This is a genomic window from Streptomyces sp. NPDC002994 (assembly GCF_040611155.1).
Classification (GTDB): Bacteria; Actinomycetota; Actinomycetes; order Streptomycetales; family Streptomycetaceae; genus Streptomyces.
The window spans coordinates 110586-165819 of sequence record NZ_JBEXNQ010000006.1 but is presented as its reverse complement, the minus strand read 5'-3'; the positions used below and the strand labels follow the sequence as shown (position 1 = coordinate 165819).

Annotated in this window: 57 protein-coding genes and 1 riboswitch (2 of these 58 only partly in view); of the genes, 29 read left to right on the top strand and 28 right to left on the bottom strand. The window is 70.4% G+C overall.

The window, feature by feature from the left end:
- Positions 1–863 carry the 5' portion of a glycosyltransferase 87 family protein gene (locus ABZX79_RS09860; protein WP_355254298.1) on the bottom strand. It extends 334 nt beyond the left edge of the window, so only the first 863 of its 1197 coding nucleotides appear in the window; its start codon is at positions 861–863; its stop codon lies off the left edge, out of view.
- 239 nt (positions 864–1102) lie between these two features.
- Positions 1103–1255: a hypothetical protein gene (locus ABZX79_RS09855; RefSeq protein WP_355254016.1), complete on the bottom strand. Its 153-nt coding sequence runs from the start codon at positions 1253–1255 to the stop codon at positions 1103–1105.
- 241 nt (positions 1256–1496) lie between these two features.
- On the opposite strand from ABZX79_RS09855, the gene ABZX79_RS09850 reads away from it, so the two are divergent.
- Positions 1497–3575 carry an ATP-binding domain-containing protein gene (locus tag ABZX79_RS09850; protein ID WP_355254296.1) on the top strand — a complete coding sequence of 693 codons (2079 nt, stop codon included), beginning with the start codon at positions 1497–1499 and terminating at the stop codon, positions 3573–3575.
- Positions 3576–3760: 185 nt separating this feature from the next.
- Here the strand turns inward: ABZX79_RS09850 and ABZX79_RS09845 are convergent, their stop codons facing one another.
- The gene (locus ABZX79_RS09845) at positions 3761–4456 is read right to left on the bottom strand and encodes a copper homeostasis protein CutC (RefSeq protein ID WP_355254014.1); all 696 of its coding nucleotides are present in this window, start codon (positions 4454–4456) and stop codon (positions 3761–3763) included.
- Positions 4457–4561: 105 nt separating this feature from the next.
- Here ABZX79_RS09845 and ABZX79_RS09840 point away from each other — a divergent pair, with 105 nt between their 5' ends.
- The 4 genes from ABZX79_RS09840 to ABZX79_RS09825 all read left to right on the top strand — a co-directional run bounded on the left by ABZX79_RS09840 (position 4562) and on the right by ABZX79_RS09825 (position 9702).
- The gene (locus tag ABZX79_RS09840) at positions 4562–6907 is read left to right on the top strand and encodes a heavy metal translocating P-type ATPase (RefSeq protein WP_355254012.1); all 2346 of its coding nucleotides are present in this window, start codon (positions 4562–4564) and stop codon (positions 6905–6907) included.
- Between the two features lie 95 nt (positions 6908–7002).
- On the top strand, positions 7003–7677 hold the full coding sequence (locus tag ABZX79_RS09835) for a hypothetical protein (protein WP_355254010.1): 675 nt from the start codon (positions 7003–7005) through the stop codon (positions 7675–7677).
- Positions 7678–7760: 83 nt separating this feature from the next.
- Entirely contained in the window at positions 7761–8966 is a 1206-nt protein-coding gene (locus tag ABZX79_RS09830) for a Cmx/CmrA family chloramphenicol efflux MFS transporter (protein WP_355254008.1), read from the top strand.
- Positions 8967–9099: 133 nt separating this feature from the next.
- Positions 9100–9702 (top strand): Uma2 family endonuclease, encoded by a 603-nt coding sequence (locus tag ABZX79_RS09825; RefSeq protein WP_355254006.1) that lies wholly within the window; start codon positions 9100–9102, stop codon positions 9700–9702.
- Between the two features lie 20 nt (positions 9703–9722).
- Here ABZX79_RS09825 and ABZX79_RS09820 read toward each other — a convergent pair whose 3' ends face one another.
- Both ABZX79_RS09820 and ABZX79_RS09815 read right to left on the bottom strand, forming a co-directional pair.
- Complete coding sequence (locus ABZX79_RS09820) at positions 9723–9989, bottom strand: DUF4031 domain-containing protein (protein WP_355254004.1); 267 nt, start codon at positions 9987–9989, stop codon at positions 9723–9725.
- Positions 9986–10345, bottom strand: a complete 360-nt coding sequence (locus ABZX79_RS09815; RefSeq protein ID WP_355254002.1) for a hypothetical protein — start codon at positions 10343–10345, stop codon at positions 9986–9988. The genes ABZX79_RS09820 and ABZX79_RS09815 overlap by 4 nt, the downstream gene beginning before the upstream one ends.
- A 90-nt stretch (positions 10346–10435) precedes the next feature.
- Here ABZX79_RS09815 and ABZX79_RS09810 point away from each other — a divergent pair, with 90 nt between their 5' ends.
- From ABZX79_RS09810 to ABZX79_RS09800, 3 genes are read left to right on the top strand one after another with little or no spacing between them, the layout of a single operon-like run.
- Complete coding sequence (locus ABZX79_RS09810; protein ID WP_355254000.1) at positions 10436–11359, top strand: MurR/RpiR family transcriptional regulator; 924 nt, start codon at positions 10436–10438, stop codon at positions 11357–11359.
- A 56-nt stretch (positions 11360–11415) separates the two neighbouring features.
- A complete protein-coding gene (murQ, locus tag ABZX79_RS09805) occupies positions 11416–12402 on the top strand; it encodes an N-acetylmuramic acid 6-phosphate etherase (protein WP_355253998.1) in 987 nt (328 codons plus the stop codon).
- Between the two features lie 9 nt (positions 12403–12411).
- Entirely contained in the window at positions 12412–13917 is a 1506-nt protein-coding gene (locus ABZX79_RS09800) for a PTS transporter subunit EIIC (RefSeq protein WP_355253996.1), read from the top strand.
- 86 nt (positions 13918–14003) lie between these two features.
- Here the strand turns inward: ABZX79_RS09800 and ABZX79_RS09795 are convergent, their stop codons facing one another.
- A complete protein-coding gene (locus tag ABZX79_RS09795) occupies positions 14004–14183 on the bottom strand; it encodes a CsbD family protein (protein ID WP_355253994.1) in 180 nt (59 codons plus the stop codon).
- A gap of 158 nt (positions 14184–14341) precedes the next feature.
- Between ABZX79_RS09795 and ABZX79_RS09790 the strand changes: the two genes are divergently transcribed.
- The gene (locus tag ABZX79_RS09790) at positions 14342–14614 is read left to right on the top strand and encodes a hypothetical protein (protein WP_355253992.1); all 273 of its coding nucleotides are present in this window, start codon (positions 14342–14344) and stop codon (positions 14612–14614) included.
- Between the two features lie 398 nt (positions 14615–15012).
- Here ABZX79_RS09790 and ABZX79_RS09785 read toward each other — a convergent pair whose 3' ends face one another.
- The 4 genes from ABZX79_RS09785 to ABZX79_RS09770 form a co-directional block, all read right to left on the bottom strand.
- A complete protein-coding gene (locus tag ABZX79_RS09785; protein WP_355253990.1) occupies positions 15013–15141 on the bottom strand; it encodes a hypothetical protein in 129 nt (42 codons plus the stop codon).
- 156 nt (positions 15142–15297) lie between these two features.
- Positions 15298–15492: a type II toxin-antitoxin system VapB family antitoxin gene (locus ABZX79_RS09780; RefSeq protein WP_355253988.1), complete on the bottom strand. Its 195-nt coding sequence runs from the start codon at positions 15490–15492 to the stop codon at positions 15298–15300.
- Positions 15489–15689 (bottom strand): hypothetical protein, encoded by a 201-nt coding sequence (locus tag ABZX79_RS09775; protein ID WP_355254318.1) that lies wholly within the window; start codon positions 15687–15689, stop codon positions 15489–15491. Before ABZX79_RS09775 ends, ABZX79_RS09780 begins: the two co-directional genes overlap by 4 nt.
- On the bottom strand, positions 15686–15901 hold the full coding sequence (locus tag ABZX79_RS09770; protein WP_355253986.1) for a hypothetical protein: 216 nt from the start codon (positions 15899–15901) through the stop codon (positions 15686–15688). Before ABZX79_RS09770 ends, ABZX79_RS09775 begins: the two co-directional genes overlap by 4 nt.
- A gap of 115 nt (positions 15902–16016) precedes the next feature.
- On the opposite strand from ABZX79_RS09770, the gene ABZX79_RS09765 reads away from it, so the two are divergent.
- The 5 genes from ABZX79_RS09765 (at position 16017) to ABZX79_RS09745 (ending at position 19177) form a co-directional block, all read left to right on the top strand.
- The gene (locus ABZX79_RS09765; protein ID WP_355253984.1) at positions 16017–16856 is read left to right on the top strand and encodes a helix-turn-helix transcriptional regulator; all 840 of its coding nucleotides are present in this window, start codon (positions 16017–16019) and stop codon (positions 16854–16856) included.
- On the top strand, positions 16840–17118 hold the full coding sequence (locus tag ABZX79_RS09760; protein ID WP_355253982.1) for a DUF397 domain-containing protein: 279 nt from the start codon (positions 16840–16842) through the stop codon (positions 17116–17118). The genes ABZX79_RS09765 and ABZX79_RS09760 overlap by 17 nt, the downstream gene beginning before the upstream one ends.
- A 235-nt stretch (positions 17119–17353) precedes the next feature.
- A complete protein-coding gene (locus tag ABZX79_RS09755; protein ID WP_355253980.1) occupies positions 17354–18268 on the top strand; it encodes a hypothetical protein in 915 nt (304 codons plus the stop codon).
- 56 nt (positions 18269–18324) lie between these two features.
- A complete protein-coding gene (locus ABZX79_RS09750) occupies positions 18325–18906 on the top strand; it encodes a Uma2 family endonuclease (protein ID WP_355253978.1) in 582 nt (193 codons plus the stop codon).
- Between the two features lie 49 nt (positions 18907–18955).
- Positions 18956–19177 (top strand): hypothetical protein, encoded by a 222-nt coding sequence (locus ABZX79_RS09745; RefSeq protein ID WP_355253976.1) that lies wholly within the window; start codon positions 18956–18958, stop codon positions 19175–19177.
- A 311-nt stretch (positions 19178–19488) separates the two neighbouring features.
- Here ABZX79_RS09745 and ABZX79_RS09740 read toward each other — a convergent pair whose 3' ends face one another.
- The 5 genes from ABZX79_RS09740 to thrC form a co-directional block, all read right to left on the bottom strand.
- Positions 19489–20670, bottom strand: a complete 1182-nt coding sequence (locus tag ABZX79_RS09740; protein ID WP_355254294.1) for a S8 family peptidase — start codon at positions 20668–20670, stop codon at positions 19489–19491.
- A gap of 194 nt (positions 20671–20864) precedes the next feature.
- Positions 20865–22487, bottom strand: a complete 1623-nt coding sequence (groL, locus tag ABZX79_RS09735; protein WP_355253974.1) for a chaperonin GroEL — start codon at positions 22485–22487, stop codon at positions 20865–20867.
- A gap of 284 nt (positions 22488–22771) precedes the next feature.
- Positions 22772–22975: a cold-shock protein gene (locus ABZX79_RS09730; protein WP_005315736.1), complete on the bottom strand. Its 204-nt coding sequence runs from the start codon at positions 22973–22975 to the stop codon at positions 22772–22774.
- 415 nt (positions 22976–23390) lie between these two features.
- Positions 23391–23666, bottom strand: a complete 276-nt coding sequence (locus ABZX79_RS09725; RefSeq protein WP_355253972.1) for a MoaD/ThiS family protein — start codon at positions 23664–23666, stop codon at positions 23391–23393.
- Positions 23663–24982: a threonine synthase gene (gene thrC, locus ABZX79_RS09720; protein ID WP_355253970.1), complete on the bottom strand. Its 1320-nt coding sequence runs from the start codon at positions 24980–24982 to the stop codon at positions 23663–23665. The genes ABZX79_RS09725 and thrC overlap by 4 nt, the downstream gene beginning before the upstream one ends.
- Positions 24976–25103, bottom strand: a riboswitch (SAM riboswitch). (Overlaps the previous gene by 7 nt.)
- A gap of 175 nt (positions 25104–25278) precedes the next feature.
- On the opposite strand from thrC, the gene ABZX79_RS09715 reads away from it, so the two are divergent.
- Both ABZX79_RS09715 and ABZX79_RS09710 read left to right on the top strand, forming a co-directional pair.
- Complete coding sequence (locus ABZX79_RS09715; protein WP_355253968.1) at positions 25279–26283, top strand: glucosyl-3-phosphoglycerate synthase; 1005 nt, start codon at positions 25279–25281, stop codon at positions 26281–26283.
- A gap of 58 nt (positions 26284–26341) precedes the next feature.
- Positions 26342–27736 carry a trehalose-6-phosphate synthase gene (locus ABZX79_RS09710; protein ID WP_355253966.1) on the top strand — a complete coding sequence of 465 codons (1395 nt, stop codon included), beginning with the start codon at positions 26342–26344 and terminating at the stop codon, positions 27734–27736.
- A 450-nt stretch (positions 27737–28186) separates the two neighbouring features.
- Here ABZX79_RS09710 and otsB read toward each other — a convergent pair whose 3' ends face one another.
- The 3 genes from otsB to ABZX79_RS09695 are packed head-to-tail and all read right to left on the bottom strand — an operon-like array spanning position 28187 to position 30634.
- A complete protein-coding gene (gene otsB, locus ABZX79_RS09705) occupies positions 28187–29068 on the bottom strand; it encodes a trehalose-phosphatase (protein WP_355253964.1) in 882 nt (293 codons plus the stop codon).
- 41 nt (positions 29069–29109) lie between these two features.
- Complete coding sequence (locus ABZX79_RS09700) at positions 29110–29379, bottom strand: DUF3263 domain-containing protein (RefSeq protein ID WP_355253962.1); 270 nt, start codon at positions 29377–29379, stop codon at positions 29110–29112.
- Positions 29380–29419: 40 nt separating this feature from the next.
- Positions 29420–30634 carry an extracellular solute-binding protein gene (locus ABZX79_RS09695; protein WP_355253960.1) on the bottom strand — a complete coding sequence of 405 codons (1215 nt, stop codon included), beginning with the start codon at positions 30632–30634 and terminating at the stop codon, positions 29420–29422.
- Positions 30635–30850: 216 nt separating this feature from the next.
- Here ABZX79_RS09695 and ABZX79_RS09690 point away from each other — a divergent pair, with 216 nt between their 5' ends.
- From ABZX79_RS09690 to ABZX79_RS09675, 4 genes are all read left to right on the top strand, one after another.
- On the top strand, positions 30851–31807 hold the full coding sequence (locus tag ABZX79_RS09690) for an ROK family protein (RefSeq protein WP_355253958.1): 957 nt from the start codon (positions 30851–30853) through the stop codon (positions 31805–31807).
- Positions 31807–32952 (top strand): N-acetylglucosamine-6-phosphate deacetylase, encoded by a 1146-nt coding sequence (gene nagA / locus ABZX79_RS09685; protein ID WP_355253956.1) that lies wholly within the window; start codon positions 31807–31809, stop codon positions 32950–32952. Before ABZX79_RS09690 ends, nagA begins: the two co-directional genes overlap by 1 nt.
- A gap of 122 nt (positions 32953–33074) precedes the next feature.
- Positions 33075–34001: a 1-phosphofructokinase family hexose kinase gene (locus ABZX79_RS09680; RefSeq protein ID WP_355253954.1), complete on the top strand. Its 927-nt coding sequence runs from the start codon at positions 33075–33077 to the stop codon at positions 33999–34001.
- 35 nt (positions 34002–34036) lie between these two features.
- On the top strand, positions 34037–34888 hold the full coding sequence (locus tag ABZX79_RS09675; RefSeq protein ID WP_355253952.1) for a class II fructose-bisphosphate aldolase: 852 nt from the start codon (positions 34037–34039) through the stop codon (positions 34886–34888).
- A gap of 10 nt (positions 34889–34898) precedes the next feature.
- Here the strand turns inward: ABZX79_RS09675 and ABZX79_RS09670 are convergent, their stop codons facing one another.
- Together ABZX79_RS09670 and cdgB are read right to left on the bottom strand one after the other, a co-directional pair.
- Positions 34899–35897, bottom strand: coding sequence for a carbohydrate-binding protein (locus tag ABZX79_RS09670; RefSeq protein WP_355253950.1), 999 nt, complete (start codon positions 35895–35897; stop codon positions 34899–34901).
- 110 nt (positions 35898–36007) lie between these two features.
- A complete protein-coding gene (gene cdgB, locus ABZX79_RS09665) occupies positions 36008–37687 on the bottom strand; it encodes a diguanylate cyclase CdgB (RefSeq protein ID WP_355253948.1) in 1680 nt (559 codons plus the stop codon).
- A gap of 351 nt (positions 37688–38038) precedes the next feature.
- On the opposite strand from cdgB, the gene ABZX79_RS09660 reads away from it, so the two are divergent.
- Positions 38039–38608 carry a flavin reductase family protein gene (locus ABZX79_RS09660; protein ID WP_355253946.1) on the top strand — a complete coding sequence of 190 codons (570 nt, stop codon included), beginning with the start codon at positions 38039–38041 and terminating at the stop codon, positions 38606–38608.
- 47 nt (positions 38609–38655) lie between these two features.
- Here ABZX79_RS09660 and arfB read toward each other — a convergent pair whose 3' ends face one another.
- Positions 38656–39090 carry an alternative ribosome rescue aminoacyl-tRNA hydrolase ArfB gene (gene arfB, locus ABZX79_RS09655; RefSeq protein ID WP_355254292.1) on the bottom strand — a complete coding sequence of 145 codons (435 nt, stop codon included), beginning with the start codon at positions 39088–39090 and terminating at the stop codon, positions 38656–38658.
- A gap of 178 nt (positions 39091–39268) precedes the next feature.
- Between arfB and ABZX79_RS09650 the strand changes: the two genes are divergently transcribed.
- Together ABZX79_RS09650 and ABZX79_RS09645 are read left to right on the top strand one after the other, a co-directional pair.
- A complete protein-coding gene (locus tag ABZX79_RS09650) occupies positions 39269–39844 on the top strand; it encodes a TerD family protein (protein WP_355254290.1) in 576 nt (191 codons plus the stop codon).
- A 2323-nt stretch (positions 39845–42167) separates the two neighbouring features.
- Positions 42168–43778 (top strand): M4 family metallopeptidase, encoded by a 1611-nt coding sequence (locus ABZX79_RS09645; protein WP_355254288.1) that lies wholly within the window; start codon positions 42168–42170, stop codon positions 43776–43778.
- Between the two features lie 12 nt (positions 43779–43790).
- Here the strand turns inward: ABZX79_RS09645 and ABZX79_RS09640 are convergent, their stop codons facing one another.
- From ABZX79_RS09640 to ABZX79_RS09630, 3 genes are all read right to left on the bottom strand, one after another.
- Entirely contained in the window at positions 43791–45164 is a 1374-nt protein-coding gene (locus ABZX79_RS09640) for a M1 family metallopeptidase (RefSeq protein WP_355254286.1), read from the bottom strand.
- A gap of 94 nt (positions 45165–45258) precedes the next feature.
- On the bottom strand, positions 45259–45909 hold the full coding sequence (locus ABZX79_RS09635) for an ankyrin repeat domain-containing protein (protein ID WP_355253944.1): 651 nt from the start codon (positions 45907–45909) through the stop codon (positions 45259–45261).
- A 44-nt stretch (positions 45910–45953) separates the two neighbouring features.
- Entirely contained in the window at positions 45954–46511 is a 558-nt protein-coding gene (locus ABZX79_RS09630) for a heme-binding protein (protein ID WP_214975918.1), read from the bottom strand.
- 351 nt (positions 46512–46862) lie between these two features.
- On the opposite strand from ABZX79_RS09630, the gene ABZX79_RS09625 reads away from it, so the two are divergent.
- Together ABZX79_RS09625 and ABZX79_RS09620 are read left to right on the top strand one after the other, a co-directional pair.
- On the top strand, positions 46863–48005 hold the full coding sequence (locus ABZX79_RS09625; protein WP_355254284.1) for a sensor histidine kinase: 1143 nt from the start codon (positions 46863–46865) through the stop codon (positions 48003–48005).
- Positions 48006–48010: 5 nt separating this feature from the next.
- The gene (locus tag ABZX79_RS09620; RefSeq protein ID WP_355254282.1) at positions 48011–48634 is read left to right on the top strand and encodes a response regulator transcription factor; all 624 of its coding nucleotides are present in this window, start codon (positions 48011–48013) and stop codon (positions 48632–48634) included.
- A gap of 16 nt (positions 48635–48650) precedes the next feature.
- Here ABZX79_RS09620 and ABZX79_RS09615 read toward each other — a convergent pair whose 3' ends face one another.
- A complete protein-coding gene (locus tag ABZX79_RS09615; RefSeq protein ID WP_355253942.1) occupies positions 48651–49286 on the bottom strand; it encodes a Uma2 family endonuclease in 636 nt (211 codons plus the stop codon).
- A 126-nt stretch (positions 49287–49412) separates the two neighbouring features.
- On the opposite strand from ABZX79_RS09615, the gene ABZX79_RS09610 reads away from it, so the two are divergent.
- On the top strand, positions 49413–49916 hold the full coding sequence (locus ABZX79_RS09610) for a hypothetical protein (protein WP_355253940.1): 504 nt from the start codon (positions 49413–49415) through the stop codon (positions 49914–49916).
- Positions 49917–49932: 16 nt separating this feature from the next.
- On the opposite strand, the gene ABZX79_RS09605 is transcribed toward ABZX79_RS09610, so the two are convergent.
- Complete coding sequence (locus ABZX79_RS09605) at positions 49933–50625, bottom strand: pentapeptide repeat-containing protein (RefSeq protein ID WP_355253938.1); 693 nt, start codon at positions 50623–50625, stop codon at positions 49933–49935.
- 147 nt (positions 50626–50772) lie between these two features.
- Here ABZX79_RS09605 and ABZX79_RS09600 point away from each other — a divergent pair, with 147 nt between their 5' ends.
- Positions 50773–51972 carry an FAD-dependent oxidoreductase gene (locus tag ABZX79_RS09600; RefSeq protein ID WP_355253936.1) on the top strand — a complete coding sequence of 400 codons (1200 nt, stop codon included), beginning with the start codon at positions 50773–50775 and terminating at the stop codon, positions 51970–51972.
- 58 nt (positions 51973–52030) lie between these two features.
- Positions 52031–53041: a zinc-binding dehydrogenase gene (locus ABZX79_RS09595; RefSeq protein WP_355253934.1), complete on the top strand. Its 1011-nt coding sequence runs from the start codon at positions 52031–52033 to the stop codon at positions 53039–53041.
- Positions 53042–53108: 67 nt separating this feature from the next.
- Here ABZX79_RS09595 and ABZX79_RS09590 read toward each other — a convergent pair whose 3' ends face one another.
- On the bottom strand, positions 53109–53981 hold the full coding sequence (locus ABZX79_RS09590) for an alpha/beta hydrolase (protein ID WP_355253932.1): 873 nt from the start codon (positions 53979–53981) through the stop codon (positions 53109–53111).
- Between the two features lie 104 nt (positions 53982–54085).
- Here ABZX79_RS09590 and ABZX79_RS09585 point away from each other — a divergent pair, with 104 nt between their 5' ends.
- Positions 54086–54652: a TetR/AcrR family transcriptional regulator gene (locus ABZX79_RS09585; protein ID WP_355253930.1), complete on the top strand. Its 567-nt coding sequence runs from the start codon at positions 54086–54088 to the stop codon at positions 54650–54652.
- A gap of 343 nt (positions 54653–54995) precedes the next feature.
- Here ABZX79_RS09585 and ABZX79_RS09580 read toward each other — a convergent pair whose 3' ends face one another.
- A protein-coding gene (locus ABZX79_RS09580) for a GNAT family N-acetyltransferase (protein WP_355253928.1) crosses the window boundary here: on the bottom strand, positions 54996–55234 show its 3' portion. 232 nt of this gene lie beyond the right edge of the window; only the last 239 of its 471 coding nucleotides appear in the window; its start codon lies beyond the right edge, outside the window; its stop codon occupies positions 54996–54998.

The following is a 55234-nucleotide window of genomic DNA, read 5'->3' as shown; positions in this document are numbered from 1 at the left end:
CAGTGGTGGGACCAGCTGATCGGCGACACCAGCAGCGCCGTCCCGGCGGTGGCCAGTACGCCCCACGTCTCGCGCCCGGCCCACGCCCCCGCCCCTACCGCCGCCCGCCGCGCCGCCCACAGGCCGCCCACCGCCGCAAGTACCGCCGCCACCGTCCACACGGCGCCGGGCTCGGGGGTGTGCAGGACGCGGGCGAACATGCCCTGCAGCGACTGGTTGTCGACGATCCACACCCGGCCGACGCGCCCGGTCTCGAAGAGCCGGCGGGTCCAGAAGTCGACGCTCGCGTGCGGCAGTACGAGCGCGCCGAGCAGCACCGTGCCGGTCAGGGACGCGAGGGCGGTGAGCCCGGCCCGTACGCGGCCGGTAATCAGCAGATAGACGATGAAGATCGCGGGCGTGAGCTTGACGCCCGCCGCGATTCCGAGCGCGAAGCCCTTGCCGATGGCGTCGTCCTTGCGGGACAGGTCCCACAGGACGAGGCAGGCGAGGACGAGGTTGATCTGTCCGAAAAGGATCGTCTGGAAGACCGGCTCCAGCCACAGCCCGACGGCGGTGGCCGCCAGAACGATCGCGGGCTTGGCCGGGAGCCGGGCGAACCGGCAGGAGAGATGCACGAGCAGCGCGAGGAGCGCGGCGTTGCCGAGGCCGAAGGCGATCTTGAGTGCGGCGACGGGCAGCCAGGTCGTCGGTACGAAGAGGATCGCGGCGAACGGCGGGTAGGTGGCGGGCAGTTTCCACTGGGTGACGGTGAATCCGTACAGGTCGGTGCCGTTCGCGACAGCCTCGCCTTCCGCCCGGTAGACGAGGGTGTCGACCATCTGGATCTTCAGGAGTACGCAGAGCGCGGCGAGCGCGGCCATCGACACGGCGAGCAGAATGCCGGCGGGCACGATCCCGAAGCGGCGCGAGCCGAGGCGCAGAGTTTTGGCGGGCGCGGTGCCGGCGGGCGCGGTCTCGGCGGGCGCGGTGCCGGCGGGCGCGGTCTCGGCCTGCGTCCGGGGGGCCGACTCGGCCGGCGTACGAGGGGTCACACTCCGGGTATCCACGGCCGCGACCCTAGTGGATCAGCGGGTGGGCCTGCCGAGCCCCACGTGAACGCTCAGTGGCGGTGGCGTGATACGCCCGCCTCCTTCGCGTACTCCCCCAGCACGGCCACGCTGAACGCGGCGCCGACGAAGACCTTGACGGCGCGCAGAGCTGCGCCGACCCGGCGGCTGGGGTGGTTGCGGTGCGTGAAGGTGGCTGAAGTCATAACTCCATGATGAATTTCGGGCATTTCATGCACAACGGCCTGTGGGCTGAACTCCCCGCCGCCCGCCTCCTCCCGGAGTCTGACCCCAACCCTCAGTCCACCTACGGGGACCCAAAAACCATTGGCCCGCACCAAGCCACCCCGACTACACTCCCCCGTCTTCCCGCCTCCCTCCGTGGAGCGCCGCCGCCCGGACGGAAACCGGCCGGTCCACGCCGTGATCCCCTCCGGAGGCAACACCGTGCCCGCGCCCGACCCCAGCCCCAGCGACGCCCCCGAGCCCGACCCCTTGGCCCACGAGCGCGCCCACCTCACTGCCTCGCGCTCCGCACTGCGCGCCATGCGCGAGGACGCACAGGCCCTCGACATCCGCGACGTGACCGCGAACTGGGTGAACGCCGTCGTCCTCGGCGCCCAGATCGAGGAACGCATCAAGTCGCTGGCCGACCTCTCCCACACCCCGCTCTTCTTCGGCCGCCTCGACTACCTCCACGAGGTCGGCGCGGACCGGGCCGAGGGCGCGGAGGGCGAGCGCTTCTATATCGGCCGGCGGCACGTCCACGACACCGACGGCGACCCGATGGTCATCGACTGGCGCGCGCCCGTCTCCCAGCCCTTCTACCGCGCGTCCAGGAAGGACCCGCTGGACGTCGGGCTGCGGCGCCGATTCGGTTACACGGGCGGCGAGCTCACGGCGTACGAGGACGAACACCTCTCCGACCCGACCGAGTCCGCCCGGACCAGCAAGCTGCTCCAGTCGGAGATCGAGCGCCCGCGCGTAGGCCCGATGCGGGACATCGTGGCGACGATCCAGCCCGAGCAGGACGAGATCGTACGGTCGGGCCTGTCCGGCAGCGTCTGCGTGCAGGGCGGCCCGGGAACCGGAAAGACGGCGGTGGGCCTGCACCGGGTCGCGTACCTCCTCTACGCACACCGCGACCGGCTGGCCAGGACCGGCACGCTGGTCATCGGCCCGAACAAGTCCTTCCTCCACTACATCGAGCAGGTCCTGCCCGCGCTGGGCGAACTGGAGGTCAAGCAGGCGACGGTCGACGACCTGGTGGCGGTGCACGGCGAGGTGCGGGGCACCGACGAGGCGGACACCGCCGTGATCAAGGGCGACGCGCGGATGGTGCAGGTGCTGCGGCGCGCACTGCGCTCGCACGTCACCGTCCCGGCCGAGCCCGTCGTGGTGGTGCGCGGCTCGCGCCGCTGGCGGATCCCGGCGTACGAAGTCGAGGAGATCGTCGGCGAGTTGCTGGCCCGGGACATCCGCTACGGGGCCGCCCACGACGCCCTCCCGCAGCGCATCGCGCACGCGGTGCTGGTGCGCATGGAGGAGTCGGGCGAGGCGCCCGACGACCGGGTGCAGGACGCGGTGGCCCGTAACCCGGCGGTGAAGGCGGCCGTCAAGGCGGTCTGGCCGGCGGTGGACCCGGCAAAACTGGTGCTGCGGCTCCTCTCCGACGCGGATTTCCTGGCGGAGCACGCGGAGGGCGTTCTGTCGGCGGACGAGCAGAAGCGGATCCTGTGGGCGAAGCCGGCCCGGTCGGTGAAGTCCGCGAAGTGGTCGGCGGCGGATGTGGTGCTGCTGGACGAGGCGGCGGATCTGATCGCCCGTACGCACTCGCTTGGCCATGTCGTACTCGATGAGGCGCAGGATCTGTCGCCGATGCAGTACCGCGCGGTGGGGCGCCGCTGCACGACGGGCTCGGCGACGGTACTGGGCGACCTGGCGCAGGGGACGACGCCGTGGGCGACGGCGAGCTGGGCGGAGGCGCTGCGGCACCTGGGCAAGCCGGAGGCGGCGGTCGAGGAACTGACGGCGGGTTTCCGCGTGCCGCGCGACGTCATCGCGTACGCGTCGAGGCTGCTGCCGGCGATCTCGCCGGGCCTGGCGCCGGTGTCGTCGGTACGGGAGAGCGCGGGGGCGCTGGCGGTACGCCGGGTGGATGCGGTCACCGCCTTGACGGAGGCGGTGGTGTCGGCGTGCGCCGAGGCGCTGCGTCACGAGGGCTCGACAGGCCTGATCGCGGCGGACGCGCGCGTCCCGGAACTGGCGGCGGCACTCACGGCGGCGGGCCACGCGTATCTCTCCCCCGGAGAGGAGACGACGGCGGAGTCCCGCCTGACGCTGGTGCCGGCGTCGCTGGCGAAGGGTCTGGAGTACGACTACGTGGTGCTGGACGAGCCGGCGGCGGTGGTGTCGGGCGAACCGGACGAGCGGACCGGGTTGCGTCGCCTGTACGTCGCGCTGACGCGCGCGGTGTCGGGCCTGACCGTAATCCACGCGGCCCCGCTGCCGCCGGCCTTGAGCTAGGCGCAACCGCTGCGCGGGGCGACCTGGGGCGCTGCCCCAGACCCCGCTCCTCAATCGCCGGAGGGGCTCCATTGGAGCCCGTCCGGCGATTGAGGACACGCCCGAAGGGCGTATGTGTGGTCTGGGGGCTGGGGCTTGCCCCAGTTCGGGAAGGGGCGGGTCGGGGAAAGGCCCCGCGCAGCGGACTACCCGTCCAGCACCGCCCGCCACTCCCGCACCGCGTCCGCAGACACCGGCTCCGACCACCCACCCGGCCGAGCCGCACCCCCGATATGAAACGCGTCGATACCCCCGGCCCGCAGCGCCGGAAGGTGGTCGAGACGCAAGCCACCGCCGACCAGGAGCTGCGGCTGATAGCCCGGCGCACCGCGCCGCCCCGCCGCCGCCTCCGCGAGCAGCACCGGCATCCCCGCGTCCACGCCCTCCGCCGAACCGGCGGTCAGGTACGTGTCCAGGCCGGGCAGCTCCGCGAGCCGCTTGCGCAGCTCATCGCGGTCCACCGCCCGGTCGATCGCCCGGTGGAACGTCCACGGGCACCCCTCGATCTCCGCCACGACCCGCTCGACCGCGACCAGATCGGGATTCCCGTACTCATCGAGGAAGCCCAGCACGAACTCGTCCGCCCCCTCCGCCAGCATCCCTCGCGCCGCCCGCACCAACGCGTCGATGTCCCCCGCGAGGAATCCGTCCGCCAGCCGCAGCATCACGCGCAGCGGGATGTCCACCGCCGCGCGGATCCGTCCGAAGGTCTCGCGGGACGGGGTCAGGCCGTCGGCCGCCATGTCAGTGACCAGCTCGAGCCGGTCCGCGCCTCCGGACTGGGCGGCGACCGCGTCCTCGGCGTCGAGGGCGATCACCTCCAGGACTGCACGGTTGTTCATGGGACCCCATTCCTCAGGAAAACGGCGACTACAGGTCTAGTCCAATGTCCACCCTAGAGCCCTGGCGCGCCAACCGCTTGCACAAGATGGGGTCGGGGGGTATACATGAGTCCAACGTATACCCCCCTGGGGTATCTACCCGTCGGCCCAACCCAAGGAGCAGATGTGTCCACCACGACGGCCGCAGCCGGCACCACCACCACCGGAGCCGAGGTCGAACTCGCCATCGGCGGCATGACCTGCGCCTCGTGCGCGGCACGCATCGAGAAGAAGCTGAACCGGATGGACGGCGTCGAGGCGACCGTCAACTACGCCACCGAGAAGGCGAAGGTCACCTACCGGGGCGAAGACGTCTCCGTACAGGATCTGATCGCGACGGTGGAGGCCACCGGCTACACGGCGAAGGAGCCGCCCCCGGTACGGGCGGCCCCCGAGCCCAGTGCCGAGGAGGCGCTGACCGAGGCCGACGAGCTCCGCCCCCTCCGCCAGCGGCTGATCACCGCGACCGTCCTCGCGGTGCCGGTCATAGCGATGGCGATGGTCCCCGCCCTCCAGATCGAGTTCTGGCAGTGGCTGTCGCTGACGCTGACCGCCCCGGTCGTCACGTACGCCGCCTGGCCCTTCCACCGCGCCGCGTGGACCAACGCCCGGCACGGTGCGGCGACGATGGACACGCTGATCTCGGTCGGTACGTCCGCAGCCTTCCTGTGGTCGCTGTGGGCGCTGTTCTTCGGTACGGCCGGTACGCCCGGCATGACGCACGCCTTCGAGCTGACCATCTCGCGCAGCGACGGCGCCGGGAACATCTACCTGGAGGCAGCGGCCGGCGTCACCGCGTTCATCCTGGCCGGGCGCTACTTCGAGGCCCGCTCCAAGCGCAAGGCCGGCGCCGCCCTGAAGGCCCTGCTGGAACTGGGCGCCAAGAGCGTGACCGTACTGCGCGACGGCGGACGCGAGGAGACCATCCCCACCGCCGAACTGGCCGTCGGTGACCGCTTCCTGGTCCGCCCCGGCGAGAAGATCGCCACCGACGGCACCGTCGTCGAAGGCACCTCCGCCGTCGACGCCGCCATGCTCACCGGCGAGTCCGTCCCCGTCGAGGTCGCCCCCGGCGACAGCGTCACCGGGGCCACCCTCAATGCCGGCGGCCGCCTGGTCGTCCAGGCCACCCGCATCGGCGCCGACACCCAGCTCGCCCGCATGGCCAAGCTCGTCGAAGACGCCCAGAACGGCAAGGCCGCCGCCCAGCGCCTGGCCGACAAGATCTCCGCCGTCTTCGTCCCCGTCGTGATCGCCCTCGCGCTCGGCACGCTCGGCTTCTGGCTCGGCAACGGAGCCGGCCTGACCGCCGCGTTCACCGCCGCCGTCGCCGTCCTGATCATCGCCTGCCCCTGCGCCCTCGGCCTGGCCACCCCGACCGCCCTCATGGTCGGCACCGGCCGCGGCGCCCAGCTCGGCATCCTCATCAAGGGCCCCGAGGTCCTGGAGACCACCCGCAAGGTCGACACCATCGTCCTGGACAAGACCGGCACCGTCACCACCGGCAAGATGACCCTGCTCGCCGTCCACACCACCCCCGGCACCACCGAAACCGAGGTACTGCGCCTGGCGGGCGCCCTGGAACACGCCTCCGAGCACCCCATCGCCCAGGCCGTCGCCGCCGGTGCCACCGCCAGGACCGGCGGTCCCCTGCCCACCCCCGAGGACTTCGCGAACGTACCCGGCCTCGGTGTCCAGGGCATCGTCGAAGGCCACGCCGTCCTGGTCGGCCGCAGCAAGCTGCTCACCGAGTGGTCGATGAGCCTGCCCGAGGAGCTGGAGCGAGCCAGGCAGGAAGCCGAAGCAGCCGGGCGTACGGCGATCGCGGTGGCCTGGGACGGTGAGGCACGCGCGGTCCTGGAGGTCGCCGACGCGGTCAAGGACACCAGCGCCGAGGCCATCCGCCGACTGCGGGCGCTGGGCCTGACGCCGATCCTCCTCACCGGCGACAACCAGGCCGTCGCCGAGTCGGTCGCCCGCGAAGTAGGTATCGACGAGGTCATCGCGGAGGTGATGCCGGAGGACAAGGTCGACGTCGTCAAGAAGCTCCAGGCCGAGGGCCGCAGCGTGGCCATGGTCGGCGACGGCGTCAACGACGCCGCCGCACTCGCCCAGGCCGACCTCGGCCTGGCCATGGGCACCGGAACGGACGCCGCCATCGAAGCCGGCGATCTCACCCTCGTACGCGGCGACCTCCTCGCCGCCGCCGACGCCATCCGCCTCTCCCGCAAGACGCTGGGCACCATCAAGTCCAACCTCTTCTGGGCCTTCGCCTACAACGTCGCCGCCCTGCCCCTGGCCGCGTCCGGCCTCCTCAACCCCATGATCGCCGGAGCCGCCATGGCCTTCTCCTCCGTCTTCGTCGTCGGCAACTCGCTGCGCCTGCGCGGCTTCAAGGCCGCCACCAACTGAGGAACACCTCCACCCGCCCCCGCCCCTGCGCGAAGGTCTGTCCTTCGTGCAGGGGCGCTCTCCGTGCCCCTCCTCCCGACGGCACAATGAGGGGCATGAACGCCACGGCCGCCGCCCCGCCGCCGCATCCCGCGCACGACGAGCTGATCCGCCGTTGGCTGGACACCGTCCCCGCCGAATGCGCGCCCTCCGCCGACCCTCGCCCGTACGCCGAGAACCTCCTCGCCCGCTGGGCCGAACCGCAGCGGCGCTACCACACCACCGACCACCTGCTGGCGGTCCTCGGCCACCTCGACCTCGACGCCCTGGCCGGCCACGCCGACGACCCGGCCGCCGTCCGCCTCGCCGCCTGGTTCCACGACGCCGTCTACCGCCCCGACCGCACCGAGAACGAGGAGCGCAGCGCCGCCCTCGCCGAGCGCGCGCTGCCGGAACTCGGCCTCGACGACGCCCGTACGTCCGAGGTCGCCCGCCTGGTCCGCCTCACCGCCACCCACGACCCCGCCCCGGGCGACACCAACGGCGAGGCCCTGTGCGACGCGGACCTGGCGATCCTGGCGGCGCCCCCGGCGTCGTACGCCGCCTACGCGGCAGCTGTCCGCGAGGAGTACGGCTTCGTGCCCGACGCCGCGTTCCGCGAGGGCCGCGCGGCGGTGCTGCGGCAGCTCCTGGAGCTGCCGACGCTGTTCCGTACGCCGCACGGACGGGCGGAGTGGGAGGCCCGTGCGCGGCAGAACCTGACGACGGAGCTGGACCTGCTCACCATCTGATACGTCCGGACAGCGGGGGAATGCGAGGCCGTCCAGCAGTGTTTTGACCTGTCATGCCCGCCTCTGACGATCAACGCACCCGCATGCCCCTTGCCGTGTACATACTCGGGATGGCGGTTTTCGCCCTCGGTACCAGCGAATTCATGCTCTCCGGGCTGCTGCCGCCGATCGCCGCCGACATGGACGTCTCGATCCCGCAGGCGGGGCTTCTGATCTCGGCCTTCGCCATCGGCATGGTGATCGGCGCCCCCTTGCTGGCCGTCGCGACTCTCCGCCTGCCGCGCCGTACGACCCTGATCACCCTGATCACGGTCTTCGGCCTCGGGCAGGTCGCCGGAGCACTGGCACCGTCGTACGAGCTGCTCTTCGCCTCGCGCGTCGTGAGCGCGTTCGCGTGCGCCGGGTTCTGGGCCGTGGGCGCGGCGGTCGCCATCGCGATGGTGCCGGTGAACTCACGGGCGCGGGCGATGGCGGTCATGATCGGCGGACTGAGCATCGCGAACGTCCTGGGCGTGCCCGCCGGGGCGTTCCTGGGCGAGCACCTCGGCTGGCGGTCGGCGTTCTGGGCGGTGGGGGCGGCCTCGGCGCTCGCACTGGTGGGCGTGGTGACGCTGATCCCGCGCATCCCGCTCCCGGCGGAGAAGCCGCGGCTCAAGCGGGAGCTGTCGATCTACCGTGACGGCCAGGTCTGGCTGGCGATCACGATCACGGCGCTGGCGGCGGGCGGCATCTTCTGCGCGTTCAGCTACCTGGCGCCGCTGCTGACGGATGTGGCGGGGCTCGACTCAGGGTGGGTGCCGACGGTCCTGGCGCTGTTCGGGATCGGCGCGCTCGTCGGCACGACGGTGGGCGGGCGGGTCGCGGACGCGCACCTCTTCGGCGTACTGATCAGCGGTATCGCGGCATCGACGGTGTTCCTGGTGGTCCTGGCCGTGTTCGCGTCGAGCGCGGTGGTGGCGGTCGCCCTGTCGTTCCTGCTCGGCCTCTCGGCGTTCTATACGGCGCCGGCGCTCAACGCCCGCATGTTCAACGTCGCGGGCGCGGCGCCGACGCTGGCGGGGGCGACGACGACGGCCGCGTTCAACCTGGGCAACACGGGCGGCCCGTGGCTCGGCGGCACGGTGATCGACGCGGGCTTCGGCTTCGCGTCGACGGCGTGGGCGGGGGCGGCGATGGCGGCGCTGGCGCTGGTGGCGGTGGGCGTCTCGCTGCGACTCCAGCGTTCAGACTCCCGCGTGGTGGCGTCCTCGGCACCAGCACCGACAGCCGTAATCGCCAAGCGGCTTTGACCACGCGGGTCCCGCACCTTCACAGGGTTGGTGCGCTGCTCACTCGATCGTGGGACGCTGTTGAAAGCGGCTCAGCGCCGCGTGTCCGTCGATCTACGCTCGCCCCATCAGGCCGCTGGAGAAGGGAGTCGCGATGACCGCCGCAATGGTCGAGAACGACCGGATGCCTCGCCGTCGGCCGTGGGACTTCCTGCTGCAGGCCTGGCGCGAGCTGGACGTGCCCGAGGGCTGGCGCGCCGAGATCGACGGAGGACGGATCGTCTTGGTACCACCGCCACACGCGCACCACAACGGCATCGCCGACGCTGTGCAGCGCACGCTCTACGGCGACCTGCCGGGGACACTGGGCGTCTATCAGACCCTCGGCATCCACATCGCGCCGCTCGACAAACTCTACGTACCGGACCTGGTCGTCATGCCGAGGGAGCTGATCGCGGCCATGGACGCCGACACCAGCGACCCGGTGGACGCATCAGAGGCGCTGCTGGTCGTCGAGATCACGTCCAAGGGCAACGCCAAGGACGACCGGACCAAGAAGCTCTGGGCGTACGCGCACGCGCCGGTACCCGCGTATCTGCTGATCGACCGGTTCGACGAGCACGGACCGACGACCACGCTCTTCACCGAGCCGCAGAACGGCGCGTACAAGCTCAGCGAGCGAATTCCGTTCGGCGAGCAGGTCCGCCTCCCCGAGCCCTTCGGCGGGCTTTTGGACACCGGAGCTTTCCCGGGCTGACCCGGAGAAGCACACTCCTCCTAGGCCGGCCGCCCCTTCGGCCGCCGCAGCCCCGCGGCGGTGATCCGGCGTACCAGCTCCTTCGAGCCCACCTCCACCGCCCCCGCGGCCACCGCATCCGCGTACCGCACATCCGGCACGTCGTAGTGGTCCCGTTCAAACGCCCGCGCCGGGCACCCGATGCCCGCCGCGAAAGCGTGCAGCTCCTCGAACGAGACGTCACTGACCAGGTGCGACCACATCCGGCCGTGCCCCGGCCACGTCGGCGGGTCGATATACACCGTCACCGCAGAGATCCGACCGGCGCCACGATCACGGCCGACTTCGAGCACACCCAGTGCGGGTCCGGCCCCAGCTCCGGTTCGACGTCCAGCGCGTGCGGTTCCACATCCGTGCACACGGGACACAGCGGCCAGCGGCCGTACCGCTCAAGCAGCGCGTCCTGTACGTCCTGGGCGATCAGGCCCGTGACGAACTCCGCGCCCGGAGGCCACTGCTCCACCCACCACCGACGGTGTACGACCGCGTCCTCGACCAGCGACACGACGTCCGCCTGAGCCACGTCGCGGGCCGCCAGGTCGGCCATGACCAGGGCGCGGGCAGCGTGCAAGGCCTGTTCCAGGGGAGAGGGGATGGGCTCCATACAGCCATTGTCGCGCGCCCCGGACAGCCACCCCCGGCCGGCCGACCACGGGGGTTGACGGCCCACCGCAGCCGAAAATATCTTTCAGGAGTGACCAATGAAGTGAAGGAAATTTTCACCGGCCCCACTCCACCGGCACCCGCCGCCCTCGCAGCCAAGGTACGAACCCTCGCGCCGTCCATGACCCGCTCCATGCAGCGCGTCGCGGAGGCCGTAGCGGCCGACCCGGCCGGCTGCGCCGCCCTCACGGTCACCGGCCTCGCGGAACTCACCGGCACCAGCGAGGCCACCGTCGTCCGCACCGCCCGCCTCCTCGGCTACCCCGGCTACCGCGACCTGCGCCTCGCGCTCGCCGGCCTGGCAGCGCAGCAGCAGTCCGGCCGAGCGCCCGCCGTGACCGCCGACATCGCCGTCGACGACCCCATCGCGGACGTCGTCACCAAGCTGGCGTACGACGAACAGCAGACCCTCGCCGACACCGCCGCCGGACTCGACACCATCCAGCTCGGCGCCGCCGTCACCGCCCTCGCCGCGGCCCGCCGCATCGACATCTACGGTGTCGGCGCCTCCTCCCTCGTCGGCATGGACCTCGCCCAGAAGCTGCTCCGCATCGGCCTGATCGCACACGCGCACACCGACCCGCACCTAGCCGTGACCAACGCGGTCCAACTCCGCTCCGGCGACGTGGCCATAGCCATCACGCACTCGGGATCGACCGGCGACGCCATAGAGCCGCTCCGCGTCGCCTTCGACCGAGGAGCCACGACGGTCGCGATCACGGGCCGCCCGGACGGCCCCGTATCGCAGTACGCCGACCACATCCTGACCACGTCGACCGCCCGCGAGAGCGAACTGCGCCCGGCGGCCATGTCCAGCCGTACGAGCCAACTGCTCGTCGTGGACTGCCTGTTCATAGGCGTGGCCCAGCGTACGTACGAGACGGCCGCCCCCGCCCTCGCCGCCTCCTACGAGGCCCTGGCGCACCGCCACGCGCCCCGCAGCAGCAGCCGCTAGCCCAGCCCACCCAGAGAACAAGACGCAGCCGTACGACGAGAAAGAGCCGCACCTTCATGACCCCCACCAGCGCCAACGCGGCCGGCAGCACCGCAGGCAACACGGCCGGCAGCACCTACGGCGAACTGCGCGCCCAGCTCGCCACCCTCACCACCGAGGCCTTCCGCCCCGAGCTCGCCGACATCGACCAGCTCCCGACGGCCGAGATCGCCCGCATCATGAACGGCGAGGACCGCTCCGTCCCCGAGGCCGTCGCCGCCCGGCTCCCGCAGATCGCCGCCGCCATCGACGCCACCGCCGAGCGGATGGCGCGCGGCGGCCGCCTGATCTACGCGGGCGCCGGCACGGCAGGCCGGCTCGGCGTACTGGACGCCAGCGAGTGCCCGCCCACCTTCAACACCGACCCCACCCAGGTCATCGGCCTGATCGCGGGCGGCCCGACCGCGATGGTCAAGGCCGTCGAAGGCGCGGAGGACTCCAAGGAACTCGCGGCGGCAGATCTCGACGACCTCGCCCTCACCCCCAACGACACCGTCGTCGGAATCTCCGCCTCCGGCCGCACCCCGTACGCGATCGGCGCCGTAGAGCACGCCCGCGGCCTCGGAGCGCTGACCATCGGCCTGTCCTGCAACACGGGCAGCGCGCTGGGGGCCGCCGCCGAACACGCCCTGGAGGTCGTCGTCGGCCCCGAACTCCTCACCGGCTCCACCCGCCTCAAGGCCGGCACGGCCCAGAAGCTCGTCCTCAACATGATCTCGACCATCACGATGATCCGGCTCGGCAAGACGTACGGAAACCTGATGGTCGACGTCCGCGCCTCCAACGAAAAGCTGCAGGCCCGCTCCCGCCGCATCGTCGCGCTGGCCACAGGCGCGCAGGACCCAGAGATCGAGGCCGCGCTCGCCGCCACCGACGGAGAGGTGAAGAACGCCATCCTGGTGCTCCTCGGATCCGTCGACGGCCCCACCGCCGCCGCCCTGCTCGACGAAGCGCGGGGCCACTTGCGCGTGGCGCTACAGGCGGCCGCCGTCCGCAGCGCCTGAACTGGCTCCATGACAGAGAACAACAACCGCGCCGTCGCCGCCGCGATCCTTCCGCTCGTCGGAGGCGCGGGGAACGTCACCTCGATCGCCCACTGCATGACCCGCCTCAGGCTCGGCCTGCGCGACCGCACTCTCGTCCAGGACGAGCAGCTCAAGGCCCTCCCCGCCGTGATGGGCGTGGTCGAGGACACGACGTACCAGATCGTGCTCGGCCCCGGTACGGTCGCCCGGGTCACCCCGGAGTTCGAGGCCCTGGTCGAGGCGGAACGCACTGAGCAAGAACGCCCAGCCACCCCCACCCCCCTCACCCCCCTCACCGCCGACGACCTGGCCGCTCAAGGCGCCGCGATCAAGGCCGAGCGGAAGGCAAAGAACGCCACCCCCATCAAGCTCTTCCTGCGAAAAATCGCGAACATCTTCGTCCCGCTCATCCCCGCCCTGATCGGCTGCGGCATCATCGCCGGCTTCAACGGCCTGATGGTCAACCTCGGCCTGCTCCCCGCAGTCACCCCCGCCCTGGCCGCGATCGCCACCGGCTTCATGGCCCTGATCGCCGTCTTCGTAGGCCTCAACACGGCCAAGGAGTTCGGCGGTACGCCGATCCTGGGCGGCGCGGTAGCAGCGATCATCGTCTTCCCCGGCGTCGCCAACATCAACGCCTTCGGCCAGCCCCTCTCACCCGGCCAGGGCGGTGTGCTCGGCGCGCTCGGCGCGGCGGTCCTGGCGGTGTACGTCGAGAAATGGTGCCGCCAGTGGATCCCACAATCCCTGGACGTCCTCCTCACCCCCACCCTCACCGTCCTGATCTCCGGCCTCGTCACCGTCTTCGGCCTGATGTTCGTAGCCGGTGAAATCTCCACCGCCATCGGCGACTTCGCCGGCTGGCTCCTGTCCACCGGCGGCGCGGCGGCGGGCTTCATCCTCGGCGGCCTGTTCCTCCCCCTGGTCATGCTGGGCCTGCACCAGGCCCTGATCCCGATCCACGCCACCCTCATCGAGCAGCAGGGCTTCACGGTCCTGCTCCCGATCCTCGCCATGGCAGGCGCCGGCCAGGTCGGCGCGGCCGCCGCCGTCTACCTCCGCCTGCCCCGCAACGGCTCGATCCGCCGGACCATCAAGTCCGCGCTCCCGGCCGGACTCCTGGGCGTGGGCGAGCCCCTGATCTACGGCGTCTCGCTCCCCCTCGGCCGCCCGTTCATCACGGCGTGCGTCGGCGGCGCCTTCGGCGGCGGCGTAGTGGGCCTGCTCAACCAGCTCGGCGGCTCGGTGGGCTCAACGGCGATCGGCCCGTCCGGCTGGGCCCTGTTCCCCCTCCTGGACGGCAACAAGGGCCTGGCCACGATGATCGCGGTCTACGCCGCCGGCCTGATCGCCGGTTACGTCGCAGGCTTCCTGGCCACGTACTTCTTCGGCTTCAGCAAGCAGATGCTGACGGACTTCAACGCGGATACGGACACCCCTGCGGCGGCCCCGCCGGCCCCGGACGCCCCGGAAAAGGAACCGGCAACGCTGTAACCCAGCAACACACCACACCGACGAGCCCACGGTTCGGGCCCGGCAGAGGAGACGGCCGCCGGGCCCGAGACGACCTGCGCCGACGTTCAGCGCTTGAACATGTCCTTGATCTTTTCCTTCACCTGGCGAGCGTCACCCTTGACCTGTTCGCCTCGTCCCTTGCCTTCCAAGGACTCGTTGCCGACACTCCGGCCGGTGGTCTTCTTCACCTTGCCCTTGGCCTGCTCGGCCTTCGCCCTGGCCTTTTGTTCCTTCACAACACTCACGTCCTGCCGGTCGAAAACTGGACACCCTACGTGTCACCACGAAACAACCGTTCAAACGGCTCCCCAGCGACTCCGCCTACGCCACTCTGATCGCGGGCATCCTGCCGCTGGAGCCGCACACGCGCATACGGGATCTCCGGCTCGCGCTGTGTGCTGATGTGGATCACGCATCGGTCCGCGCACGTCGTACGGACACGGTCGTCCTCGACAAGACCAAGCGGCGAGAACGTCGTCCGTCCCGACTTCTGCCCGCCCTCCTCGCCTTCGCCGTCCCGCTCGCCAGCGGCGCCGCACTCGTCCAAGCGCTCGGCCCGGACGGTGAGCACGGCCGTTGGGTGTCCGAGGTGTACGCGGCCGACGGAGGCGTGTCCGAAGTCCCCATCGCCACGGTGCGACGACTGTCGGCAAGCCGGTCAAGGGCGACACGGTGAGCGTCGTGTACGCCCCCAGCCGCCCCGAGCTCGGCGTCCGGCCCCAGGAGAGGGCGGGCGGCCGCTTCTTCGCCTTCCTCTGGATCTGGTCGTTGACCCTGTTCGCAGGGGCTTTCGCCACCAGCCCCTTCGCGATGATCAAGGACAAGATCGACTCGGCGCGCAGGCTCAGAGTGGACGTGCACGGTCCTGCGGCGGCGCTCCTGCTCGCAGGCGTATGCCTTCGTCCACCTGGGCGGGCTGACTGCTCACCCTCGCGGCAGCCGCCGGAGCCCGCGCGAGGAAGCTCACGGGGGACCAATGCACGGGCGACGGGTGACGGGTGACGCCAGCGCCCCATGCTCCCGTGCGGGCCTCGTCGCTTTCGCCGCCCGCCCGGCGGCCTGACTTCCCTGCCGTCAGTGCGCTTCACCAGGTGGGACGACCCACTCCGGGGGTTGTCCGGTAACCGCCGCGATGGTGTCGAAGTCGCCGTCGCAGTGGAGCACCGCCACCCCATGCCGCTCAGCCGTGGCCGCGATGAGCAAGTCTGGAACCGGAACTGCCCGGTGGAGCCCCTTCTCAGCCAGCAACGCCTGGATCTCGACTGCTCGAATCCCGATCTCGTTCGAGCGGCAGCAGAGCCGCCTTGACCGCAGGCTCCCTCAGCCGTGCCCAGGCGCTCTTGCCTACGAGGTACTTCGCTACCGCCATGCGCCCGCCATCACTCCTGGGTCACCGAGGTCGTCAAGCACTCCCTCTTCCAACAGCTCCATGAACCGCCGACGCTTGGCCGCAGCAACAAACTCTTCCAGCGCTCCGCTGAGCGTCGCCCGCTTGGTGGTCGTGCCCAGTATCGCCGCCGCCTCCTCCACGAGTGCGGCCCGGCCGCGCCTCACGGCAGCCGCCCTTCCGCGTTGATCTCCCGCACCCGTGCCCTCAGCACCTCTCCGAGCGCCGCCGGCCGCACGTCCTCCGGCGGACAGTCCCACTCCTTGCCACCACCAGGCGGACGTAGCTGTACGTACGTACCCACCCGCCCCATCACCCGCCCCACCCGCCCGTCCCGCACATCGACGGCGTACTCCCCCGTCACGGCTTGAGCCCCTGGAGTACGGCGGCGAGCCGCATCGCCGTGTCCAGATTGCAGCGCCCCAGCTCGACCAGCGGATACCGCGCCTCGCTCGCCAGCGACACCACGTCCACCCGCAGCGACGGCAACGTCACCGCCACCACCTCAAGCCCCTCCCGCAACTGGGCCACCACCTCTTCCGCAGCCCGCAGCCGCTCCGACGATCGCACCACCATGACCATGCACCTCCGCACACTGAGTGTTCGCTTTCCTCACACAGCGTGGCCGAATCGGCACTAGCCTGAACAGCGATGGCGCCCAACAACCCCACATGTCCAACAGGGAGTTGCCATGCCCGGACCAAAGGACCTAGACCCCTCCTCCTCTCCCCGCGCCCTGCTCGGCGCGGAACTGCGCCACGCGCGCGAGAAGCAAGGCCTGACCCAGGATGAGTTGGGCGAGCCGCTCTACGTGAGCGGCTCGTTCATCGGCCAACTGGAAGCCGGTACGCGCCGGATGATGCCGGAGTACGCCGTGAAGATAGACGAAATCCTGGGGACGGGCGGGTTCTTCGAGCGCAACTGCAAGGCGTCCACCAAGTCGAAGTATCCGGACCACTTCGCGGAGGCGGCCGAGGCGGAAGCGATCGCGACGGCCATCAAGGAGTACGCGCCGCTGCTGATCCCGGGCCTGTTGCAGACGGAGCCGTACGCGAGAGCGATCTTCCGCGCGTACCAGCCGACGGCGACGGAGGACGTGATCGACGGGCTGGTGGCGGCGAGGCTTGAGCGCGCCCACCTCCTCGACGATCCAACAAAGCCCCTGTTGTGGGTGGTTCTGGACGAGGCGGTACTGCGCCGGAAGGTCGGCGAGCATGCGGGGATGGCGGAGGCGCTGCGCCACGTGGCGGTGATGGCGCGGCGCCACAGAGCCATCGTGCAGGTGCTGCCGTTCGAAGCGGGTGCACACGCCGCGCTGGAGGGCGGCCTCAAGCTCATGACCTTCGAGGACGCTCCCCCGCTCGCCTATCTCCAGGGGCCGGAAGCAGGGAAGTTGGAGGACGATCCGGCCACCGTCGCCCGCCACGAACTGACCTACGATCTGGTCAGGGCCATGGCACTGTCACCGAAGGAATCCCTGGCCCTGATCGATTCAGTGGCGGAGGATTACGCGCATGGAGATCAGCCCTGAGTACGACCTGTCCACGGCGACTTGGCACAAGTCCAGCTACAGCGGCGGCAGCGGTGGCGACTGCCTGGAGGTAGCCACCTGGCGCAAGTCCACGCACAGCGGCGGCGACGGCGGCAACTGCCTCGAAGTAGCCGACGGCCACCCCGGCATCGTCCCCGTCCGGGACTCAAAAGACCTGCTCGGCCCGACGCTCGTGTTCCGGGCCGGGGCGTGGTCCGCGTTCGTCGCCGGGGTGAAGAACGGGCAGGTCGCAGCCGCCTGACTCGGCCCGGGGCTCAAGCCCCGGAGTCCGAGCCCTTTTCATTGGATTGGGCGGGTAAGAACTACCCAACCACCCGTCCAACTCCCGCCCACATCACGGCGAATGACTTTCCGTGACCGGCTTGCCACAGTACGTCGTGACGGTCTAGCGTGCCCGAATAACGAACAGAACAGCCCCCGCCGGTGCGGACAACACCGACGAGGGCTTAACCATCAAGATCGAATAGAGCGATCCCTTGGCTGCAAGCCAGCTTAATGCCGCCCCCTCCGCGCCCGCACATCCCCTCGCCAATCCGGGTTACGGAAAGCGCAGCGCACCCGAACAACTGCCCCGCCGGGAAAGCGATTTCGCCCACCTTCCCCGGCGCGAGGCATCCATCGCCGCGTACATCGACCGGCTGCCCGACGGCTCGGACATCTCCGTGAAGATGCTCGCCAAGGTCCTCCCGGACTACGGCCAGTGCGCCGTACGCACGTCCCTCCGCCGCCTCTCGGAAGCCGGCCACCTCCGCCTCGGCCGCGAGACGGTCACCGACACGACGACCGGCAGCCAGCGCTGGGTGACCCGAACGTTCTTCTCCCGTACGGCCAGGGACGACGCCTGGTGGGCAGCCTTCCAGGGCCAGGGCGGCAGCAAGACCAAGGCCACCCCCACCCAGCGGCCCAGCCGACCGCAGCCCCCGCAGCGTTCCCGCGCGTACGAGATCCTCGCCTCCGTCGGCCGTACCAAGCCGCAGATGTCCCTCTCGGCGGACGACTGCGTCACCCTCGAATCCGTCGCCACCGAGTGGCTGAGTCGCGGCGCCACCGACGCCGAGCTGCGGCAGGCGCTGACCTCCGGGCTGCCCGCCGAGGTGCACCGTCCCGTCGGCATCGCCCGAGCCCGGCTGGCAAAGCTCCCACCCGCACGCGCACCGCACCCCGACCCGGGCGGCGTCCCGGGCCCCGCCCCCACCCTCCGCATCCTGGAGTGCACCGAATGCCGGGCGCCCGCTCGCCCCGAGGCGCTGGCCGGCGGCCTGTGCCGGGTCTGCCGCGACGAACCGCCCCTCCCGCCCCGCGACGGCCTCCCCGAGGCCGATGTCCGCGCCCACGCGGCCAAGATCCGAGCGGCAGCTGCGACACGCCACCCCGAAAGGACCCGCGCATGACTGTTCAGCACACCCACGCCAGAAGCGGGGCACGATGTAGGGGAGGAGGCGATCTCATGACCCCCAGCACTGCCGAGCATGCCCAGATGTCCGTCGAGGACTTCGAGCACCTCGCTCGCCATGCTCCCGAAGCCGTGAAACTCGAATTCATCAAGGGAAAGCTGAAGGTCAAGCCAGTGCCGGACCAGCTCCATAGGGCCATCGTCATGTGGTTGCTGAGGCAGTGCATGCAGCAGCGCCCTGAACTGGACCTCTATCCGGAGCAGGACCTGAAGGTTGAGACGTACCGCGCCGGCCGGGCTATCGCGGACTGCGCCCTCGCTCCGATCGAGCACTTCGTAGGGCAGGACGGCATGTGGGCCGACCCCGACGGCGTACTCATGGTTGTGGAAGTAACCTCCCACGATTCCGACACCCAACTCCGTGACCGCGTCGAAAAGCGAGCCGGCTACGCGGAGGCGGGCATCCCCGTCTACCTCCTCATTGACCGGGACGACAACACGCTGACCGTATTCAGCGAGCCGAAGGACGGGGCGTACACACAGCACCCCTCGTACCCCTACGGAGCGGCCATCACGCTCCCCGACCCCGTCGGCATCACCCTCGAAACCGAGAAGCTCAAGGACTACATCCAGTGACAGCCCGACGCCATCGCCGAGCTGCCCGGTTCTCCGTACGCTCGGAGGCATGAGCACTTTGCGGGACGAACTGCATGAACTCATCGACCGACTGCCTGAGGCCCAGGTGGCACCGATACTCGCCATCGTGCGGGAGAGCACTCTGGCTGAAGACGGCGTAGACGAATGGCCGCTGCCCGACTTCGTGGGCGCTTTGTCGAGCGGCAAGGGGGATCTGGCTTCCAGGTCGAGTGAGATCCTGCGCGACGAGATGGGGCGCTCGCCCGAGTGATTGTCTGGGACACCGGTCCGCTTATCGCCGCTGTGGATGCGGAGGACAAGGACCACGCACGCTGCGTCGCACTGATGCGGCGTACCCCTCGCCACTTCAGCGTCGTGCGCCCCAAGCGGTCGCTGCCGTTCACGCTGCTTCCGTAGACAGGGACGCCGGCATGCTCGGGCGGGCGGAACGTGGCACTCCGCCGCCTCAGAGTAGTACCTGTACTTCTCCAGCTGGGGGCCCTTCTCTCCCCCACACACACGACGCCTGCCCTCCGCTCCCCCAACCGGGGGCGTGGAGGGCAGAGCGCCGCCGTGGGAGGCTCAGATGCCGTTCGTGAACAGGAGCTTGTTCGGTGTGCCGGGGGTGACGCCGGTCAGGACGTCCTTGGTGGAGTTGGTGTCGAGCCACTCCGCGATGTCGTACGACGTAGCCGCCGGGTTCGTCGTGTTGTAGAGCAAGGCGGTCCCGGCGACGTGCGGGGAAGCCATCGACGTGCCGTTCAGAGCGACGCTTCCGCCACCGAGCTTGGCCGAGATGATGGCGGTGCCCGGTGCGTACAGCTCCACGCAGGGACCGTGGTTGGAGAAGAACGCCTGCGCGTCGGAGTCGTCGGACGCCGCGACCGTGACCACGCGTTCCGCGGACGCCGGGGAGACGCCGCAGGCGTCCTTCGCGTCATTGCCGGCCGCGATGACCGGCAGGACGCCGCTGTCCGAGAGGGCGGTGGCGGCCTTGTTCACCAGGTAGGAACGCGCGCCACCGAGCGAACCGTTGAGCACGGCCGGCCGGTCGGGGTCCAGCGCGGCGTACGTCGCCGTCCATTCCAGTCCGGCGATGATCGTGGCGTTGCTGCCCTTGCCCTCGCAGTCGAGGACCCGGACGCTGATGAGGTCGGCCTGGCGTGCCACGCCGTACGTCGCCCCGCCGACCGTGCCCGCTACGTGCGTGCCGTGGCCCTGGCAGTCCTTCCCGAAACGCCCCTCCAGCGGGAAGGCGTCGAAGCCGAACCGGGCGCGCCCCTCGAACTCGTCGTGGTCGTAGTCGATGCCGGTGTCGAGGATGTACGCGTTGCCTCCGGCGCCGGTCGCGTCGGTGGTGAACTGGCCGTCGAGCGGCAGGAAGGGCTGGTCGATGCGGTCCAGGCCCCAGGACGCGGCGGGCCCGGACGCGGTGACCTCGGCGTCCTGCTCCACGGCCTCCACGTCCGGGTCGGCCCGTACCTCGGCGAGTTGGGCGTCGGTGAGCTTGGCCGCGAAGCCGTGCATCACCTTCTCGAAGCTGAACAGGGGGGTGACGCCGACCTGCTGCGCGGCTTTGGCGGCGTCCGACGCGGGCTTCATGGAGACCAGGTACTGGCCGGGAACGGCCTGGTCCGAGAGACGGAGCGGAGCGAGAGCGGAACCCTCCGCCGGGGCGGAATGAGCTGAGGCGGACAACGGGCCTACGGTCGCCAGGACAGCCGTGACGGCAGCCGCGAGGGCGATCCTCATCGGGTTTGGCATGGTCACGATGGCACCATGCAGAAACGGTCCCCCACAATCACTCTGTGCGGTGGTTTGAACACACTAAGTAGTGTCTACGTTCAACGTCAACGCCACTGAAAACGCCCGAGGGCGGCACCCCCGCAAAGGGAGTGCCGCCCTCGGTCGCGTCAGCGATGGAGCATGGAGCTATGGAGCTACTGATCCTGGGCGGATCAGAAGTCCATGTCACCGCCCGGCATGCCGCCGCCCGCGGGGGCACCGGCCTTCTCGGGCTTGTCGGCGATGACCGCCTCCGTGGTGAGGAACAGCGCGGCGATGGACGCGGCGTTCTGCAGGGCAGAGCGCGTGACCTTCGCCGGGTCGATGATGCCTTCGGCGATCATGTCGACGTACTCGCCGGTCGCGGCGTTCAGGCCGTGACCGATCGGCAGGTTGCGCACCTTCTCGACGATGACGCCACCCTCGAGACCACCGTTGACGGCGATCTGCTTGAGCGGGGCCTCCAGCGCCAGACGCACGGCGTTGGCGCCGGTCGCCTCGTCGCCCGAGAGCTCGAGCTTCTCGAAGACGGCCGTGGCCTGCAGCAGCGCCACGCCACCACCGGCGACGATGCCCTCTTCGACGGCCGCCTTCGCGTTGCGAACGGCGTCCTCGATGCGGTGCTTGCGCTCCTTGAGCTCCACCTCGGTGGCGGCACCGGCCTTGATGACGGCCACGCCGCCCGCGAGCTTCGCCAGGCGCTCCTGGAGCTTCTCGCGGTCGTAGTCCGAGTCGGAGTTCTCGATCTCGGCACGGATCTGGTTGACGCGACCCTGAACCTGGTCGCTCTCACCGGCGCCGTCGACGATCGTGGTCTCGTCCTTGGTGATGACGACCTTGCGCGCACGGCCGAGCAGGTCGAGACCGGCGTTCTCGAGCTTGAGGCCGACCTCCTCGGAGATGACGGTGCCACCGGTGAGGATGGCGATGTCGCCGAGCATGGCCTTGCGGCGGTCACCGAAGCCCGGAGCCTTGACGGCGACGGACTTGAAGGTGCCACGGATCTTGTTGACGACGAGCGTGGACAGTGCCTCGCCCTCGACGTCCTCCGCGATGATCAGCAGCGGCTTGCCCGACTGCATGACCTTCTCCAGCAGCGGAAGGAGGTCCTTCACGTTGGAGATCTTGGAGTTGACGATCAGGATGTACGGGTCGTCGAGCGACGACTCCATGCGCTCCATGTCGGTGGCGAAGTACGCCGAGATGTAGCCCTTGTCGAAGCGCATGCCCTCGGTGAGCTCAAGCTCGAGCCCGAAGGTCTGCGACTCCTCGACGGTGATGACGCCTTCCTTGCCGACCTTGTCCATCGCCTCGGCGATGAGCTCGCCGATCTGGGTGTCAGCGGCGGAGATGGAGGCCGTAGAAGCGATCTGCTCCTTGGTCTCCACGTCCTTGGCCTGCTCCAGCAGAGCGGCGGAGACGGCCTCGACGGCCTTCTCGATGCCACGCTTGAGGGCCATCGGGTTGGCGCCGGCGGCGACGTTGCGCAGGCCCTCGCGGACCAGCGCCTGGGCGAGGACAGTCGCGGTCGTCGTGCCGTCACCGGCTACGTCGTCGGTCTTCTTCGCGACTTCCTTGACCAGCTCGGCGCCGATCTTCTCGTACGGGTCCTCGAGCTCGATCTCCTTGGCGATGGAAACACCATCGTTGGTGATCGTGGGGGCGCCCCACTTCTTCTCGAGGACGACGTTACGGCCCTTCGGGCCGAGGGTGACCTTGACGGCGTCGGCGAGCTGGTTCATCCCGCGCTCGAGACCGCGCCGTGCCTCCTCGTCGAACGCGATGATCTTAGCCATGTGAAGTGGTCCTCCCGGACTGGGGTGGATAGCGGAGGACTGTGTGGCGCCCGCGACGGACGGCCTGCGACGCCGTGTGGTTCCTTGCCCCACCCGGCCTGCGGGCCTCGCCGACCCAGTCCTTCTGTCACTCTCACTGGGAGAGTGCTAACGCCAATGATTAGCACTCGACCCCTTCGAGTGCAAGCGTCCCCCGGGGAACAGCACACGCATGAAGGGCCTGTACCCGGTGTGGGGTACAGGCCCTTCATGCGTGAGTGCGTCGGTGGCCGATCGCGCCGAGATCAGACGGCGAGCTTGACCATGTCCGCCTGCGGACCCTTCTGGCCCTGCGAGATCTCGAATTCGACTCGCTGACCTTCTTCAAGGGTGCGGTACCCGTCCATCTGGATCGCGCTGTAGTGGACGAAAACATCCGCACCACCGTCGACCGCGATGAAGCCGTACCCCTTCTCCGCGTTGAACCACTTGACGGTGCCCTGAGCCATGGCTTAACTCCCCTATTTCTGGCCCTTGCACAGGACCGCACTTCGCGCGTCCTGGGTCAGACTCCTCCGCCCTCCGACAGGAGAGGGCGTGCGCCGGAACGCGTCGACCGCGGCTGAATGTATCCGCCCAACTGCCCTCTGCAACAGGTCAATCGGACGAGAAATCTGGGCATGACGGAACACGCGAATGCGAAGAATTCCCTGGCTTTCAGGGCAAGTCGGGCCGGACAAGGCACGCACAAGCGGCAATTGGGTCCGACACTTTGGCTGCTTCTTGTCGCGCGGGGACGCATTCTCATATGCGCCCGGCACAGGCAGCGGAGGGGGCTTCCCCAACTGTACCGCGCTCAACCATGCAGAATTGCCCCCTCCGCTTCTGTGGCGGAGAGGGCAATCGGCGTAACAGCGAGTGGGATCAGCCGCCGGCGACGGCGGGAATGATGGAGACACCCGCGCCGTCCGGAGTGGCCGTCTTCAGGCCGCCCTCGAAGCGCACGTCGTTGTCGTTCACGTACACGTTCACGAAGCGGCGCAGCTTGCCCTGATCGTCCAGGACGCGGGCCGCGATGCCCGGGTGGTTCTTCTCCAGGTCGGCGATGACCTCGGCGAGGGTCGCGCCCTCGGCCGGGACCTCGGCCTTGCTGTCCGTGTACGTACGGAGAATGGTCGGGATACGGACTTTGACGCTCATGCGAGGCCAGCCTCTCGGAAAGAGTCCAGGTTGGGGCGGATGACGGCGGACTGACCCGTGGTCGGGGCCACCGCCTCAAGGGTCTTCAGGCCGTCGCCCGTGTTGAGCACGACGGTCGTCAGGGACGGGTCAAGGAGACCGGCCTCGATGAGCTTCTTCGTTACGCCGACGGTCACGCCGCCCGCGGTCTCCGCGAAGATGCCCTCCGTCTCGGCCAGCAGCTTGATGGATTCCACCACCTGCTCGTCGTTGACGTCCTCGACCGCGCCGCCCGTGCGGCGGGCGATGTCCAGGACGTACGGGCCGTCGGCCGGGTTGCCGATCGCGAGCGACTTGGCGATCGTGTTCGGCTTCTGCGGCCGTACGACGTCGTGCCCGGCCTTGAAGGCGGTCGACACCGGCGAGCAGCCCTCGGCCTGAGCACCGAAGATCTTGTACGGCTTGTCCTCGACCAGACCGAGCGCGATGAGCTCCTTGAGCCCCTTGTCGATCTTCGTGAGCTGCGAGCCCGAGGCGATCGGGATGACGAGCTGGTCCGGGATCTCCCAGCCGAGCTGCTCGCAGATCTCGTACGCCAGGGTCTTGGACCCCTCGCCGTAGTAGGGGCGCAGGTTGACGTTGACGAAGCCCCAGCCCTCGCCCAGCGGGTCGCCGATGAGCTCGGAGCAGAAGCGGTTCACGTCGTCGTAGTTGCCCTCGATGCCGACGAGCTCGCCGCCGTACACCGCAGCCATGACGACCTTGCCCTGCTCCAGGTCGTGCGGGATGAACACGCAGGAGCGGAAGCCGGCCCGCGCGGCGGCGGCGCCGACCGCGCCGGCCAGGTTGCCGGTGGAGGAGCAGGAGAGCGTGGTGAAACCGAACGCGCGGGCCGCTTCGACGGCGATGGCCACGACGCGGTCCTTGAAGGAGTGCGTCGGGTTGCCGGAGTCGTCCTTGACGTACAGACCGCCGGTGACACCCAGCTCGCGGGCCAGGTTGTCGGCCTTGACCAGCTTGGTGAAGCCCGGGTTCAGGCTCGGCTTGGACGCCACATCGGCGGGCACGGGCAGCAGCGGCGCGTACCGCCAGATATTGTCCGGTCCGGCTTCGATCTCCTTGCGCAGCGCTTCGGCGTCCCCGAGCGGGAGGTCGTAGGCGACCTCAAGGGGACCGAAACAGGAAGAACAGGCGAAGATCGGGCCGAGTTCGAATCGTTCTCCGCACTCGCGGCAGGAAAGCGCGGTGGCGGGTCCCAGGTCTACGGGGAGATTCGTGGTGCTTGCATCAGCTTCAACAGACTGCACAGCCATGGTGGCGAGGCCCTTTCTCCTCATCTTCCCCACGGCGCATTTCGCCGTGAGACGGAATTGGCACCGTCCCCACCGTTACCTCGCGGTCGGCGGAATGGTTGCCGGGACTTCAACGGGCCGTTCCCTCTGTCCCTCTGGATGAGCGCTATGGCGCCGGGTCTGGACCCGGCGCGTTTGTTCCGCGGCACCCCCGAGATGCGAGGGACCTCCGCGTTGTTCAAGACTGTAACCGAACCCCCGGACGGATGAGACTGTCGTCCGCAACGCGAGATGGATCAACGACGAGCCGGACGACGGCTCACCTGACGAGGGAGAGGCACGTGCTGGAAGAGGTGGAGCGCTGGCTGGACCGGCGGTCCTGGTCCGCGGCCGACCGGCCGCTGGACCGGCTGATCGCGGCCAAGGCCGGGCGCGCCCTCACCGTAAGCGTCGTGCTGCCCGCCCTCGACGAGGAGGAGACGGTCGGCGACATCGTCGCGGCGATACGCCGCGAGCTGATGGGAGCCGTGCCCCTCGTCGACGAGCTGGTCGTCATCGACTCCGGCTCGAAGGACCGCACCGCCCAGGTGGCGACGGCGGCTGGGGCGCGGGTCGTCCACCGCGACGCGATACTGCCCCGGATACCGGCCGTCCCAGGCAAGGGGGAGGTGCTGTGGCGGTCACTCTTGGTGACGAGTGGCGACATCGTGTGCTTCATAGACGCGGACCTGAAGGAGTTCTCTGCCTCGTTCGTCTCGGGCATCGTCGGACCGCTGCTGACCGAGCCCGACGTGCACTTCGTGAAGGCGATGTACGACCGCCCCCTCGGCACTGAGTCCGGCTTGCTCGCCTCCGGCACTGAATCCGACTTGCTCGCCTCCGGCAAGACCCTAGGTCAGGGCGGCCGGGTCACCGAGCTGGTGGCGCGCCCGCTGCTCAATCTGCACTGGCCGCAGCTGGCCGGCTTCGTCCAGCCGCTGGGCGGTGAGTACGCCGTACGCCGCTCGCTGCTCGAACAGCTGCCCTTCCCCGTCGGTTACGGAGTGGAACTGGGCCTGCTCGTCGACTCGCTCCACACGGTGGGCCTCGACGCGCTGGCCCAGGTCGATGTCGGCGTACGCAGACACCGCCACCAGGACGGGCAGGCGCTCGGCCGGATGGCCGCGAGCATCTACCGGACCGCTCACCTGCGGCTTTCGCGCGGCCCGCTGGTACGGCCGGTGCTGACGCAGTTCGAGCGGTCGGAGGACGGATCCGGGTTCGTCCCGCGCACGCATACGGTCGACACGGAGGAGCGGCCGCCGATGCGCGAGATCGACGAGTACGCGGCGCGGCGGGCGGCTTAACCCGGAGTTGAGCCGTACGCACGTTTGAGGGCTTCCAGGACGGGCTAGGTTTCGGCACATGGTCTCCGAGCACGCTGCACAGGTTCTTGTCGCTTCCAACCGCGGCCCGGTTTCGTACACCCTCCGTGAGGACGGCTCGCTCGCCGCCAAGCGCGGCGGCGGCGGTCTGGTCTCGGGCCTGTCGGCGATCGGCCGGGACGCCGATTCCCTGTGGGTGTGCTCGGCGCTGGGGGACGGCGACCGGGAGGCGGTACGGCGCGGGACGAGCACGGCGGGCGTACGGATGCTCGACATCGACGCCGGTGTGCACGCGGACGCGTACAACGGCATCGCGAACTCCGTGCTGTGGTTCGTGCACCACATGCTGTACCAGACGCCGCTGGAGCCCGCTTTCGACGCCGAGTTCCGGCGCCAGTGGGGGGCGTACGAGACGTACAACCGCGCCTTCGCCGACGCGCTCGCGGCCGAGGCGGCGCCCGGTGCGGCTGTGCTGGTGCAGGACTACCACCTGTGCCTGGTGCCGGGCATGCTGCGCGAGCTGCGCCCGGACCTGCGGATCGGCCACTTCACACACACTCCGTGGGCCCCCGTGGACTACTTCCGGCTGCTGCCGGACGACATCGCGCGCCAGCTGGTGAGCGGTCTGCTGGGGGCGGACAGGGTGGCGTTCCTGACCCGGCGCTGGGCGGACGCCTTTGTGGCGTGCGCGGTGGATGTGCTGGGCGCCGATGCCCTGGAGGGCACGGCGGTCGGCGTGCACGGCCTCGGCGCCGACGCGGAGTTCCTGCGGGAGCGGGCGCATCAGGAGGACGTGGACGAGTGGCTGGTGCGGCTGCGGGAGCGGGTCGGGGCCGGGCGGAAGACGATCGTCCGCGTCGACCGTACGGAACTCTCCAAGAACATCGTGCGCGGGCTGCTCGCGTACCGGCAGCTGCTGGCGGACCGGCCCGAGTGGCGGGGGCGGGTGGTTCACGTGGCCTTCGCCTACCCCTCGCGGCAGGACCTGGCGGTGTACCGCGACTACACGGCGGCCGTGCGGCGGCTGGCCGACGAGATCAACGCGGAGTACGGGACGGACGACTGGCAGCCGGTGCTGATGGAGCTGGACGACGACTTCGCGCGGTCGTTGGCGGCGTACCGGATGGCTGACGTGGCACTGGTCAACCCGATCAGGGACGGCATGAACCTCGTCGCGAAGGAGGTGCCGGTCGTCTCCGACGCGGGGTGCGCGCTGGTGCTTTCACGGGAGGCGGGGGCGTATGAGGAGCTCGGCGACGACGCGATCGTCGTGAACCCGTACGACGTCATGGCGACGGCCGAGGCGCTGCGCGCGGCGCTGGTGATGGAGCCGGGCGAACGGGCGGAGCGCACGAAGCGCCTGGCCGCGGCGGCGACGGCGCTGCCGCCGGCGACGTGGTTTTTGGCGCAACTGTCGGCGCTGACGGCGAATTAGCGCGGGCTCCGCCCCCGGATGCGCGTGCTTTTGGGTGCGTCCGCGGGCGCGCGTGCATTGCGGTGCGACCCCGGGCGCGCGTGCATTGGGGTGCGACCCCGGGCTGCGTGTTTTGGGTGCGCGCCCGAGCGCGGCGGCGGTGCGGTGGGGGTCCCGGTGCCTGCGGCGCTTTTCCCCTACCCGCCCCTTCCCGAACCGGGGCGCTGCCCCGGACCCCGCTCCTCAAACGCCGGAGGGGCTGAGAAGGTGCCGCGTTGCGGCAACCATCCAGCCCGTCCGGCGTTTGAGGACACGCCCGAAGGGCGTCTGTGTTGTCTGGGGGCTGGGGGCTTGCCCCCCACGCGGCGGCAGCCGCAAATGTCACAGCCGGGAAGGGGCGGGGTGGGGAAAGCGCCGCAGGCAGCCGCACCCCGCCCCCGCACCCCCACCCAGTGCCAAGCCCGGCCCCGATCAAGCCCGTCCGGCGATTGAGGACAAGGCCGCCAGCAGCCCGACCACTCCCGACGGGCCGTCCACCACCAGGTCCGCCCGGTCCGCGAGCGCAGGGACCTCGCTGCCACTGCACACCAGCAGCCCAGGAACCCCCTCCGTACGAAGCTTCTCCACCGTCGAGTACGCCGCGACGTCGCCCAGGTCGTCCCCCGCGTACAGCACGCACCCGGCCCCCACCTCACGCACGTACTCCGCCAGCGCCACACCCTTGTCCGTGCCCGGCGGCCTCAACTCCAGCACCAGACGGCCCGGTTCGACGATCAGCCCGTGGCGGGCAGCGAGTTCGGCGAGAGGGACGCGCAGGGACTCGAACGCCCTCACAGGATCCTCCGCACGGCGCGTGTGCACGGCGACGGCCTGGCCCTTCTCCTCGATCCACGAGCCGCGCCAGGCCCCCATGCCCTCAAGGAATCCGGGGAGTTCGGCGCGGGCGGCCTGCACGCCGGGGTGCGCGGCAGGGGCGCGGACCGTGCCGGTGACGGCGTCCCAGCGCTCGGCGCCGTAATGGCCCAGCACGACGAGGCGTTCGAGACCGGGTACCCCGGCGAAGCCGCCGTAACGGACCGCGACGCCGGCCGGGCGACCAGTGATCACGGCCACGGCCCCGACCCGCGACGCGAGTGCGGCGATCGCGTCCACCGCTCCCGGATGCGCCCGGGACTGTTCCGGGTCAGGAACGATGTCGGCGAGCGTGCCGTCGAAGTCAAGGGCGATCAGCGCCCGCTCCGGCGCCGCCAGCAGCGCGGCGAGACCGTCGCGGCCGGCCGGGGTCGAGGGCGTGAAGTCGGTCGGCAGGGAGTGCGGGTGCGGGTGCGGTTGCGGTTGCGATTGGCTTCCCATGGCCTCTGACCCTACCGGCGCACGCCCCGCCCGGCACGGGCTCAGCGGCGTTCGCGGCGAGCGTCCCGTACCCGGCGGAGGCGGTTGACCGTGACGGGGTCGTGGGCGAGGGCGCGCTCGTCGTCGAGCAGGGCGTTGAGGAGCTGGTAGTACCGGGTCGGCGAGATACCGAGCTGCTCCCGCATCGCCCGCTCCTTGGCCCCGGCCCCGGACCACGACCGCCGCTCGACGGCGAGGACGGCCCGGTCCCGCTCGGAGAGCTCAGCAGGCTCAGCGGGCTCGGGACCGCCGAGCTCTGCGTCGTAAGGCATATGAGCAGTCTAGGGCGGGGGCAAAACGCCTCACTCATCCCTACTCCGCGTTCTCCGTCGCCGCCGCGTCCCGCCCAATCGCCCCCAGCGTCCCCGTCGGGTCACCATTGGGCCCGACCACCGACCCGATCTGCTTCTTGATGCTCTCGCTGACCTTCGCCCACGACGTCTTGCCGACCGGGTAGAGCGTCGACTGGGGCAGCGTCTCCAGGAACGGCCACAGCTCCTTGTGCTCCGGGTCCGCGGCCATCGTCTCGGACGCGGAGACGGTGACCGGCAGCAGGTCGTACTGGTCGGCGAACTCCAGGACGTTCTCGTCGCTGTACGCGAAGTCGAGGAACTCGCCGATCTGCTTGCCGTGGCCGTGCTGCTTGAAGCCCATCATCCAGTCGGCGACGCCCATGCTCGACCTCGCCTTGCCGTCGGGCCCCGGCAGCGGCACCATGCCGACCTTGACGCCCTTCTTCGCGGCCTGCTGGAGGAGGGAGGGGTGGCCGTTGAGCATGCCGACCTCACCGTTCGCGAACGCCGTGAAGGCCGGCTTCCTGTCGAGCTTGCCCGGCGCGACGGGGCCGGTCAGCCGCCCGCCGACGAGGGTGTCCTTCAGCCAGCTGAAGGCCTCGATGTTCTGCGGGGAGTCGATCGTGTAGGTACCGACCTGGTCGGTGTACCCGCCGCCGTTGCTGAGCATCCACATCATGGTCTCGGCCTGCGCCTCCTCGTTGCCCAGCGGCAGCGCGAAGGGGTACGTCACGCCGCGCTGCTTCAGCGCCTTGGCCGAGCTCTCGATCTCGTCCCACGTCTTGGGGGGCTCAAGGCCGGCCTGAGTGAAGAGCGTCTTGTTGTAGAAGAGCAGGCGGGTGCTGGCGACGAACGGGATGCCGTACGACACCCGGCCGACCTCGCCCGCCTCGGCGAGCGGGGCGAGCAGGTTGGCCTGTACGGGGATGGAGAGCATCTCGTCGACGGAGTAGAGCTCGTCCTCGGCCGCGTAGTCGGCGTACGCACCGATCTGCGCGATGTCGGGCGCGTTGCCGGCCTCGACCATCTCGGCGACCTTGCGGTCGACGTCCTTCCAGTCGTAGACCGAGACGTCGACCTTGATGCCCTTGTGCTCGGCCTCGAACGCGGTGGCGACGCCGTCCCAGTACTGCTTGGTGCTGTCGCCGCCCTCGGGGTCGTAGTCCGCCGCGACGAGCTTGAGCGTGACATCACCGCCTTCCGAGCTTCCGCATCCGGCCAGGGCCACTGTCATGCCCAGTGCCACCACTGTCGCGGTCAAACCCAAGAAGCGCCGGTGCACAGCTCTTTCCCACCTACTGATTCGTTGATTCGTTGTCCGACATGCGCGTGAGCTGCGATTTTCTCCCAGTCCGTGCCATGAGGTCTACACCAGTGCGGTCTCACTTGTGCAACACCTGCGCGCGAAGTGGACTAGACCTTTCCAGGGTCTACGCGCGAGACTGTCCTCGTGAAACACGTCATCGCCCTCGATGTGGGCGGCACCGGGATGAAGGCCGCGCTGGTCGGCGCGGACGGCGTACTGCTGCACGAGGCCCGCCGGGCCACCGGCAGGGAGCGGGGACCGGACGCCGTCGTCGAGACGATCACCGGCTTCGCCGCCGAGCTGCGCGCGTACGGCGAGGAGCGGTACGGCGAAACCGCCTCCGCCGCGGGCGTCGCCGTGCCCGGCATCGTCGACGCCGAGAACGGGATCGCGGTGTACGCCGCCAACCTGGGCTGGCGCGACGTACCCATGCGCGAACTCCTCAGCGGGAAGCTGCACGGCGTGCCGGTCGCGCTCGGCCACGACGTACGCACCGGTGGCCTCGCCGAAGGGCGGATCGGGGCGGGCAGGGGCGCCGACCGGTTCCTGTTCGTACCGCTCGGCACCGGGATCGCCGGCGCCATCGGCATCGATGGCGTCATCGAGTCCGGAGCCCACGGCTGCGCCGGCGAGATCGGCCACATCGTCGTACGCCCCGGCGGCACCCTGTGCGGCTGCGGCCAGCGCGGCTGCCTGGAGCGCTTCGCCTCCGCCTCCGCCGTGTCCGCCGCCTGGGCCGCCGCCTCCGGCGACCCGGACGCCGACGCGGCCGACTGCGCGAAGGCCGTCGAGTCGGGTGACCCGAGAGCCCGGGAGGTGTGGCTGGAAGCCATCGGCGCGCTCGCCGACGGGCTCGTCACCGCGCTCACCCTCCTGGACCCGCGCACGCTGATCATCGGTGGCGGACTGGCCGAGGCGGGGGAAACCTTGTTCACACCACTGCGGGCGGCCGTCGCGGAACGCGTCACGTTCCAGAAGCTGCCCTCGATCGTTCCGGCGGCCCTCGGGGACACCGCCGGATGCCTGGGCGCGGGGCTCCTCGCCTGGGATCTTCTCGAAGTCCAACGCGATTCCACGGAAGCCACGGAGGTATCCGCCTGATGGCCGGACGCGCTGCAAGCAAGGTTCTTTCCGGCGCCCGGGTGGTGCTGCCCACCGGGACCGTCGAGAACGGCCGGGTCATCATCGAGGGCACCCGCATCGCCGGCGCCGCCCCGGCGGACACCCCGGCCCTGGACCTCTCCGGCCACTGGATCGTGCCCGGCTTCGTCGACATGCACGTGCACGGCGGCGGCGGCGCGTCCTTCACCTCCGGCACCGCCGAGGACGTACTCAAGGGCGTACAGACGCACCGCGAGCACGGCACCACGACCATCGCCGCGTCGACCGTGACCGGCGAGATGGACGTACTCACCCGGCAGGCCGCGCTGCTCTCCGAGCTGGTCCAGCAGGGCGACCTGGCCGGCATCCACTTCGAGGGTCCGTTCATCTCCCCGTGCCGCAAGGGCGCGCACAGCGAGGACCTGCTGCGCGACCCCGACCCGGCCGAGGTCCGCAAGCTGATCGACGCCGCGCACGGCACGGCGAAGATGGTCACGCTGGCGACCGAACTGCCCGGCGGCATCGACTCGGTGCGGCTGCTCGCCGAGCACGGCGTGATCGCCGCGATCGGCCACACGGACGCGACGTACGAGCAGACCATCGAGGCCATCGACGCGGGCGCGACGGTCGCCACGCACCTCTACAACGCGATGCCGGCTCTCGGCCACCGCACACCCGGCCCGATCGCCGCGCTGCTCGAAGACGAGCGGGTCACGGTCGAGCTGATCAACGACGGCACGCACCTGCACCCGGCCGCGCTTGAGCTGGCGTACCACCGGGCGGGCTCCGCGCGGGTCGCGTTCATCACGGACGCGATGGACGCGGCGGGCTTCGGCGACGGCACGTACCTGCTCGGCCCGCTGGAGGTCGAGGTCAAGGACGGCGTCGCGCGGCTCGCCGAGGGCGGCTCGATCGCGGGCTCCACGCTCACCCTCGACACCGCCTTCAAGCGCGCGGTGACCGTCGACCGGCTGCCGGTCGAGGACGTCGTACGGTCGGTCTCCGCCAACCCCGCCCGCCTGCTCGGCGTCGACGACAGGGTCGGTTCGCTGGAGCCGGGCAAGGACGCGGACCTGGTGGTCCTGGACGCGGACTTCACGCTCAAGGGCGTGATGCGCAAGGGCGCCTGGGTGATCGAGCCGTAGGCAGCGAGCAGCGGTTGGCCCGGACCTCTGGGCCAACCGCTTTCTTTTTGGCATGATCGCCCCGACAGAGTTGAATGGTAAGCGCTTTCTACGGTTCTACGGTCTTTACGGGGGTTCCGCAGGTGATCCTGACGGTCACGCTGAACACCGCACTCGACATCACCTACCGCGTGCCGGCCCTCACACCGCACGCCTCCCACCGGGTGACCGATGTCGCGGAACGCCCCGGCGGCAAGGGCCTCAACGTCGCCCGCGTGCTGGCCGCCCTGGGCCACGACACGGTGGTGACGGGTTTCGCGGGCGGCCCCTGCGGCGCCGTACTCCGCGACCTGCTCGCGCCCCTGCCCCCCGTCGACGCGCTCGTCCCCGTCAGCGGCAACACCCGCCGCACCATCGGCGTCGTCGACGCCACCACCGGCGACACCACCCAGCTCAACGAACCGGGACCGGCCATCACCCCCGACGAGTGGGCCGCGTTCCTCTCCTCGTACGCCGAACTCCTGCCCGGCGCCCGGGCGGTGGCCCTGTGCGGCAGCCTGCCCCCCGGCATCCACGTCGGCGCGTACGCCGATCTGATACGCCGCGCCCGCACCGCCGGCGTCCCCGTACTCCTGGACACCAGCGGCGAACCGCTGCGCCGGGGCATCGCCGCCCGCCCCGACCTCGTCAAGCCCAACGCCGACGAACTCGCGCAGCTCACCGGCTCCCGCGACCCCCTGCGCGCCACCCACGACGCCCGCCGCCGGGGCGCGCACACCGTGGTCGCCTCCCTCGGCGCGGACGGCATGCTCGCCGCCACCCCCAAGGGCCTCTGGCAAGCGGCCCCGCCCGCCCGCGTGAAGGGCAACCCGACCGGCGCGGGCGACTCGGCGGTGGCCGGGCTGCTCTCGGGGCTGGTGGAGGGACTGCCCTGGCCGGAGCGCCTGGCGCGGGCGGTGGCGCTGTCGGCGGCGACGGTAGTGGCCCCGGCGGCGGGCGAGTTCGACGTCACGACGTACGAGGCCCTGCTCCCGCAGGTCGAAGTCACCGCCCACGCCACGGCGGCGTAACCAAGCACTCACCGCCACGAACACCAGGGGATCGCATGCCACTCGTCAGCACCGGCGAACTCGTCACCGCCGCCCGGGAATCGGGCCACGCTGTCGCCGCCTTCAACGTCATCACGCTGGAGCACGCGGAGGCGATCGCGGCCGGCGCGGAGCGGGCGGGCGCGCCCGCCGTCCTCCAGATCTCCGAGAACGCCGTGAAGTTCCACGGCGGCGACCTCACCGCCATCGCCGCAGCGGTGACGGCCGTCGCCCGCACCTCCGCCGCGCCCCTCTCCCTCCACCTCGACCACGTCGAGTCCCTCGAGCTGCTGCGCGCGGCGCACCCGGCGGGCTTCAGCTCGGCGATGTTCGACGCGTCGAAGCTGACGTACGGCGACAACGTGAAGGCCACGGCGGACGCGGTCCGCTGGGGCCACGAGCGCGGCATCTGGATCGAGGCGGAGCTGGGCAAGGTCGGCGGCAAGGAGGGCGAGCCCCCGCTCGACGCGCACGCCCCGGGCGTCCGCACGGACCCGGCGGAGGCGAAGGCCTACGTGGCCGACACGGGCGTCGACGCCCTGGCCGTCGCCGTGGGCTCGTCCCACGCGATGACGGACCGCACGGCGGCCCTGGACCACGAACTGATCACCGCCCTGCGCGACGCCGTACCGGTGCCGCTGGTCCTGCACGGCTCGTCGGGCGTACCGGACGAGGAGATCCGGGGGGCGGTGGCGGCGGGCATGGTCAAGATCAACGTCGGCACGGCCCTGAACACGGCCTTCACGGGCGCGGTACGGGAGTACCTGGCCGCCAACCCGACGACGGTCGACCCCAGGAAGTACATCGCCCCGGCTCGCGAGGCGATGACCGGGACGGTGGAGCACTTCCTGGGGCTGATGCGCCCCTAAAGAAGGGGGGTCACTGGATGTGGCCGGCCTTGAGCTCCAGTCGGTCGAGGTTGGCCTCGCACTGGTCGCCCGTGCCGCAGGAGATCACAAAGGTGTTCTCGCCCTCGGTGAGGTTGACGAAGGCGAAGGTGTTGGTCCAGCCCTTGTCCCAGGCGCCTTCCTCGGCGTGGGCGAAGTTCTTCATGTTCAGGCCACCGCCGTGCGGCTTCCCGTTGACGGTCAGCGAGGTCTTCGCGTCCTTGCCCGGCACGCCGTAGTCGATCGACAGCGTGTACGCCCCGGCCTTCGGCACCTTCACCGTCCAGGTCGCCGAGGCGCCCGGCGTATTCAACGGGACGTACGCGCCGCTCGACGACCTGGCGCCGGGGATCGTGGTGTCCGTGGAGAAACCGGAGAGCTGGAGAAGAGCCGCGTCCTTCTTGGGCAGCTCGACGGCCGGCTTGTCGGGCTTGTCCTTCGGTTCCTCGCTCGGCTTGACCGTCTGACCCGCGCTGGAGCCGCCGCCGCCCGTGTCACCGGCCTGCGCGTTCGTCTTGTCCTTGTTGTTGCTGGTCAGCAGGGCGATGCCGATACCTATGACGACGACCGCGACCACTGCCACCGCGCCGATCAGCAAACCCTTGGTGTTGGGCCCGCCACTGCGGCCGCCACCACCACCGCCGCCCGCGTACGAGACCTGGCGGGTGGGTGCGCCGCCGGGCTGCGTCTCGGGGGCCGCGTAGTGGGCATTGGGCTGGCTGTAATTCTGCTGGCCCTGCTGGGCCTGCTGGCCGTACGCCTGCTGCGGGGGCACCTGCTGGCCGTACTGCTGCTGCCCGTACTGCCGCTGGCCGACCGTTCCCACCTGGTGGTACGAGGTTCTGGGCACCCCTGGCTGCGAGGCCGGACCCGGGTAGCCGTAGCCGCCCGAGCGGGGCGAGACCGCGCCCGCTGCCTGTCCGTCCTCGTAGAGGTAGCCGAACGGATCGTCGTCCTCAGGCGTGCTCGTGCCGTTGTTCGCGGCAGTCATCCCTGGTCACTCCTCACCATGTTCGCCAGCCGTCGCCGACCGGGCGAGCCTACCCCGAATGGGCAACCCGAAGGTTTGGCGTAGAACACAGTGCGGTAATAGGGCGTCCGTCAGCCCGCTCGCCTGTGAACCTTGGCACGGGAGCGTTTCTCCACGTACATCCGCTGGTCAGCGGACTGCAACACCTCTTCCGCCGACATCCCGCAGCTCGCCCAGCCGATGCCGAAGCTGGCTCCGACGCGGACCGCCCTGCCGTCGACCCGGATCGGCGGAATGATGGCGTTTCGCAAGCGTACGGCCAGGTCGGCGGCGTCCGCGCTGCCGAGACCGTCGGCGAGAACGACGAATTCGTCACCCCCGAGGCGGGCGACCGTATCGCCGTCGCGTACGCACGTCGTCAGGCGGCGGGCCACCTCGATCAGGACGGCGTCGCCGGTGTGGTGCCCGAACCGGTCGTTGATCGACTTGAAGCCGTCCAGGTCGCAGAAGAGGACGGCGAGACCCTTCGTGCCGTCGTCGACGGCACCTCCGCCTGCCCCTCCGTCGGCGTCCGAGGTGGGCGCGTACATGTGGACGTGGTGGTCGTAGGAGCCCGCGTCCGTGTGCGGGTTGTAGTCGAAGCCGTGCTCGGGCACGGCGCTCCCGGGCGCGGCCGGCTCGCCGTACGCCGCGTCCAGGGCCTCGATCGCCGTGGCGCGCACGGAGTGCGGGCGGCGGCACAGCCGGGCGGCGAGGCGCGAGCGCAGCTCGGCGCTGTTGGGGAGGCCGGTGAGCGAGTCGTGGGAGGCGCGGTGAGCGAGGTGCAGCTCGTGGCGCTTGCGCTCCTCGATGTCCTCGACGTGGGTGAGGAGGAAGCGCGGGCCGTCAGTGGTGTCGGCGACGACGGAGTTACGCAGGGACACCCAGACGTACGTCCCGTCGCGCCGCCCCAGGCGCAGCTCGGCGCGCCCGCCCTCGGCCGACGTACGCAGCAGGGTCCCGATGTCCTCGGGATGGACGAGGTCGGCGAACGAATAGCGGCGCATCGCGGAGGCGGGACGGCCCAGCAGCCGGCACAGCGCGTCGTTCGTCCGCAGCAGCCGGCCGTGCTGGTCGCCGCCCATTTCGGCGATGGCCATGCCGCTGGGGGCGTACTCGAAGGCCTGGCGGAAGGATTCCTCACTGGCGCGCAGGGCCTGCTGCTCGCGCTCCAGGCGGACGAGGGCGCGCTGCATGTTTGCACGAAGCCGGGCGTTGCTGATCGCAATGGCCGCCTGGGACGCGTACATCTGGAGCGCCTCCTGGCCCCAGGCGCCGGGGTGGCGTCCGTTGCGGGGGCGGTCGACGGAAATGACGCCGAGGAGCTCCTGGCCGCCGCCTGACGCGTACATGGGGGCGTAGAGGCGGTCCTGCGGGTGCCACTCGTCGGCGAAGCGGGGCTCGGGGCCGTCGGTGTGCCATTGGGGTACGTCGTCCTCGAGGAGGACCCAGCCCTCGGTGTGCGGGATGAAGTGCAGGTCACCCCATGCCTCGCCCATGGAGAGGCGGCGTTCCCAGGAGGCGCGGGAGCCGACGCGGCCGGTGATCAGGGCTTCGGCTGCGGGGTTGCCCGCGAAGGCGGCGATGACCAGGTCGCCGTCGGGCTGGACGAGGTTTACGCAGGCCAGCTCGTATCCCAGGCCGGCGACTATTCCGTCGGCGACGGCCTGCAGGGTGTCAGCCAGGCTGGTGGCCCGATTGAGGTCGGCGACCACCTGGTGCAGCTGCCGCAGCGTCGCCAGGCGGACGTACGGCTCGGACTCGGCCTCCATTGTTCGCTCTCCCCGAGACCTCGACAGCAACTCCAGGATTCTCATCGCCGCACTTTGTTGCAGTATCACGGCCACTGAATCACAGCGAGCTGCCCACTCGGTACACAGGGTCAGCAATTACTGGGCTCTGTGACTCAAGTCACGTCAGGTGGTGAAGGGTAGCGAATGGCTGGGTGAGGTGGCTGGGAGCGCTCCAAAGGTTTTTTGAACGCAAATACGGACACGAGCTGCGCTGAGACCTGGGCTCGGAGCCGGAGCCGGAGCCGGAGCCGGTCCTAGGACCGGGAGGGGAGCGTACTGGTCCCAATGCCCGATGGTGGCGACGGGAGCCGCGGGCATAGCGTTCCCTGTGTGTTCCAAACGACGACCTCCACCCAGCCCTCCACCCAGCCCGCTGCCTCCATCCCCCATCCTGAGGGGGTGAGCAGCGAAGAGTTCCGGGCCGCTATGTCCCGCTTCACGGCGGGCGTGACCCTCGTGACCGCACACGATCCGGACAGTGGGGCGCGCGGTGAGGACGTCGGCATGACGGCGACGGCCTTCATGTCGGTGTCGCTGGACCCGCCGCTGGTGATGGTGAGCGTACGCAACGGCTCACGCATGGACGATCTGCTGGCGGAGCAGCCGCTGTGGGCGGTCTCACTCCTGTCGGAGAGCCAGCGGCACATCGCGGGACGGTTCGCGATGAAGGGCCGGCTGAGCGACCGCCTGCTGTTCGAGGACATCCCACACACGCGCGGCACTGCGTCCGGGGCCCCGCTGATCGGCGGAGCGCTCGCGGTGGTGGAGTGCGGGACGGAGCAGCGGGTGGTCGCGGGGGACCACACGCTGGTGATCGGCCGGGTGCTGGAGGTGGACGTGGCGAGCGGGGACGACGGCCCACTGGCGTACTTCAAGGGCCGCTACCGGCACTTGGGCTAATCGCGGGGCGGTCCGGGGCGGTCCGGGCAGTCCGGGGCCAGTCCCTGCTAGTCCCAGCCGCCCGAGCGGCCGCGCTTGGTCTCACTGCGTGCCTTCTTGTTCCGCAGACGACGCTCGTTGATGCCCCGTGGAATCTTCTTGGCCCGGCGCGGCTTGGGCGGCGGGGCGGTCGCTTCGGCGAGCAGGGCCGCCATCCGGACGAGAGCGGTCTCGCGGTTGCGCCACTGGGAGCGGTGCTCGGACGACCGTACGGAGACGACGCCGCCCACCAGCCGGGAGGCGAGCCGCTCCAGCGCGCGCTCCTTCCAGACGGGGGGCAGCGCTTCGGTCTTCGCCAGGTCGAAGCGGAGTTCCACCTGGGAGTCGGTGGTGTTGACGTGCTGGCCGCCGGGTCCGGAGGACCTGGAGAAACGCCACATGAGCTCTGCCTCCGGCAGGGAGACAGCACCGCGAATGACATGAGGCCCGGACATGAGTCCAATGATCCCGTGTTCTCACCCACCGCGTCACCCACTTTTCCGTGGAGACGTTTCCGTGGAGCCGGATTCCCGTGGAGACCTGGAACCTTGCGGCGGCCTGTTGGCGTTAGAGCGGGTGAGGGTAGCTTCGGACCTCACGGGTCCGACCGGCCCGCACGACTCCAAGGAAGAGGACATCTCGATGGCTGTAAGTCTGTCCAAGGGCGGCAACGTCTCGCTCACCAAGGAGGCCCCGGGCCTGACCGCCGTCACGGTGGGCCTCGGCTGGGACGTCCGTACGACCACCGGTACCGACTTCGACCTCGACGCGTCCGCGATCGCGGTCAACCCGACCGGCAAGGTCTACTCCGACGGTCACTTCGTCTTCTTCAACAACAAGGCGACGCCGGACCAGACCATCGTCCACACCGGTGACAACCGCAGTGGCGAAGGCGCGGGCGACGACGAGGCGATCAACGTCAACCTGGCGGCCCTGCCGGCCGACGTAGACAAGATCGTCTTCCCGGTCTCGATCTACGACGCCGTGACCCGCAGCCAGAACTTCGGCCAGGTGCGCAACGCGTACATCCGCATCGTCAACCAGGCCGGTGGCACCGAGATCGCCCGCTACGACCTGAGCGAGGACGCCGCCACCGAGACCGCGATGGTCTTCGGCGAGCTCTACCGCAACGGCGCGGAGTGGAAGTTCCGCGCGGTCGGCCAGGGCTACGCGTCCGGCCTGACGGGCATCGCGTCGGACTTCGGCGTCAACATCTAACTGCACCTCAGCTTGCAGGGCACGTTGTAGGTGCAGGTGCAGGTGCAGATGCAGGCCTGTTGAGCAGGGCCCTGGCTTCGGCCGGGGCCCTGCTGCGTTGCCCGGGGCTTCGTGCGCCCCGGAGCGTTGGTCGCGTCTGCGATGGGGGCCGCCACACGTAAGTGTGGCGCCGGAGGCCCGCCCCTCAAGGGCGCTCCTACGTCGCGTCGCCTACGGCGATTCCGCTCCGCTTCTCCCTTGACCGCCGACCCTCCGCCGCAATGCTTCTGGGGGGCGGCCCCCGGGGGGAGCCCACGGGGAAACTCCGGGGAGTGGCTGCTGTGCCGCTGCCGACCGACGGGCTCGGTGATTGGGGCGCACGACGTCTAGGGGGCGGTGCGGCCCCAGGCTCAGCGGCCGACGGGAACGGCCGCTGGTGCGACATCCCCATTCCCACGCACACGAGTCACCCATGTCGGCAGGTGGCCGGCCGTTCGGGTCGACCTGCGGACTATCCCGCCTGCGGGTGGGGCGCGGAGTTGCATGGGGTGACTCGGGCCGGTTCGGCGTCCACCCCGACCGGTGATCGGCGAAGCCTCAAGCGGGTTGCTGATGTGGATGGGTGGTGAGGCACCGACTGCGCCTGCCCATCCCCGCAAATGAATCACACGAGCCGCCTTCCGTCGCCCGAGTCAGGATGTGGGTCGAAACGCTCCCGTGAGAGCCGGAAACGACAGGGCTGAGACGGGTGGGGCTGGAGGGGCGTTGCGGCTCGTCAAGTACCGGGTTCGTTGCGCACCAGGCCCCGAGCGGGCCGTCGGAGCAAGCGAACCCCACCCACCACGACCGAAGGGCTCCCGTGACGGCCGGAAGCGATACGGCTGAGACCGGTGGGACGGGAGGGGTGCTGGGATTCATCAAACGCTGAGTTCGTCGCGTTCCGAGACACCCCCAGCCGGGCCGGTGTGCGCTCGAGCCCGCAGCGGAACGAACGCCCCAGCCCGCCATCCAACACGCGAGCGTTGGCGGCCATCAAGTGCCCCGTCAATAGCGCTCCAAGACCTCGAACCGGGTGATTGGGCCGACCGACTCACCACCCTCCCCGCCAGCGGGTCGAAACACCCCCGCGATGACCGCAAACAAGACAGCTGAGACAGATGGGACTGGAGGCGCGTCAGAGCTCGCCAAGTGCCGGGTTCGTCGCATTCCAACACCCCAGACCGGGCCGAACCCACCAACGACGAAAGCAAGCTTCCCCACGGCCCAACCGTGTGTCGGTGGAGGCTGACGTGGCCGGCCGGGCATCGCATGGACCGAATCCCTCACATGACGCCCACTCAGCCCGCCCTTACGCGTTGAAAGTGGGGCGAAATGGGCATGTGAGGTCGTCATGTGAGGGATTCGGACCACCGAGCCCCCTCATGCCCCCTCAAGTCCCGCCGAGTGCCGCCGAGCCCCAGCGTGAACGTCGGGCCCACCCCAGCGGCCGCGCGGCCGCGCTAGCTGTCTGTCCGGCCGGACCATCGGCAGGACTCCGCGCCCCTGGGCGCCCCTCCACCCACCCACACCCACCACGTGCTTGCGGCCGAGCCGACCACCGGGCGGGGGCGGACGCCGAACCGCCCGAGTCACCCCATTCAACTGCCGCGCCCCACCCGCAGGCGGGACAGTCCGCAGGTCGACCCGGCAGGCCGGCCAGCCGCCCGTCGTGGGTGGTCGTGTGCGTGGGAATGGGAAGGTCGCACCAGCGGCCGTTCCTGCAGTCGCTGAGCCTGGGGCCGAGCCGCCCCCTCAACAGACCGCGCCCCACCCACTCGGCCGACGGCCACCGAGCCGACCCGTGCCACTCCCCCAGCCCCCGTGCAGGGCGTTTTTCTTTGGGCCGTCCCCGTATAAGCGTTAGCGGTGGGCCGGGGCGGCGGGTCAAGGGGAGCCCGCAGGGCTCTCGCGCAGCGACGCGACCGTAGGGAGCGCCCTTGACGCGGCGTCACGGCCCACCGACACTCGAGCGCTCGGGACGGCCCGAAACCCCCAGAAGCAAGCCTTGGTTCGGGTGAGCCCGACCCCGGCCAAGCTGCCCCGCCCCCGCGCAACAAGCCGGTGCCCGGTTAACGGACAGAGGTACGCACCTTTCGGACAAGAACCGGTCAAGCTTTGTCGAGACCCTGTCAATGACGGATTACTCGGTGACACTCTCTCTCCGCGCCGCCCCCCACGGCCGGATGTTGACGAAGGAGTCCGAGTGAGACTGCAGTCCCCCACTCCCCCCGCGCCCCGCGCCACCCCGCGCTCCACCCCCCGCAAGACCGCGCTCCGCGCCGCCGCGCTCGCCGCGTCGGCCGCCATGGTCGTCGTCGGTGTCCAGGCCGGGTCGGCTGGCTCCGCCACCGCCGCCCCCGAAGCAGCGGACCGTACGACAGACCGCGCCAGCGCGAGCGCCAGCGCCACCGCCGCTACCGCCGTGCCGCTCACTGCCCCGCAGCGGGCCGCCGCCATCAAGGACGCGCAGGCCGGCGCCGACGCCACGGCAGACCAGCTCGGGCTCGGCTCCAAGGAGAAGCTCGTCGTCCGTGACGTCGTCAAGGACCGCGACGGCACCGTCCACACCCGTTACGAGCGGACGTACGAAGGGCTGCCCGTCCTTGGCGGCGACCTCGTCGTCCACACCGCGAAGGGCGGCGCCCACAAGGGCGTCGACAAGGCGAACAAGGCCCGGATAGCCGTGCCCTCGACGGGCGCCTCGATATCCACCGCCTCCGCCAAGAAGGCCGCCCTCGCCGCCTCCGGCGAGAAGGACACGAAGGCCAAGGCTCCCCGCAAGGTCCTGTGGGCCGGGAACGGGTCGAAGCCCGTCCTCGCCCACGAGACCGTCGTCACCGGCCTCCAGCACGACGGCACCCCCAGCGAACTCCACGTCATCACCGACGCCGCCACCGGCAAGAAGCTGTACGACTTCGAAGCCATCGAGACCGGCTCCGGCACCGGCCAGTACAGCGGAACCGTCCCCCTCGGCACCTCCCCCGGTCCCGGCGGCTCCGGCTTCGCACTCACCGACAGCACCCGCGGCGGCCACAAGACGTACGACCTCAACCAGGGCACCACCGGCACCGGCACCCTCCTCACCGACGCCGACGACACCTGGGGCGACGGCACGCCCACCAACCGCCAGACCGCCGCCGTCGACGCCCACTACGGCGCCGCCCTCACCTGGGACTTCTACAAGACCGAACTCCAGCGCAACGGCATCCGCGGCGACGGTGTGGCGGCGTACTCCCGCGTCCACTACGGCGACGCGTACGTCAACGCCTTCTGGTCCGACCAGTGCTTCTGCATGACGTACGGCGACGGAGCCGCCAACCAGAAGCCGCTCACCTCCATCGACGTCGCCGGCCACGAGATGACCCACGGCCTCACCTCCGCCACCGCCGGCCTCCGCTACAGCCGCGAGTCCGGCGGCCTCAACGAGGCCACCAGCGACATCCTCGGCACCTCCGTCGAGTTCTACGCCGCCAACAGCAACGACACCGGCGACTACCTCATCGGCGAGGAAATCGACATCCGCGGCAACGGCACGCCGCTGCGCTACATGGACAGGCCCAGCCGCGACGGCAACTCCGCCGACTACTGGTCGCGGAACGTCGGCCGCCTCGACGTGCACTACTCCTCAGGCCCCGCCAACCACTTCTTCTACCTTCTCTCCGAGGGCAGCGGCGCGAAGACGATCAACGGCGTCGCGTACGACTCGCCGACCGCCAACGGCTCCACACTCACCGGCATCGGCCGCGTCAAGGCGTACAAGATCTGGTACAAGGCCCTCTCCACCTACATGACCTCGTCCACCGACTACGCGGGCGCCCGGACCGCGACCCTCAAGGCGACCGGCGACCTGTACGGAGCGAGCAGCGCGGAGTATCAGGCGGTCGCCGCCACCTGGACCGCCATCAACGTCAGCTGACGTCAACTGACGTCAACCAACCGACGGTTTGTCCTGGCCGTAGAGCCAGGTGTCCCACACGTCCTTCAAGTCCTTGCCGGACTTCCTCTCGACGTACGCCGTGAAGTCGTCCGTCGACGCATTGCCGTGGCGGTGGGCGGCGGTCCAGCCGCGCACGATGTCGAAGAAGGCATCGTCGCCCACCGCTTCACGGATCTTGTGAATCACCATGGCGCCGCGCCCGTAGACGGGCTCGTCCGAAATGTGGGCCGCAGTGGGCGGATTGGCCGGCGGGAAAGCCCAGTTGGCCTTCGCGCCGAAGGCCCGGCGGAAGCTGGCGCCCACCGGGATGTTGTCGAAGTCCTCGGCCCACATCCATTCCGCGTACGTCGCGAATCCCTCGTTCAGCCACATGTCACGCCAGGACTCGGGCGTAACCGAGTTGCCGAACCACTGGTGTGCGAGCTCGTGGACAAGCAGTCCCTGGTCGGGCGCGCCCGGGAAAACCGGCTTGGTCTGCGTCTCCAGGGCGTACGCCGAGTCGTTGCCACGCTCGACGATCGCGCCCGTGGAGGAGAAGGGGTACGGACCGAAGTTCTTGACGCCCCACTCCATGACGTCCGGGACGGTGGCCAGGACCTTGGCGCTGCCCTTGGCGACCGTCGGGTCGACGGCTGTGTAGACGGGCACGCCCGACGGTGTGCGTGAGGTCTTCGTCTCGTACGCCCCGATCGCGACGGTGGCGAGGTAACTGGCCATCGGCTCGCCGCTGTGCCAGGCGAAGGCCGTACGGCCGCCCTTGGCTCCTCGCTCGCTCTTCAACTCGCCGTTGGAGATGGCCTTCAGGCCCTTGGGAACGGTGACCGTGATGTCGTACGACGCCTTGTCGCTGGGGTGGTGGTTCCCGGGGAACCACGCCATAGACCCGGTCGGCTGACCGAGCGCGACCGCGCCGTCCACCGTGGTCAGCCATCCCTCCTGCGAGTCGTCGGCGTCGGTGATGGTGGCGGGGTTGCCGGAGTAACGGACGACGGTCGTGAAGGTCTCGCCCTCGGTCAGGTCGCTGTCGGGGCGCAGCGTCAGCTCGTTGCCCGCGCGGCTGACGGCGGCCTCGGCACCCTCCACGGTCGCGGACGAGACGTCCAGGCCGTGGAGGTCGAGGTTGAAGGCGCTCAGGTCCTGGGTGGCGCGGGCGGTGATCTCGGCGGTGCCGGTGAGGCGGCCTGCGGAACCTCCACGGTCACCACGTTCCGGGGCGTAGTCCAGAGTCAAGGCGTAGTGCTGGACGTCGTAGCCGCCGTTGCCGAGTCTGGGGAAGTACGGGTCGCGGACGCCCGAGGCGCCCGGTGTACCGCTGACGCCGCCGAGCCCGCCGAGACTTGTGCAGGACGTGAGCGACCCGAGCAGCGTGGCAGCGGCAGTGGCAGCGGCGACAGCTCCGGCGACGGCGGGAACTGTTCGGCGTACACGTACGCGAGTCCATTGATCCACACAGATGATCCTATGCGCGAAATGTGCCGCCCACACGGTCGCGCCCAAGCCGTCCCGTGACCGCCCGCAGCAGGCCCGCCATGCCGTCGAAGCCCCGGCGTTCCGCGTGGGCCAGCGGCGTGACCCCGTCGGCATCGGGGAGGTCCGGGGTCGCGCCCGCCGTGAGGAGCAGCTCGACGATCTCCTGGTGGGTACGGCCGCCGTCGCCGAGGATCACGGCCTCCAGCAGTGCGGTCCAGCCGAGCCGGTTCACGTGGTCGACCTCGGCCACCATGTCCTTCTCACGCAGCACCGCCCGTACGTAATCGACGTGACCGCGCTCGCACGCCGGGATCAGGGAGATCCCGCCGAAGCGGTTGCACAGCTTGAGGTCGGGCCCGGCGGGCAGCAGGGCCCGCATCATCGGCACGCTGCCGGTCACGCCCGTGACCAGCCAGGCGCTGTCCTCGCGCCGGTCCTGTGCGTCCGGGTTCGCCCCCGCCGCGACCAGCAGCGTGGCCGCCTCCACATGACTGCCGAGCGAGGCGAGCAGCAGCGGGGTGCGCAGCTCCTCGTCACGGCTTTCGACGCGGGCGCCCTCGTCGATGGCGGCCCGGACACCGGCCGCGTCTCCGCGAGCGGCGGAGTCGAGGAGCCGGCGCTCGGCAGGGTTCAGGTTCATGTGGAGGCCTTTACGTGCGTACGTACTTGCTTACTTGCCCGGCCTTACTTGCCCAGCGCCGCGACGCCCGCCTGCGCGAACTTCTCGTCCAGGTCGCCGCTCGGCGCGCCCGCCACACCGATGCCCGCGATCGGCGCGCCCTTGACCTGCACCGGGGCACCGCCCGCGAGGAAGAGCGTGCCGGGGATGTCCTTCAGGTTCGGGGCCTGGGCGAGGCGCTTGGCCAGCTCGGAGGTGGGCGCGTTCCACGAGACGGCGGTGAAGGCCTTGCGCTCGGCGGACTCGTACGACTGCGGGCCGGCACCGTCGCCGCGCAGCGTGACGATGGTGTTGCCGTTGCGGTCGACGACGGCGACGGTGATGCGCTGGTTCTCGTTCTCGGCGGCGTCCAGCGTGGCCTGCGCGGCCTCGGTGGCGGCGGCGATCGTCAGGTGGGTGGACTGCTGGAGGTTCTTGTTGGCGGTGTCGGCCTGTACGGCGACGGCCGGCGCGGCGGCGGGCTCGGTGGCGTTGGCGGACATCGCACCGAAGGTGCCGGCGCTGAGGGCGGCAGCGGCGACGGCGCCGGTCAGGACACGGGTGCGCAGCGAAAGCTTCTTCATGGCGGGACTCCTGGGGAAGGTCTTGAGTGGTGGGACCGTGGTGGGACCGTGGTGGGACCGTGGTGGGACCGTGGTGGGCCTTGGTGGGACCTTCTTCCGCCCCACTCGGCTCTGCTATCGATCCTCCGGCCGCTTCCGGGCCCGTACCGTCGGCGTACCGGCTGCATACGGCGTGCGGGACGGTCGACCTCTCCGTCAGCCGATCGGTTGATGCGGGTCTGGTCCCACCGGGTCACCATGGGGACGTAGGCGCAGGTCAGCGAGGAGCGAGTGGTGCAGCAGGAACACGAGCACAGGACCGAGGAGCGGCCGCGGCAGCCCGACCCCGATGCCCGCTGGCTCGCCCCCGTCATGCACGTGGCGTTCTTCCTGCTGCTCGGCGCCTCGCTGGCCCGGTTCCTGCTGCGGCACCCCGGCGAGGCCCGCACGCCGTGGATCATCGCGCTGAGCATCACGCTGGCCCTGCTGTACGTACTCGGCCCCGTCCTGGGCCCCGCCGCCCCCGGCGCCGCCCGCCCCACGCCCCGCCGGCTGTTCTGGCTGGGCGGGGTCGTCGCCGTCTGGATGGTGCTCGTGGTGCTGGCGCCGAGCTTCGCGTGGTGTGCGGTGCCGCTCTTCTACACCGGGCTGCGTACGCTCCCGTCCCGCGCCGCACTGGTCTTGGTCGGCCTGCTCACCGTGTTCGTCGTCACCGCCCAGCTCCAGCTGTCGCGCGGCGGCTTCGACCCGAACCTGGTGCTGGCGCCGCCCGCCGTGGCGGCCGTCGCGACCGCGTTCTTCGTACACATGCAGCGGCAGGCGGCCCGCCAACGCGCGCTGATCGACGACCTGATCCGTACGCGCCGCGAACTGGCCGCGACCGAGCGCCGCGAAGGCACGCTGGCCGAACGCCAGCGCCTCTCCATGGAGATCCACGACACCCTCGCGCAAGGCCTGTCCAGCCAGCAGATGCTGCTCCAGGCAGCGGACCGGCAGTGGGACGCCGATCCGGCGACGGCGCGCCGCCATGTCCGTACGGCCGAGTCCATCGCGGAGCGCAACCTCGCCGAGGCGCGGCGCTTCGTCCACGACCTGGCCCCCGCCGACCTGGCGGAGGGCGGCAGTCTGGAGGAGGCGCTGCGGATGCTCGCCGCCCGGGAGTCCGCCGCGTTCCGGGTGGACGGGGCGCCGGTCGCCGCGCTGCCGGACCGGGTGCAGTCGGCGCTGCTGCGGATCGCGCAGGGCGCGCTGGCGAACGTACGCGAACACGCGCACGCGCAGGCGGCGGCCCTGACGCTGACGTACCTGGGCGACCAGGTGGTCCTGGACATCGCCGACGACGGCACGGGCTTCCCCTTCGACGAGATCCCATCCGCCACTCCCGGCGTACGCGGCCACGGCCTGCCCGCGATGCGCGCCCGCGTACGCCAGCTCGGCGGCACCCTGACGATCGAGTCGGCGCCCGGCGAGGGCACCGTGCTCTCCGCCGCGATCCCCCTGGAGCCCCAGCCATGAACCCGATGACGCCGGTCCGCATCCTGCTCTGCGACGACCACGTGGTCGTACGCGCCGGACTGCTCGCCCTGCTGGGCAGCGAACCGGACATCGAGGTCGTCGGCGAGGCGGGCAGCGGCGAGGAGGCGGTGGCGCTGGCCGCCAAGCTGAACCCGGATGTCGTCCTCATGGACCTCCAGCTGGGGACCGGCATCGACGGCGTGGAGGCCACCCGCCGCATCGCCCCGACCGGCGTCCACGTCCTCGTCCTCACCACTTACGACACGGACGCGGACATCACGCGTGCGATCGAGGCGGGCGCGACGGGCTACCTGCTCAAGGCCGAACGCCCCGAGGAGCTCTTCACCGCGATCCGCTCGGCCGCCCAGGGCCGCACAACACTCTCCCCACCGGTCGCCAGCCGCGTCATGGACCGCATGCGCGGCGCGGCCCGGCCGACCCTGACGGAACGCGAGACGGACATCCTCGGCCAGCTGGCCCACGGCCTGGGCAACCGCGAGATCGCCCGCGCGCTGTTCATCAGCGAGGCGACGGTGAAGACCCACCTGGGCCGCATCTACGCCAAGCTCGGCGTGGACACGCGGTCGGGCGCGGTAGCGGTGGCGAAGGAACAACGCCTGCTGCCGTAGCGGTACGCCTCGCGGGTCAGAACTCGCTGGTGTCCAGGTCAAAACCCAGTGGCTCGGGCAGCGGGATGGTCTCCGACAGCTTGTACGGGACCTTGCTGGTGTAGTCCTCACCGGCGGGCTCCGTGCACACGACCGCCTTCTCGGCCTCCCGGTCGATGAGCAGATACACGGGGATGCCGGCGCGTGCATAGCCCCGGATCTTCTTGACGCGGTCGTTGCCGGCGGTGGAACGCGAGGTCACCTCGGCGACCAGCAGGACTGGGGAGGGGTCGTGGTACTCCATCTGGTCCGCGAAGCTTCCCTTCGGGGCGATGACCACGTCCGGTTCGACCTTGCCGCTCACCGACGCTCCCGGAAGGAACAGCCCGATCCCGGTGTAGACGCGCAGCCGCGGGTCCTTGCGCCGGACGACGACCTGCCCCGAAACCTCGGACACGATCTCTTCATGCTCGCCATTGGCGGGAGGCGTCACGTGGATCTCCCCTTCGATCAACTCCACGCGCCACCCCTCGGGGGCGGTCGCACTGAACACGTCGAAGGCTTCCTCCACCGTCATGCCCGGGACCTTGTCCTTGTACTTGACCAAGTCCCGATAGTCGACCTCGTCGGCCTCGGCCTCATACGGCTCGTACTCGGGAACAGGCAGTGCCATGTCGGACCTCCTTCGCGCAGCGCGACATTGCCAGCGTATGCCCCACCCCTCGGCCCGAACCCGGATCCGCTCACCCGAACGTGTGAGCGGTGACGTTTCTGCAGGTGGCATGACACCATCGGCTACGTGCTCGACATCGGCTACTCCCTCTCCCGCCGCTTCCCGGACCCCCCGCAGACCGACTACCGGCGCGCCGGCGTCCACGACCTGCGGCACGACCTCTTCTGCGGGGACGTCTATCTCGCCGACACCAAGGCCGACCGGGAAGTGTCCACAGCCTGGGGATGGGTTCCCGTGCTCGACTTCGCCTGGGCGCTGTGCGACATCGTCGAGCAGCTCGACCAGGACCCGCGCGGCAGCCGCTCCGCCAAGCCGCAGTTCGCCGAGCTGGACTTCACCGAGTCGACGGACCGGATGCTCTTCGAGCGCCGCTTCGGCTGGGTCGACATCGCGGCCGACTGGATGCCGGTCGAGGAGCCCCCGATCACCTTCAGCCACCGGCTGCTGCGCCGCGAGGCCCGCGACTTCCTGCACGACCTGATCGCGGACCTCACCGACATGCACGACGGCCTCGCCGACAACCCGGCGATCTGGGGCCTCCAGGCCCGCTTCCCCCGCCTGCCCGCCTAGGACCGTCCGGCCGGCCCTAGTCGCTCTCCACCCGCACCCCGATCTGCGCCGCGAACGCCGGTGCCAGTTCCATGAGTTGGGACGGGCTGATCACCGAGCCCGCCAGCCGGTCCACGCCCCGCGCGATGTCCAGTTCCGCGACCGTACGCAGATCTACGTCGGCCATCGTCGCCGAGCTGAAATCCGCCCGCCGCAGCACACAGTCGCGGAACTCCACCCGTTCCAGACGCGCCCCGCCGAAGTCCGGCTCGACCAGCACGCACCCCTCGAAGACGACGTCCTTCAGACGCGCCCTGCGCAGATTCAGATAGTCGATCTTCCCTCCCCGCACCAGCACCCGCTCCAGGGACGACGCGTGCAGCTGGACCCCGCCGAGCCGGGCGTCGGTCACCTCCACGTCGCGCAGTGACGCCTCGGCCAGGTCCGTGCCCACACCCCGTACCCCGTCCAGCAACGAGTCGATGATGCGCGCCCGGCTCAGCCTGGTCTCGTCGAGCGCGACGCCGTACAGACCGCAGTCCATGAAGCGGGCGCCGCGCCCCTCCTGGCCCCCCAGGTCGAGGTCCCGGAACTCGAGCCCGTCGTAGTCCCCCTCCGACTCCAGCTCACCGGGCCCGAACGGCGCGAGCGGCGGCAGCCGCACCTCGGGGCGCCGTACGGGCTGGACGCCCTTGGACTTCCTTGCGTTGGTGCTCGCGTTCCGTGCCATCCACCCATGCTGGACCACCCCACTGACAATCCCCCCGGCAGCACCCGCCGCCTCCCCGCCCCATGTCACAGCCCCATGTCACATCCCCGCCCCCGCCATCCGTCACCACCAGCGAGAGCGACCAACGACGGCAAGGAGACCAGCAAGATGCGCCCCCACATCACCGTCATCGGCGGCGGCGTCGCCGGCCTCACCGCGGCGATCACAGCGGCCGAATCAGGCGCCAAGGTGACCCTGTACGAGGCCCACCACACCCTCGGCGGGCGCGCCCGCACCGCCGAGGGCCCGTACAAGACCAACGAGGGCCCGCACGCCCTCTACAACGGCGGGCCGCTCTGGTCCTGGCTCAACCAGCGCGACCTGCTCGGCCCGGTCATGGCCGTGCCCCCGCTCGAAGGCGCCCGCTTCCGCTTCCACCGGGGCGGCGCCCTGCGCCGGACCCCGCCGCTCGCGATGGTGAAGCTGGGCCTGCGCTCCACGGCGAAGGCCCCCGTGGACGCCGACTTCCTCACCTGGGCCACCGGCCAGGTGGGCGAGGCCGGGGCGCGCGCGGCAGCCAACTACATGGCGGTCGCCCTCTTCCACCACGACCCCGGTTCCCTCTCCGCCCCCTTCGTGCAGGAGCGGCTGCGGCGCGTCGTCAAGCTTCCGCCCGAGGCGCACTACCCGCGCGGCGGCTGGGCGTCGGTCGTCGACCGGATGGCCGCGAGGGCCTGGAATCTCGGCGTACGGATCGAGACGACGGAACGCGTCACCGCCCTGCCCGAGAACGGCGGCCCGGTGATCGTCGCGACGTCTCTGGAAGCGGCCCGCAGGCTCCTCGGCGACGACGACGCCACCCTCACCTGGGACAGCGGGCGTACGGTGCTGTTCGATCTGGCCGTCAGGACGCGCAAGGGCGACCCGTTCGTCATCTCCGACCTGGAGGCGCCCGGCTGGATCGAACGGTTCACTGCCCAGGACCCCACCCTCGCCCCAGCAGGCGAACAGCTCGTCCAGAGCCAGTTCCCGATCGCGCCCCACGAGTCCAAGGCGGACGGCATCGCGCGCGCGGAGCGCCTGCTCGACCTCGGCTTCCCCGGCTGGCGCGAGCGCACCACCTGGCGGCGCGAGGCCGTTGCCGCAGGCCGTACGGGCGCACTCGACCGGCCCGGCACCACCTGGCGGGACCGCCCCGCCATCAACCGGGGCAACGGCGTGTTCCTCGCCGGCGACCAAGTGGCCGCGCCGGGCCTGCTGGCGGAGGTGGCCTTCAACAGCGGCCTGGAGGCGGCCACGCTCGCGCTGAGGGCCAAAAAAATCACCGGCCGCGAAGGCCGCGAAGGGCTTGACCTCAACCGCGCTTGAGGCACGAGCCTGGGCCCAGTCGCAGATCAACAAACCCGAGGATCCCGAGGAGCCCGCCATGCACGCAGTCCGCCTTCACGCCTACGGCCCCGCCGAGAACCTCACGTACGAGGAAACCGCAGACCCGCCCCCCGGCCCCGGCCAGGTCCGCATCACCGTAGCGGCGGCCGGCGTGCACCTGCTCGACACCGCTCTCCGCGAGGGCCGGCCCGGCCCTTTCCCCGCCCCCGTCGAGCTGCCCACCATCCCCGGCCGCGAGGTCGCCGGTACGGTCGACGCGCTCGGCGAGGGCACCGACCCGTCGTGGCTCGGCAAGCGCGTAGTGGTCCACCTCGGCATGAACCCCGGCGGTTACGCCGAGCTGGCCGTCACCGACGCCGAGCGCCTCCAGGAAATCCCGGAGAACCTCGACGAGGCCCAGGCCGTCGCCATGATCGGAACCGGCCGCACCACCATGGGCATCCTCCAGTTCACCGACGTGACGGCCGACACCGTGGCCATCGTCCCGGCGGCCGCCGGCGGCATCGGCACGCTCCTCGTCCAGTACGTGAAGAACGCCGGCGGCACCGTCATCGGCCTGGCCGGCGGCCCCGCCAAGGTCGCCCGCGTACAGGAGAACGGCGCCGACCTCGCCGTCGACTACAAGCAGCCCGACTGGCCGGAGCGAGTACGCGCGTACCTGGACGCCCACGACCGCCCCGCCACCGTCGTCTTCGACTCGGTCGGCGGGGACACCGGCCGCGCCGCCGTGGATCTCCTCGGCAAGGGCGGAAAGCACGTCGTCTTCGGCTGGTCGTCGGACGGTCTGCACGACGGTTCCCCGCTCACCTTCACCGACGAGGAGCTCGCCGAGCGCGGCATCACCTCCGAGGGCGTACTCGGCCCGGCGATGCTGGGCAAGGCCGGCGGCGACAACCCCGTACGCACCCTGGAGAACCGGGCCCTGGCGGAGGCGGCGGCCGGGCGCCTGGTCCCGGCGGTCCAGCGCTTCCCTCTCGCGGAGGCGGCGGCGGCCCACCGCGCCCTGGAGACGCGCGGCACGATGGGCAAGGTCGTCCTCGTTCCGTAGTGCACCCCAACGGACGGCGGCCCGTACAAGGGCCGGGCCGCCGCCGCCACCGCCACCGCCACCCGCGTCAGCGACGCACGCCCCGCAGGAAGTCCCGTACCAGAGCGGCAATTTCCTCGCCGTGCGTCTCCAGCGCGAAATGCCCGGCGTCGAGCAGATGGATCCGCGCGTCCGGCAGGTCCTTGGCGAACGCCTCCGCGCCCGCCGGCCGGAAGATCTCGTCGCCCCGCCCCCAGGCGACGAGCGTCGGCGGCCGGTGCGTACGGAAATACTCCTGGAAGGCCGGATAGCCACCGACGTTGAACTGGTAGTCCCAGAAGAGCTGAAGCTGGATCTCCTTGTTCCCCGGCCGGTCGAGCCCGGCCTGGTCCAGCGTCCAGGTCTCGGGACCGATCCGGTCGAGCCGGTCCGCCGGCACCCCGTGCTCGTACTGCCACCTGGTCGCCTCGGCGGTGAGCAGCTCGCGCACCGCGGGCTCGTGCGCGTCGCGGTCCTTGGCGTGCGCGAACAGGACGTCCCAGAAGGGCGTGAAGCCCTCCATGTAGGCGTTGCCGCTCTGCGTGACGATCGCGGTGACGCGCTCAGGCTCGCGGCTCGCGATGCGCAGCCCGATCGGCGCGCCGTAGTCATGGATGTACAGCGCGAACCGATCCACCCCCACCTTCTCCAGCAGCGCCAGCGTGACCTCGGTCAATTTCTCGAAGCTGTACGTGAATTCACCGACATCCGGGGCGGCGGAGTGTCCGAAGCCGATGTGGTCGGGGGCGATCAGGTGGAACTCGTCGGCGAGTTCGGCGATCAGGCCCCGGTACATGTGCGAGCTGGACGGAAAGCCGTGCAGCAGGACGAGCGTGGGGCGGGACGGGTCGCCCGCCTCGCGGTAGAAGACCTCCAGGCCGTCGATGTCGATGGTGTGGTGGCGCGTACCGAACACAGACACAACTACTCCCGGGCAGCGGACGTGGGACAGCAGAGAACGATCGTTCTCCCGATGCGGTGTACAGTACGAGAACGATGGTTCTCCACGCAAGAGGTGATCGAGGAATGGACGCGGAAACCGCGGAGGCGCGCCTGCTGGACGCGGCCGAGACCCTCTTCAACGAACGCGGCGTACAGGCCGTCGGCATGGACGCCATCCGCTCCGCGTCCGGCGTGTCACTCAAGCGCCTCTACCAGGTCTTCCCGTCCAAGGACGACCTGCTGGAAGCGGTGCTGCGCCGCCGGGACGAGAGCGTACGCAGCGGAATCGAGCAGTACACCGCCGCGCGCGAGACCCCGCGCGAGCGCGTCCTCGCGGTCTTCGACTACCTCGACGACTGGTTCGCCCAGCCCACGTTCAGGGGCTGCGTGTTCATCAACGCCTTCGGCGAGATGGGCGGCGTCTCGCAAGGCGTCGCAGACGTCGCCCGCGCCAACAAGCGCTCACTCCAGGACCACTTCGCCGAGCAGGTGGCGGCGGCAGGCGTACCTCGCGAGCGCGCGGCCGACCTCTCCGCCCAGCTGGCCGTCCTGGCCAACGGCGCGATGGCGACGGCAGGCATCACGGGCTCTCCGGCCCCGGCCCGCCAAGCCCGCGCGGCGGCGACGGTGCTCCTGGACGCGGCGACTTGACGAGCCGAGCGGCAATTCCAGCCCCTCCGCCGCTTAAGCCCCGGAGCCCGGGGCGAAGCCCCAGCCACCCCCGCCCGCCCGGCGTCTGAGGACCGGAGCCCGGGGCGGAGCCCCAGCTTTCCCCGGCCACTCCAGCCCGCCCGGCGCTTGAGGACCAGGCCGGGGGCAGAGCCCCAGCCACCCCCGCTACCCCCGCCCCTCCAGCCCGTCCGGCGTTTGAGGACCGGGGTCTGGGGCAGCGCCCCAGTTTCGGGAAGGGGCGGGTAGGGGAAAGCGCCGCAGGCACCCGCACCGCACCGCGCACCGCACGGCGCACCCGCACCCCCACACCACCCCCACCCAACTACCCGCCCAACTCCGCCAACGCCCCATCCGTCAGCCGGTAAACCGTCCACTCGTCCTGCGGCTCCGCGCCCAACCCCCGGTAAAAGTTGATCGACGGCTCGTTCCAGTCCAGGACAGACCACTCAAGCCGCTCGTACCCCCGCTCCACACAAATCCGCGCCAGCGACGCCAGCAGCGCCTTCCCGTGCCCACCCCCGCGCTGCGAGGGCCGCACGTACAAGTCCTCCAGGTAAATCC

Excerpts from the sequence above, each read along its gene's own strand:
- ABZX79_RS09855 (WP_355254016.1), bottom strand. The coding sequence starts at position 1,255 with ATGACTTCAGCCACCTTCACGCACCGCAACCACCCCAGCCGCCGGGTC.
- ABZX79_RS09845 (WP_355254014.1), bottom strand. The coding sequence starts at position 4,456 with ATGAACAACCGTGCAGTCCTGGAGGTGATCGCCCTCGACGCCGAGGAC.
- ABZX79_RS09840 (WP_355254012.1), top strand. The coding sequence starts at position 4,562 with ATGAGTCCAACGTATACCCCCCTGGGGTATCTACCCGTCGGCCCAACC.
- ABZX79_RS09835 (WP_355254010.1), top strand. The coding sequence starts at position 7,003 with ATGAACGCCACGGCCGCCGCCCCGCCGCCGCATCCCGCGCACGACGAG.
- ABZX79_RS09830 (WP_355254008.1), top strand. The coding sequence starts at position 7,761 with ATGCCCCTTGCCGTGTACATACTCGGGATGGCGGTTTTCGCCCTCGGT.
- ABZX79_RS09825 (WP_355254006.1), top strand. The coding sequence starts at position 9,100 with ATGACCGCCGCAATGGTCGAGAACGACCGGATGCCTCGCCGTCGGCCG.
- ABZX79_RS09815 (WP_355254002.1), bottom strand. The coding sequence starts at position 10,345 with ATGGAGCCCATCCCCTCTCCCCTGGAACAGGCCTTGCACGCTGCCCGC.
- murQ (WP_355253998.1), top strand. The coding sequence starts at position 11,416 with ATGACCCCCACCAGCGCCAACGCGGCCGGCAGCACCGCAGGCAACACG.
- ABZX79_RS09800 (WP_355253996.1), top strand. The coding sequence starts at position 12,412 with ATGACAGAGAACAACAACCGCGCCGTCGCCGCCGCGATCCTTCCGCTC.
- ABZX79_RS09770 (WP_355253986.1), bottom strand. The coding sequence starts at position 15,901 with ATGGTGGTGCGATCGTCGGAGCGGCTGCGGGCTGCGGAAGAGGTGGTG.
- ABZX79_RS09765 (WP_355253984.1), top strand. The coding sequence starts at position 16,017 with ATGCCCGGACCAAAGGACCTAGACCCCTCCTCCTCTCCCCGCGCCCTG.
- ABZX79_RS09760 (WP_355253982.1), top strand. The coding sequence starts at position 16,840 with ATGGAGATCAGCCCTGAGTACGACCTGTCCACGGCGACTTGGCACAAG.
- ABZX79_RS09750 (WP_355253978.1), top strand. The coding sequence starts at position 18,325 with ATGACCCCCAGCACTGCCGAGCATGCCCAGATGTCCGTCGAGGACTTC.
- ABZX79_RS09745 (WP_355253976.1), top strand. The coding sequence starts at position 18,956 with ATGAGCACTTTGCGGGACGAACTGCATGAACTCATCGACCGACTGCCT.
- ABZX79_RS09740 (WP_355254294.1), bottom strand. The coding sequence starts at position 20,670 with ATGCCAAACCCGATGAGGATCGCCCTCGCGGCTGCCGTCACGGCTGTC.
- groL (WP_355253974.1), bottom strand. The coding sequence starts at position 22,487 with ATGGCTAAGATCATCGCGTTCGACGAGGAGGCACGGCGCGGTCTCGAG.
- ABZX79_RS09730 (WP_005315736.1), bottom strand. The coding sequence starts at position 22,975 with ATGGCTCAGGGCACCGTCAAGTGGTTCAACGCGGAGAAGGGGTACGGC.
- ABZX79_RS09725 (WP_355253972.1), bottom strand. The coding sequence starts at position 23,666 with ATGAGCGTCAAAGTCCGTATCCCGACCATTCTCCGTACGTACACGGAC.
- thrC (WP_355253970.1), bottom strand. The coding sequence starts at position 24,982 with ATGAGGAGAAAGGGCCTCGCCACCATGGCTGTGCAGTCTGTTGAAGCT.
- ABZX79_RS09710 (WP_355253966.1), top strand. The coding sequence starts at position 26,342 with ATGGTCTCCGAGCACGCTGCACAGGTTCTTGTCGCTTCCAACCGCGGC.
- otsB (WP_355253964.1), bottom strand. The coding sequence starts at position 29,068 with ATGGGAAGCCAATCGCAACCGCAACCGCACCCGCACCCGCACTCCCTG.
- ABZX79_RS09700 (WP_355253962.1), bottom strand. The coding sequence starts at position 29,379 with ATGCCTTACGACGCAGAGCTCGGCGGTCCCGAGCCCGCTGAGCCTGCT.
- ABZX79_RS09695 (WP_355253960.1), bottom strand. The coding sequence starts at position 30,634 with ATGACAGTGGCCCTGGCCGGATGCGGAAGCTCGGAAGGCGGTGATGTC.
- nagA (WP_355253956.1), top strand. The coding sequence starts at position 31,807 with ATGGCCGGACGCGCTGCAAGCAAGGTTCTTTCCGGCGCCCGGGTGGTG.
- ABZX79_RS09675 (WP_355253952.1), top strand. The coding sequence starts at position 34,037 with ATGCCACTCGTCAGCACCGGCGAACTCGTCACCGCCGCCCGGGAATCG.
- ABZX79_RS09670 (WP_355253950.1), bottom strand. The coding sequence starts at position 35,897 with ATGACTGCCGCGAACAACGGCACGAGCACGCCTGAGGACGACGATCCG.
- cdgB (WP_355253948.1), bottom strand. The coding sequence starts at position 37,687 with ATGGAGGCCGAGTCCGAGCCGTACGTCCGCCTGGCGACGCTGCGGCAG.
- ABZX79_RS09650 (WP_355254290.1), top strand. The coding sequence starts at position 39,269 with ATGGCTGTAAGTCTGTCCAAGGGCGGCAACGTCTCGCTCACCAAGGAG.
- ABZX79_RS09645 (WP_355254288.1), top strand. The coding sequence starts at position 42,168 with ATGGTCGTCGTCGGTGTCCAGGCCGGGTCGGCTGGCTCCGCCACCGCC.
- ABZX79_RS09635 (WP_355253944.1), bottom strand. The coding sequence starts at position 45,909 with ATGAACCTGAACCCTGCCGAGCGCCGGCTCCTCGACTCCGCCGCTCGC.
- ABZX79_RS09630 (WP_214975918.1), bottom strand. The coding sequence starts at position 46,511 with ATGAAGAAGCTTTCGCTGCGCACCCGTGTCCTGACCGGCGCCGTCGCC.
- ABZX79_RS09625 (WP_355254284.1), top strand. The coding sequence starts at position 46,863 with ATGCACGTGGCGTTCTTCCTGCTGCTCGGCGCCTCGCTGGCCCGGTTC.
- ABZX79_RS09620 (WP_355254282.1), top strand. The coding sequence starts at position 48,011 with ATGACGCCGGTCCGCATCCTGCTCTGCGACGACCACGTGGTCGTACGC.
- ABZX79_RS09615 (WP_355253942.1), bottom strand. The coding sequence starts at position 49,286 with ATGGCACTGCCTGTTCCCGAGTACGAGCCGTATGAGGCCGAGGCCGAC.
- ABZX79_RS09605 (WP_355253938.1), bottom strand. The coding sequence starts at position 50,625 with ATGGCACGGAACGCGAGCACCAACGCAAGGAAGTCCAAGGGCGTCCAG.
- ABZX79_RS09600 (WP_355253936.1), top strand. The coding sequence starts at position 50,773 with ATGCGCCCCCACATCACCGTCATCGGCGGCGGCGTCGCCGGCCTCACC.
- ABZX79_RS09595 (WP_355253934.1), top strand. The coding sequence starts at position 52,031 with ATGCACGCAGTCCGCCTTCACGCCTACGGCCCCGCCGAGAACCTCACG.
- ABZX79_RS09585 (WP_355253930.1), top strand. The coding sequence starts at position 54,086 with ATGGACGCGGAAACCGCGGAGGCGCGCCTGCTGGACGCGGCCGAGACC.